The organism is Nonomuraea sp. NPDC049709, from assembly GCF_040674815.1.
Taxonomy (GTDB): Bacteria; Actinomycetota; Actinomycetes; order Streptosporangiales; family Streptosporangiaceae; genus Nonomuraea.
On record NZ_JBFANM010000090.1, the window covers coordinates 1 to 44,642 of the forward strand.

A 44,642-nucleotide genomic window follows, 5' to 3' on the forward strand; every position below is an offset into this window, starting at 1 on the left:
CGCGCGGCAGGTACGAGTCGGTCATCGGGGTGAGCGGGTGGTGGCGCATGTGCGACTCGCCGAGCAGCACGTCGCCGACGAAGAGGTAGCCGTTGTACTGCGTACGGCCGTGCTCCGGCGAGCTCGGGGTCATGGCGACGACAGGCGCGTCCATGGCGTCGGCCAGCGCGTCGAGGACCGGGCCGATGTTGCCGTCGGGGGTGGAGTCGAAGGTGGAGCAGTATTTGAAGTAGACCTGCCGGGCGGCGCCGTTCGCTCGAAGCCAGTGCAGTGCTTCGAGGGATCGGGCCACCGCGTCGGCCCTGGGGATCGTACGGGTCTTGAGGGCGATGACGACGGCGTCGTGCTCGGGAAGCTCGGTGCCCTGTGGCGGGAGCCCGAAGTACAGCACGGTGCGCAGGCCGTGTCGGCGCAGGGCCACGGCGACGTCGGTCGCGCCGGTGACGTCGTCCGCGATGGCGCCGATCATCGGCCCCCCTCGCGCCCGGCCCGGGTCCGGTAACAGTCGAACATGATGCCGACGCTACCGGTGCCGGGCACCCCGACGGCGACGGGCCGGCTCGGGGAGCCGGCCCGCCCTCAACCGGTCAACTGATGCTGAAGTGCCCCTTGAAGCCGGCACTCTGGACGCCACCGAACAGCGCCCCCGCCGTGCACTTGCCCGCGCCCTTGAGCTGCCTCGCTGGGGTGCGGCGCTCAGCTCGTGATGGTCTGGTCGCGCAGGAGGAAGTAGCTCGCCAGGTCGGTCTGCAGGTACGCGTGGAAGTTCGGGGCCTTGGACTGGGCCGACTTGTCGGCGGTGACGATCGTGACGACCACGTACTTCTTGGACGCTCCCGAGCGGATCTTGCCGTAGACGTAGCTGGCGTGCGCCTTGTCCTGGCGCCACTTGACCGCGTCCGACGACAGCTTCGCCAGGCGGTCGGCCGTCGTCTTGGCGGCCTTGTCGGTCGGGAACGACATCATGACCTGGACCGCCCTGAGATGCCCGCTGTAGGCCGAGTAGGCGACCTGGATGGCGCGCTGGCAGTTGTTCTTGGCCAGCAGGCCCTGGCCGTCCACCGGGTCGCAGGAGTCGTAGGTCCAGCCGCCCACCTTGTTCGCGTTGAACTTGACGCCACCCAGGGCGAACTTCCAGTCGTCGAACTCGTCGTCCGTGATCGGCGAGCCGGGCTGGGCCCGCTTCGAGGTCGGCAGGGTGTCGGTGGGGGTCGTGGACGGTGCGGAGGTCGGCGAGTCCGTCGGCTCCTCGGGGGCGGGCGAGGACGGGGGTGAGGTGGTGGGACCTGTGCTGGGCAGGGCGACGTTGGGGGCCGGGCCCGGGGAGCGCAGGTAGAAGTACGCGCCCACGCCGCCGCCCAGGAGCAGCACGGCCAGGCCGGCCACCAGGCCGATGATCAGGGCGTTGTTGTTCTTGGGCGGGGGGTGGGGGGCGTAGCCGGGCTGCGGGAACGGGCCGCCCGGGTGGTTCCCGTACGGTGGCGCGCCGTGCCCGGGACCGGGCTGACCGTATCCGGGCTGGCCGTGAGCGGGTTGCCCGTATGCGCCCTGCCCGTACGGCTGGCCGGGGCCCGGCTGTTGCTGCTGCGTGGGGCCCTGGGGGTGGCCGTACCCCGGCTGCTGGGGATTCGGGCCCTGGGGCTGTCCGTAGCCGGGTTGCTGCTGCGTGGGGCCTTGGGGCTGTCCGTAGCCGGGTTGCTGGGGATTCGGGCCCTGGGGCTGGCCGCCGTAGGGCGGGCCCTGGGGCGGGCCGTAGCCCTGGGGTGCCGCCTGGCCTTGGGGAGGGCCGTACCCTTGCGGCGCTCCCTGGCCTTGCTGGCCGCCCCAGGGTCCAGGCTGCTGGGGCTGGGGTGGCGGAGGCTGCGGAGGGTATGCCATCCCCCCATTGTGGTGCAGGCCCCTACCTTCTGCCCCAACTACCCCACCAATTGCCATATGCGGTCAGCGGACACACGGTCATGCTTAGGTCGCCCCGGAGGAGACCAAGGTCTGATGCCGGGGCGAGCGCGCGTTCGTAGCTTCGGATCCATGACGGAACTGCGCACACCGGCCGGCAGCCGCGTCCACGAGATCGACGTGGTGCGCGGGTTCGCCCTGGCGGGCATCCTGGTCGCGAACATCGGCTTCTACGCCGACCCCGGCTATGCCCTGGCCGGCAGCATGACCATCCCGGAAGGGCCGGTGGCCTCGGCGATCACGGCGTTCGTGCTGACGAAGTTCTACATCATCTTCTCGTTCCTGTTCGGCTACTCGTTCACGCTGCAGATGCGCTCGGCGGAGCGGGCCGGCGCGAGCGTGACGGCCAGGACGGTGCGCAGGTGCCTGGGGCTCTTCATGATCGGCGTCGTGCACGGGATCCTGCTGTGGATCGGCGACATCCTCACCCTGTACGCCGTGCTCGGCCTGATCCTGCTCACGCTGCGCAAGGTCAGCCCGAAGCGGGCCGTCGCCATCGGGTCGGTCATCATCGGCGTGCTGACCCTGCTGATGGCCGCGCTGGCCTGGCTGTCCACGCTCGACCCGACGGCCGGGCAGGCCCCCGCGGCCGATCCCGTGGCGGCGGCGCGGGCGCTGGCCCTGGCCACCGGCGGGCCGCTCGACGTCCTGACCCTGCAACTGGAGCTCTATCCGCCGCTGGTGGCGATGATCTGGCTGTTCCAGGGGCCGACGGCGCTGGCGATGTTCCTGTTCGGGCTGGCGGCGGGCAAGTCCAGGCTGCTGGAGGAGCCCGAACGGTGGTCGCGGCTGCTGCCGCGGATCCAGTGGATCGGCTTCGGGTTCGGCGTGCCCGGCGGGATCCTGCTCGCCGTGACCGCCGGCGACACCGGTCCGGGCGAGCTCGTGGGCCTGGCCGTGAACAACGTCACCTCGATCCTGCTGGCCGCCGCGTACGTGGCCACCCTGCTCCGGGTGATCCGCCGCCACCCCGCCGTCGGTCGCGCGCTGGCACCGGCCGGCCGGGTGGCGGCCTCCAACTACGTCGGTCAGTCGGTGCTGGCCTGCCTGGTCTTCACCGGGTACGGTCTGGCGCTGGCCGGTGAGCTGCCGCCGATCGCCGTGATGGGGGTGGCTCTGGTGATCTATACCGTCCTGCTCTGGCTCAGCGCCCGCTGGCTGCGTACCCACCGCCACGGCCCCATCGAAGCCGTCCTGCGCCGCGTCACGAACGGGGGATGAGCCGGCACGTATTTGGACCTGTACGCCGCCCCTCTACGAGAGCACGATCCTCAGGTAACGGGACCGAGCCTGGCAGGAGGGAGCAGCCGTGCCGGTGACCTGGGGAGCCGTACGAGGGCGAGTCGTCTTCGACAGCTCCCATCACGATGTGCTGGAGCGGCGGTCGTCCGGGTTCTCCTGGACCGGCACCCGCTCCCTGTTGCTGACCGACCACCCCGCCGTGTACGTGCACGACACCGGCGGGCTCGGCAACCCGGTCGTCACCGCGCTGGATCCGGCGGCCGACCCCGAGGCCACGATCGAGCTGGTCGACGGCAGCACCAGGCTCGTCGCCGACCTCCGCCTGCCGGACGGCCGGACGGTCGAGCTCGTCACCACCACCGAACTGCCGCCGCCCGTGCTCGCCGTACTGACCGGCCTGCGCGGCCGGCTGATGCCGGGCGCCGAGGCGACGGACTTCATCAGCCCGTGCGCGATCTCGATCACTCCACGGTACGAGTCGGAGCCCGACCGGTCCGCGGCCGGTGAGGAGGAGGTCGCCCCGGCGGAGCTGGCCGCGTACGTCGTGATCGCGGGAGGCCGCCTGCAACTGCGCAGCCGCGGGCGGATCCCCCTGGAGTGGCCCGTCAACCGGGTCGACGTGACACCCGCCGGGCCGAGCGCGGTCGAGCTGCGGGGCGGCGCCCTGCTCGGCGGGCATTTCCTCACCGGTGCGACCCTGCACCTCGTCACCCCTGAGGTACGCAAGGCGTTCCTCACCGTCGTGGGAGCGGCGGAACCGGGGTCGCGCACGGTGGGCACCTCGGCGCCGGTCTCGCTGCGCGGGCTGGGCGGCGCGGGGACGATCAAGGCGGACTGCGTGCTGAGCGAGCACGCCCTGGAGTTCCAGGCGCCGGACACGCAGCGGGTGCTCGCCCGCTTCGACCTCGGCGACCGGCAGTTGCGCATCGCCGGGACCGCCGAGCGGTTCGTCGTGTTCAGCCCGGCACACGGGCCGGTGACGGTGGAGTGCGCCTCGGAGGTGTTCGGGCGCCGGCTGCACCAGAACGCGGAGCTGCGGGCAGCCGCCGGGCGCACGCTCGGCTCGGGGGTGCTGCCCGCCGAGCTGGCCGACGGGCGGCCGGTCGCGTGCGCGTTCGCGCCCGACGGCATGCGGGTGAAGGGCAGCGGGGTCAACGTGCGGATCCCGTACGAGGCGATCAGGAGTGTCGAGGGCCGGCCGGAGCCGCGGCGGGCGGAGCTGCGGCTGACGAGCGAGCGTACCGACCTCAGGGTCGTCGCCCAGCCCGAGCTCGTACAGGCGCTGCACACCGAGGTCAGGGCGTGGGGCAACGCGTGCGCGGGCGCGGCGCAGGTGCCCGGCATGTTGCGGGCCGCCGTCGGGCTGGAGGAGGACTACCTGCTCTACACCGTGTTCGGCCCGTTCTACGAGCTGCACGCGGCGCTGCTCGGCGATTCCGGCGCGGACGGCCTGTCCGAGCCCCTCACGCTGCCGGGGAGCGGCGACGAACGTGCCCGCGTCGCCGCCGTGCTGCAGGTCGGGCTGGGGGAGCTGCAGTCGCATCTCGACCAGGTCGTCTCCGTGTTGCCGGCCTTCCTGCGGCACCGGGACGCGCTGCTCCTCGCGGCGGTCACCGGCGGCGCCGAGCCGGACTGGCTGAAGGCGGGGGAGCCGAAGCTGCGGGCCGCGCTCGCCCCGGCGCAGCGGGCCGCCGCCGAGACCGGGCAGCTCGCCGTGCAGCTCTCCCGCGTGATGGACCTCGACCCCGACGCGCTGCCCAAGGTCGGCTACGCGGGGGCGGCGCTGTCGCTCGGGGCCGCGGCGCTGCTGAACCCGGTGTTCGCGGTGTCGGGCATCTCCCAGGCGTACTCGTCGCACGCCCAGGGCGAGCAGCGCAAGGCGCAGGTGACCGCACAGTCGGAGCGCGGGTGGGCGATCGTGCTGGACCGCTGGAACGCGCTGGTCTCCACCTCGCTGCCGGTGCTCGCGTACGTGCTCACCGAGAACGTGTTCGGCCTGCGCTGGGAGACCGCGCGGCGCATCGCCCAGGAGCTCGCCGCCGCCCCGGAGGCCGCGCGGCCGCCGGCGCTGCGCGCGGTGGCCCGCCGTCTGGCCGTCCTGGACGTGATGCGCCGCTACCCGGGCGGATCCGGGGTACGGCTGCGGCGCGGCGAGATCGCCGACCACCTGCGGGCCGCCCGCGAGGCCGTACGGACGCCGCGCTTCCTCGACTTCTGATACCGGAGGCCCTGCTCATGGCGCTCTTCACCAGTCAGTTCGATCGGGTTCGCGAGGAGTCGCGGGCCTATGCCGGGGAGGCGTCGGAGACCCGGTTCCGGGTCCCGGCCGCCGTCGCCGTGGCGGGCGGGGCCGCCCTCGTGGCCGCCACCGACCCGACGGCCACCGAGAGCGGTGGGTGGGGGGAGGGGTGGGACCAGGGGTGGGACGCTGGGGCGGGTGCGGCGGCCGGGCCCGGTGCCGAGCCGGTCCCGGACGACGGCGGGGGCGCGTGGTCGCACCACGGGGACTACACGGGCGCGTCGGTCGGCGGGGACGGTGACTTCTTCTACTTCATCGACGGCGACAGCAGCCTGACCATCGGCTGAGCCCGGACGGGACGGCGGCCGGCCGGCTCTGGACGGGACGGCGGCAGCACCGCCGGTCGGCTCTGGACGGGACGGCAGCCCGATCGCCGGGTGACGGCTACGTGGCGCCGGCGATGAGGGCGGCGATCGTCTGGGCGGTGCCGAAGTCGGCGGCCAGCCGGTTCTTGGTCACCGCGAACGCCACCCCGGTGGCGGTGTCGGCGCAGGCGTAACCGCCGCCGCTGCCCGCCCAGCCGAACACCGTGGGGGTGTCGTCCGGATCCGTGCCCAGACGGCCGACCGCGTAGCCGTTCGACAGCACCGCCCGGTTGCCGAACACGCGGTCCACGCCGTCCACGACCGGCGCGGTCACCTCGCGGAGCCGGTCGGGCGAGATCAGCCGCACCCCGTCCACCGGGCCGAGGAGCGCCGCGTACATGCGGGCCGCCGCGCGGGCGGTGAGCTGCCCACCCGCCGGGATCGCCGCCGACAGCACATCGGCGCGGTTGCCGAACGCCGCCGTCGGCCGCACGCCCCGCGGCGCGACCGCGAGGGCCGGGGAGCCCTCGGGCGCCTCGGCGAAACCGGGCACGTCCTCCAGCCGCGCGAGCCGGCCCAGCTCGGCCTCCGGCACCCCGAGGAACAGCTCGCCCGCCACCCCCAGCGGGGCGGCGACCTCCTCCCTGAGCACCTGGGAGATCGGCGTGCCGGTGACCCGGCGGACGATCTCGCCGACGATGTGGCCGAAGGTGTAGGAGTGGTAGCCGGTCGCCGTGCCCGGCTCCCACCACGGCCGGGCGGCGGCGATCAGCGCGCACGTCTTCTCCCAGTCGCACAGGTCCTCCGGGGTGAGGTCCGCCGGCAGCCCCGGCACGCCCGTCGAGTGCGTGAGCGCGTCCCGTACCGTGGCCGTGTCCTTGCCGTGCGCCCCGAACTCCGGCCAGATCCGCGCGATCGGCGTGTCGTAGTCGAGGGCGCCGCGCTCGGCGAGCACGTGTACGACGGTCGCCGTCAGACCCTTGCCCGCCGAGAAGGCGTGGAACGGGGTGCCCGGGGTGACCGGCCGGCCGGTGGCGGGGTCGGCGAGCCCGGCCACGACGTCGGCGACCAGCTCGCCGTGCCGGTAGACGGCGACCTGCAGGCCCCGCTCTGCCCCGGAACGCACCAGTTCGTCGGCCATGTCCTGGAGTCGCCCCTGCAAGCCGTTCACCATGTGCCCTCCTCAGCTGTCGCGTCCCTTGAGTAGACCGCCGCCGTGGACGGGAGTCATCGCCTCTCCGAGGTTGTTGTCACCGGCTTGTAAGAACTCGCGGGGGAGATCGCTCTACGCTCGGCGGTATGACAGGTATGAGGTCGATTCGAGCGGCTGCCGTGCTGGTGGCGGGGGTCTTATTGGTCGCCGCGTGCGGTGGCGCGGGACAGGGCGGGGCCGGGGAGGCCACCGCCGGGCAGGACGGAGCCTCCGGCGCGGCCTCGCCACCCGCCTCATCCCCACCCGCCTCCTCCCCGCCATCTTCCGCATCGGCGTCGCCGCCATCGGCGACGACGAGCGCGGCCGCCGTGGTGCCCGCCGCGCTGAAGTTCTCCGCGAAGACGCTGGACGGCCAGGGATTCGAGGGGGCGAGCCTGGCGGGTCGGCCGGTGGTCTTCTGGTTCTGGGCGCCCTGGTGCCCGAAGTGCCGCTCGGAGGCACCCGCGGTGAAGGCCGCCGCCGCCCGATACGGTGAGGTGGCGTTCGTCGGGGTGGCGGGGCTGGACACCGAGCCGGCGATGAAGGAGTTCGTCCAGACCACCGGCACCGGCGGCATCGTGCACCTGTCCGACGCCAAGGGCGCGGTGTGGACGAAGCTGGGCGTCAGCGCACAGTCCACGTTCGTGTTCATGAAGCCGGACGGCTCCACGCGGAAGGCCACGGGTCCGCTCGATCAGGCCAAGCTGGACGAGCACCTCCGCGCGCTCCTCGGCCGATAGCGCAGCCGTGTTCGCCTCCGAGCTGCCGCTCGCCCTCGCGCTCACCGCCGGCACCGTGGCCGCCTTCAACCCGTGCGGCTTCGCCATGCTGCCGGCCTACCTCACCCTCCTCATCAACGACACCGGCGGCACCCGCCCGGTGATCCGGGCGCTGGTCCTGTCCGGGGCGATGACCGCCGGGTTCGTCACCGTCTTCGGGCTGTTCGGGGTGGTGGTCACCGCGCTGGCCGTCTCGGTGGGGGCCTACCTGCCGTGGGCGACCCTGGCCATCGGGGTGCTGCTGGTCGGGCTCGGTGTCTGGCTGCTGTCCGGGCGCGAGTTGCTGCTCCGCGTGCCGGGGCTGGCCACCGGCCGGCCCACCGCCGCGCCGCTCTCCCTGTACGGCTACGGGCTGTCGTACGCGCTGGCCTCCCTGTCCTGCACGGTGGGGCCGTTCCTCGCGGTCACCTCGGCCTCCCTGTCCGGTGGCGGGGTGCTCGGTGGCGCGGCCGCCTTCGCCGCGTACGCGCTCGGCATGGGCCTGGTCGTCGCCGCGCTCTCCCTGGCGGTGGCGCTCGCCCGCGCCGCCGCGGTGGCCAGGCTGCGGCGGCTCCTCCCGTACGTCTCCCGGGTCGGCGGCGCCCTGCTCGTGCTCGCCGGACTGTACGTGGCCTACTACGGGTGGTACGAGCTGCGCGTCTTCTCGGGCGGGACCACGGACGACCCCATCGTGGGTGCGGTGACGGTGGCCCAGGCCGCCGTCGTCGGCTGGCTGTCGGGACTCGGCGCGGGCTGGCTCGTGGCCGTCGCCGCCCTGCTGACCCTCGCCGCGCTCACCCTGCACCGAGCCCGCCGCCGCAACCGCACACCCGGGTGAGCCCGCGACCCCGCGCCCTGCTCCATGGGCCCGGCCGCGAGCCCCGTGGGTTCAGCGACCGGTCTCGGCGTGTCGGATGTGGGCGGTGATCAGGAAGGCGAGCGGGTCGCTGGTGTGGTGATGGAGCGGAATCGTAACGACGAATGCCGGGGGTGCTTAAGTAGGTGATGCATGAAGAGTTTGTCCGCGTTTCTGGTGATCCGGTGGTGGAGTTGTTCACGGCACGCACCGGCGAAGGACCCGGCCGGGGATCGTTGCTGGTGATTCATGGCGGGCCGGACTGGGACCACACGTATTTGCGGGAACCCTTGGTCCGGCTTGCCGACCGCCATGACGTGATCTTTCCTGACCTGAGGGGGTGCGGGGGATCGACTCGCGGGTTGTCCGATGACCAGTACACCCCTGCCGCCGCGACGGGCGATCTTGTCGCGGTGCTCGACGCGCTCGGCCTGGACCGTACCGACGTGCTGGGCTTCTCCTACGGCGGCCTGCTGGCGCAGCGGCTGGCCGTGGCCGCGCCCGGGCGCGTGCGGCGGCTCGTGATCGCCTCCAGCAGCGTGCTGCCCGTGCCGGCGGACGCGTTCGAGGGCTGGCCCGAGCGCGACCGGCGGGTCGCCGCGGAGGCGTCCGTGTGGGCCGGCGCGACACCTTCCGGCCCGGCGCCGTCCGGGTCGGGGCTGTCCGGGGCGGAGCTCACGCGGGCGGCGGCGTTCGCCGGGGCCGAGGCGAACGTCTGGCGCGAGGAGGCGCTGGACGACTACCGGGAACGCCTCTCCCGCGTACGGTTCTCGGCCGATTGGCAGCGCCCGTGGCGGAACGGGACCCTGCCCGCCGCGCGCCCTGACGGGGCCGCCGAACGCCTGGCCCGCCTCGGCGTGCCGATCCTGCTGCTGCACGGCCGGCAGGACATGACGTTCCCGGCGTCGCTGGCCGAGGAGGCCGCCGAGCTGATCCCCTCGGCCCGGGCCGAGGTCCTCGACGAGGCGGGGCACATGGCGCACGTCGACCAGCCCGTTCGCTGGCTGGAGGCCGTGTCCGGGTTCCTGGACTGAGGAACGGCGCGGTACTTCCGCAAGAGGGGCGGAAGAGGGCAAGCTCCAAGATACGCGCCCGGATCCCCGCACCCTTGGAGGAACAGCGAGCATGACGAACGCACTGCCGGTCACCCTGGACGACGTTCACGACGCCGCCGCGCGGCTCAAGGGCGTCGCCCACCGTACGCCCGTCCTGCGCTCCCGCACCCTGGACGCCCTCATGGGCGCCGAGGTCTTCCTCAAGTGCGAGAACTTCCAGCGCATCGGGGCGTTCAAGTTCCGCGGCGCGTACAACGCCGTCTCCCGGCTCTCGGCGGAGCAGCTGGGCAGGGGCATCGCGGCGTACTCGTCCGGCAACCACGCCCAGGCGGTCGCGCTGGCCGCGCGGGAGCTGGGCAGCACCGCGGTGATCGTCATGCCCGAGGACGCCCCGCGCTCCAAGCGGGAGGCCACCGCCGGCTACGGCGCGGAGGTCGTCACGTACGACCGCTACACCGGCGACCGGGTGGCCATCGGCGAGGCGCTGGCGGCCGAGCGCGGCCTGACGCTCATCCCCCCGTACGAGCACCCGCACGTCATCGCCGGCCAGGGCACCGCCGCGCTGGAGCTCATCGAGGAGGTCGGCGACCTGGACGCGGTGCTCGTGCCCATCGGCGGCGGCGGGCTCATCGCGGGCAGCGCCACGGCGGCCAAGGGGACGCTGCCCGGGATCCGGGTGATCGGCGTCGAGCCCGAGGCCGGCGACGACACCAAGCGGTCGCTGAGCGCGGGCAGGCGGGTGTCCATCCCCATCCCGCGCACGATCGCCGACGGCCAGGCGGCCGAGATCCCCGGCGAGCTGACGTTCTCCATCAACAGGCACCTGGTCGACGACGTCGCCCTGGTGAGTGACGACGACATCCGGGCGGCGATGCGGCTGGCCTTCGAACGCATGAAGGTCGTCATGGAGCCCAGCGGCGCGACCCCGCTGGCCGCGCTGCTGGCCGGGCGGGTGGAGGACGTGCCGCGGCGGATCGGGCTGATCGTCTCCGGCGGCAACGTCGACGCGCGGCGCTTCGCCGAGCTGTGCGCGACCGACTGACCCCGTCGCGTCGGGCGCGTGGTGGGCGAGGGCTAATGTCCGGTGGCGGCCATCCAGGCGGCGATCTGGGCACGTGAGTTGACCCCGAGCTTGTTCATGATCGCGCGTACGTGACTGTCCACCGTGTGCTCCGAGATGAACAGCCGGGCCCCGATCTGCTTGTTGCTGAGCCCCTCCGCGACCAGCCGGGCGACCTCCGCCTCCCGCCGGCCGAGCGGCGCCGGGCCCGTTTCCGCGGATTCCCCGGCGGCGGCCGGGCCGGGCTCGCCGAGCGCCAGAGCGATCGCGGCGTCCCGGCTCAGGCGCCGCCCGGCCGCGAACTCGTCCTCGAACCCGGCCGCCCCCAGCGCCGCCCTGGCCGTCTCCTCGGCCCGGGCCAGCAGCGGCGCGAGGTACGGCAGGACACCGGCCCCGGCCCCCGCGCGTACGGTCTCCGCCGCCCCCAGCAGCCGAGCGGCCGGCTGCGCCCGCCCCGAGCCCGCGGCGTGGCAGCCCAGGGCGTCGAGCAGGACGTACTGACCCACCCGGTCGTCGATCCGGTACGCGATCCGCAACGCCTCGGCCAGCAGCGGCTCGGCCTCGTCGAGCGCCCCGGCGATCAGCCTGGCCGAGCCCAGGTTCAGCAGCATCATGTCGAGGCTGTAGAGGTCGCCGCTCTCCCGGCCGAGGCGCACGCCCTCCGACGCCGCCGCGACGACCGCGTCGAGATCGCCCTGGAAGAGGCCGTTGAGCGCGCGTGACTGCAGGTACATGAGCCGGGCCTGGTCGTCGTCGAGCCCCTCGGTGACGGCTCTGGCCTCCTCACCCAGGCGCGCGGCCGACGAATGGTCCCCCGCCATGCTCGCCGCCATCGACGCCAGGGACAGCGACTGCGACAGGACGGACGGCAGCCCCGCCTCCCTGGCGCGGGCCACCGCCTCCGCCAGCGCCGGCCCCGCGCCGGCCGGATCGGACTGCAGCACCGCCAGGAAACCCCGCATGAACAGCGCGTAGGCCCGCCCCTCGGGACCGCCGTCCCCGCACGCGAGCAGCTCGCCGAGCCACCGGACGCCCTCGTTGAGCGCGCGCGTGATCCAGTAGTAGCCGATGGTGTACGCCAGGGCCGTCCCGCGTGACGCGTCCCGTCGGTTCACGCATCCCCGCAGGACCGCCCGGACGTTGTCGATCTCCAGGTCCATCCAGTCGAGCCACTCGGCCAGCCGCTGCCGGACCCGCGGCCCGGACCCCAGGCAGCGGGCGAGATAGTAGCCGGTGAACCGGCGGTCGAGGGCCTCCTCCTCGCCCGCCTCCCGGAGCTTGAGCGCGGCGTACTCGCGCATTGTCTCGTGCAGCCGGTAGCAGGCCAGGCCGCCGGCGTCCTCCTTCAGGACCAGGGACTTGTCGACGAGCGACGCCACCAGGTCCAGCGCGCGGCCCGCCGGGACGTCCCCGTACGCGCAGACCGCTTCGACGTCCTCCAGCGTGAACCTGCCCGCGAACGCGCACAGCCGCCGCAGCAGCGCCTGCTCGTTCGCCGCCAGCAGGTCGTGGCTCCAGTCGACGGTGGTACGCAGCGTCTGGTGGCGCGGGAGCGCGGCCCGGCCGCCCCCGGTGAGCAGCCCGAACCGGTCGGACAGGCGGTCGAGGATCTGCTCGGCGGTGAGCACCCGCGTCCTGACGGCCGCCAGCTCGATCGCCAGCGGCAGGCCGTCGAGGCGGCGGCACAGGTCGGCCACGGCCGCCTGGTTCGCCGCCGTCAGCTCGAACGTGCCCGACCCGGCGGCGGCCCGCTCCGTGAACAGCCTGACCGCCTCGTTCTGCCGCAGCTTCGCGAGGGGCACGCGGGCGTGCGGCGCGGGCAGGTCGAGCGGCGGCACGGGCACGACGTGCTCGCCGGGCGCCGACAGGGGTTCCCGGCTGGTGGCGATCACGCGCACGCCGGGGGCCGCCCGCATGAGGTCCGCGACGAGCGGCGCGATGGCCGCGAGCAGGTGCTCGCAGTTGTCGACGACCAGCAGCGCCCTCTTGTCCCGCAGGTACGACCGCAGCCGCGCGGCAGGTTCGGTGGCCGCCTGGTCGCGCAGGTCCAGGGCCGCCATGACCGCGTCGGCGACCAGCGTGGGATCGCGTACCTCGGCCAGCTCGACCAGCCACGCGCCGTCCGGGAACCCGCGCCCGAGATCGGCGGCCAGCCGCAGCGCGAGGCGCGTCTTGCCGACCCCGCCCGGCCCGACGAGGCTGACCAGCCGGGCCTCGGTCAGCTTCCTCCTGCCGGCCGCGAGCTCGCGGCGGCGGCCGACGAAGCTGGTCGCCTCAGCCGGCAGGTTGCCCAGGCGGCGCGGGGGTCTGGCCATGGTGGCTCGGACACTACTCCCGCCAATCACGAATTCACGTGATTTCGCTACCCGGGGGCGCGGCCGCAGTCTGGGGGCAGTGATCGGCGAATCGAGGGGACGCCATGAAGGCAATCCGTTATCACGCTTACGGCCCGCCGGACGTCCTCCGGCTCGAGGACGTGGACATGCCCGCCGTCGGGGACGACGACGTGCTGATCCGGGTACGGGCGGCCTCGGTCAACCCGCTCGACTGGCACATCATGCGCGGGAAGCCCTATATCACCCGCCTGCAGAACGGCCTGACCCGGCCCAAGTCCGGCGCGCTGGGCGGCGACCTGGCGGGCAGCGTCGAGGCGGTGGGCCGGAACGTCACCAGGTTCCGTCCCGGGGACGAGGTGTACGGCGGCTGCGGGTTGTATCTCGTGCCGGGCACGACGGGCTTCGCCGAGTACGCCTGCCTGCGCCAGGACGCCATGGTGCACAGGATGCCGGCCGGCCTGACGTTCGAGCAGGCGGCGGCCATGCCGGTGGCGGGGGTCTGCTCGGTGCAGGCGTTGCGCGACAAGGCCGGGGTGCGGGCGGGCCACCGGGTCCTGGTCAACGGGGCGGCGGGCGGGCTGGGGACGTTCTCGGTACAGGTCGCCAAGGCGCTGGGTGCGGAGGTGACCGGGGTGTGCAGCACGCGGAACGTGGAGATGGTCCGCTCGATCGGGGCCGACCACGTCATCGACTACACCAAGGAGGACTACACCCGTACCGGGAGGCGGTACGACGTGGTGCTCGACGTGGTGGCGAACCGCGCATTCACCGCGAACCGGCGCGTTCTCACCCGCAGGGGCGTGTTCGTGGAGTGCGCGCCGTGCAAGGGCGAGTGGCTGGGGGCGCCGCTCGGGCTGGTCCGGCTCTATCTGCTGGGCCGGGTCGTGCCGCAGCGGATGGGGTTCCTCCTGTGCCGCAACAGCCAGGAGGACCTCGCCGTGCTGAACGGGCTCGTCGAGACGGGGAAGCTCATGCCGGTCATCGACCGGACGTACTCGCTGGACGAGGCCGCGGAAGCCGTCCGCTATCTCGAACGGGGCCATGCGCGGGGCAAGGTCGTGGTCACCGTTTGAGCAGGTAGCGGTGGTATGTCTGTTGGTTATGGGACAAAGGACGTTTTATCCGCCGATTGAGCCGTACGAGACCGGGCTGCTGGAGGTCGGCGACGGGAACGAGCTCTACTGGGAGGTCTGCGGCAACCCGGACGGCAAGCCCGCCGTCTTCCTGCACGGCGGGCCGGGCGGCGGGGTCCTGCCGGACCAGCGCAGGTTCTTCGACCCGGAGGCGTACCGGATCGTGCTCTTCGACCAGCGCAACTGCGGTCGCAGCCGGCCGCACGCCGGTGATCCCGGGGTGTCGCTGGCGGCCAACACGACCGCGCACCTGGTCGCGGACATCGAGCTGCTCAGGGAGCGGCTCGGGGTCGAACGGTGGCTGGTGTTCGGCGGGTCGTGGGGCAGCACGCTGGCCCTGGCGTACGCGCGGCGGCATCCCCGGCGGGTGAGCGAGCTCGTGCTGCGCGGCATCTACCTGGCCAGGGCCGCCGACGAGCCGTGGGCGTTCACCCCCACGGGAGCGGCGCGGCTGTTCCCGGCGGAGTGGGCGGCCTTCCGCGACTTCGTGCCCGCCGAGGAGCGCGACGACCTCCTGCGGGCCTACCACCGCAGGCTGTTCGACCCGGACCCGGCGGTGCACGTCCCGGCGGCGCGGGCGTGGGCCGCCTGGGAGCTGTCGGCCAACTCGCTGCTGCCCGTCCCGCCGCCGCCGCTGGACGACCGGGACCTGGTGGCGTTCTCGCGGATCGAGGCGCACTACTTCGGCCAGGGCTGCTTCCTGGAGGACGGCGAGCTGCTCGACGTCGATCCGATCAGGCACCTCCCGTGCGTGATCGTCAACGGGCGCTATGACATGAAGACGCCGCCGGAGGCCGCCTGGGACCTGCACCTGGCCTGGCCGGAGGCCGAGTTCCAGATCGTGGAGGACGCCGGGCACGCGGGCGCCGAGCCCGGCACGCTGCACCGGCTCATCGAGGCCACCGACCGCTTCCGGGAATGAGCACCCTGGAGCGCGGCGAACACCACGGTGGCCGGCCGTCCCGGGTCCGTTCCCGATCCGTCCCGAGTCCGTTCCGGGGACGCGCCGGCCCAGGGCCCGCGTGCTCCGGCGGCGGCTTCGTCACCGGAGCGGGGGTCGTGGTGGACGGCGGCGTGTTCGCGGCCCTGCCCGCCGCATGAGCGGGGTCAGTTCCAGTGGTCGCGTTCCGGCAGGCGCAGCCAGGTGTCGGGCGGGCCGGTGATCGCGCGGGCCTCGGTCAGCCGCAGGCCCGCGTAGGCGCAGGAGTAGGCCACCGCGTTGTACTTGTAGAGGTAGGAGAGCAGGACCTCCTGGGCGTCGTCGTCCTCCCAGGGGGCGCCGCCCGGATGCAGGTCCCAGCCGACGATCTCGCCGTCGCGGACGATGCTGCCCTGGTTGCCGCTCTTGGGATTGGCGTACATGCCGTAGCAGACGGTGCCCGCGGACAGGCGCCTGGTCGCGCCGGGAGCCTGCGGAATGTACCCCCAGGGCTGCGTGACGACGCAGCCGCCGGGCACGTCGGTGACGCCGACGAAGCGCAGGCTCTCGTCGTCGAAGGGGTCGATCCGGTCGAGGAACTCCTCGGGATCGACGTCCTCGACCGTCGCCTCCAGTCGCCGGGTCGCCTCGGCCGCGCTGATCCCGGCCACGCAGGCCAGCCCCACGCCGTCGTAGTAGTGAGAGCCCAGCGCCGCCGTGAGCCGCTTCGCCTCCGCCACCGCGGCGGCCTCGCCCTCCGTCAGCCCGTCCGTCCCGGCGGGGAGCTCGAACAGGCCGGGCTCCGGTCCGGCCAGGCTGAGGCGCCCGGGCGACCAGCCGCTCATCATCGGCCGCCACGGGTCGGCCCCGGCGGCCACCAGGGCGCGGGCGTGATCGTGGTTGCCCTCGTACACGGCGACCCAGAGCGCGGTACGGCCCTCCTCCTCGGCGTCGACGTCCGCCACCCGACCGGCCAGCTCCGCGACCTCCTCGGCCGAGCCCTCCTCCGCTGCCGTGTGCAACGCCAGCACCTCGTCGTCCTCCATACCGGTGACTCCCCTCAAAGACGGCCTTCATAGAGACGGCACGAACGACACATCATGCACCGGCACGGTGGCGTACGTGAAGATCGCGGGATCCGGTCGCCCTGGTTCCCGCAGAATCAGCCGTCGGTCGCTGAGGGGTACGTGTTCGTCGATCCGGTGCCGCCCCCGAAGGAGGAGCCGGAGCGGTACCGCGTCACCGTCGTGCTGCGGTGACCGGACAGGCGGTCAGGAGGTCGGCGTAGGGGTGACGGTCATTGTCGGGGCGGCGGACGGTGTCGAGGTGGCGGACGGGGTCGGGGTGTCGGTCGGCGGCCGGCCGGGCCGGTGGTCGTGGTGCCAGCGGCCGCCCTTGCCGCCCCGGCCCCACCCCTTGCGCATGGTGGTGTCGCGGATCGAGACGGCGGTGGCCGTGCCGCCCTCCACCCTCGCCATGACCATGACCTTCTGCCCGGTCTTCACCGCGTCGACGCCCTCGCCGCCGCGGTTGATCCGGGTGTCGCCGGTGACCGCGTACTCCTTGGTGTAGCCGTCCTCGCTCCTGACCGTGACCGAGTCCTGGTCCACCGCCGTGACGTCGCCGTACTGGGTGGCGACCGTCACGTACTTGCCCTCGGCGTCGGGTACGACGAACTCGCCGTGCAGGGCGCGGCCCATCCGGTGACCGCCCCAGCCCCGTCCGGGCGGCGTCGTGCTGGACGGGCTCGCCGACGGTGTGGTGGTGTCGCCGGCCGTGGGCGTCGGGGCCGGCGTGGGTGAGAACACCGAGGCGGCGGCGACGCCGGCGCCCGTGACCGCGACGAGCGCTGCGGTGGCGACGAACAGCAGGGAACGGGGGAAGCGGCGCCTGGGCGGCTCGTTCGACAGTGTTTCCTCGGTGCTGAATCCGTCCGGCCCAGGGGTCATCTCTGTTCCTCCCGATAGCTGCACTATGGGAGAACAGTGCACCGAACCGCCTAAAACCTCCGTAAATCGCCCCGCCCAGGCCGGCGCGGCTCAGCCGGTGAGCTCGCCGATGAGCTTCTCGACGCGGGTGCGGATCTGGTCGCGGATCGCGCGGACGGCCTCGACGCCCTGGCCGGCCGGGTCGTCGAGCTTCCAGTCCTCGTAGCGCTTGCCGGGGAAGATCGGGCAGGCGTCGCCGCAGCCCATGGTGACGACCACGTCGGAGGCTTCGACGGCGTCGACGGTGAGGATCTTGGGTTGTGCGGTGGTGATGTCGATGCCGCTCTCGCGCATGGCCTCGACGGCGACCGGGTTGACCTGGTCGGCGGGCGCGGAGCCGGCCGAGCGGACCTCGATGCGGTCGCCGGCCAGGTGGGCGAGCCATCCGGCGGCCATCTGGGAGCGGCCTGCGTTGTGCACGCAGACGAACAGCACGCTGGGCTTGTCAGGCACGTACGGACTCCTTGGGCTGCTCGGTGAACAGGCGGCGGCCGGCCAGGCTGACGTAGACCAGGGCGACCAGGACGGGGACCTCGATGAGCGGGCCGACCACGCCGGCCAGGGCCTGGCCGGAGGTGACGCCGAAGACGCCGACGGCCACGGCGATGGCCAGCTCGAAGTTGTTGCCGGCGGCGGTGAAGGCGAGCGTGGTGGTGCGCTCGTAGGACAGGCCGATCGCGCGGCCGGCCAGGAACGAGCCGCCCCACATGACGAGGAAGTAGGCCAGCAGGGGCAGCGCGATGCGGGCCACGTCCAGAGGGCGCTCGCTGATGGTGTGGCCCTGCAGGGCGAACAGGATGACGATGGTGAACAGCAGCCCGTACAGGGCCAGCGGGCCGATCCTGGGCAGGAGGCGTTCCTCGTACCAGGTGCGGCCCTTGGCGCGTTCACCCCAGGTGCGCGACAGGTAGCCGGCCAGCAGCGGGATGCCGAGGAAGATGAGCACGTACTGGGCGATGTCCCACATCGACACGTCCAGCGCGGCCTCCGGCAGGCCGAGCCAGCCGGGCAGCACCTGGAGGTAGAACCAGCCGAGTGCGCCGAACGCGACGACCTGGAAGATCGAGTTGATCGCGACCAGCACGGCGGCCGATTCGCGGTCGCCGCAGGCCAGGTCGTTCCAGATGAGCACCATGGCGATGCACCGCGCCAGGCCGACGATGATCAGGCCGGTGCGGTATTCGGGCAGGTCAGGCAGGAAGGTCCAGGCCAGCGCGAACATCAGCGCCGGGCCGGCGATCCAGTTCAGCAGCAGCGAGGAGATCAGCATGCGGCGGTCGCCGGTGACGGTGTCGAGCCGGTCGTAACGGACCTTTGCCAGCACCGGGTACATCATCAGCAGCAGGCCGAGCGCGATCGGCAGCGAGATCTCGCCGATCTTCACCGCCTCCAGCGCCGTGTCCAGGCCCGGGACGAACCGGCCGAGCAGCAGTCCGGCGGCCATGGCCGCGCCGATCCACACCGGCAGGAACCGGTCGAGGACCGACAGCCGGCCCACCACGGCCGTGGAGATCCCGGGCGCCTGAGCGATATCCGATGACATGTCAGACCGTGGCGGGGATGTTGAGCAGGGCCGACAGCTGGGCCATTCTCTCCGGCACCAGGCGGTAGTAGACCCACGAGCCGCGCCGCTCGTGGGTGAGCAGCCCGACGTCCCTGAGCACCTTGAGGTGGTGGCTGATGGTCGGCTGGGTCAGGTCGAAGGCGTCGGTGATGTCGCACACGCACACCTCGCCGCCGACGTGGCTGGCCACGATCGACAGGATGCGCAGCCGCACCGGATCGCCCAGAGCCTTGAAGGCGCGGGCGAGCTCGACGGCCTTGCCGGTGTCCAGCTGCTCGCGCACCAGCGGCGGGCTGCACTCCAGGATGCGCAGCGGCTCCACGTGACCCCCTGATATAGACGGTTGTCGAAGTCCTGTCCATATTGACACACATCAATGAGTACGCGCCAATCGGCCGCCACCGGGGTGAGAGCACCGGCTGATCCTGCGGCTGGTGGCGCCCGTGAGAGCCAGGCCGTCACACGGGCGGCTCGTCCGGGCCCGCCCGGCGATCACCCGTTCCGGTTCGTGCCGTTCCCCGGAAGCCGGTCGTACGGCACCGCATGGCTCGTGCGGCCCTGGACGCCCGTGGTGGTGGTCGCGGTGAACAGGGAGTTGAGCAGCGCCTCCTCGACGGAGTCCATGACCGCCGTGAAGACGGGGTTCAGCAGGTCGTCGGGCAGGGTCGGGAGCCGGGGCGGCGCCGTGGTGAAGGCGATCGCGTAGTCGCCGCTTCCATGGGAGTACGACGCCCCCACCCGCCCCATCGCGAAGATCGCCCGGCGGGCGAGCCGGCCGAGCTGACGCGCGTCGAGCGGCGCGTCGGTGGCCACGACGATCATGCAGGAGTTGCCCGGCGGCTCCTCACGGACGGATCCGGGCACGAGCTCCTCGACCGGCATCGGGACACCCTGGACGGTCAGCACCCCGCCGAAGTTCGCCTGCACGAGCGCCCCGACCGTCACCGGTGCGCCGTCCACCACCTGCCGACGGGAGGAGGTGCCGATGCCGGCCTTGTAGCCCAGGGCCGTCGTGCCGGTGCCCGCCCCCACGCATCCCTCCGCGGGCAGCCCGCCGGACGCCCCTTCCAGCGCGTCGAGCACGTGCCGTTCGGTGATCGGGCGGCGCCGGATGTCGGACAGGAAGCCGTCGTTCGTCTCTCCCACGACGGGGTTGACCGAGAGCCCGTCAGGGTGGCGCTCCAACAGGTAGGTGACCAGCGCGTCCGCCGCCCGGAACGCCGACAGCGTGGCCGTCAGGACGATCGGTGACTCCAGGACGCCGAGCTCGTCTATCTGGGTCGAGCCGACGAGCTTGCCGTACCCGTTGCCCGTGTGAACGGCCGCCGGCAGCCCCCGCCGTGCGGTGGCCAGCTGCCGGGGCACGATGGCGGTGACCCCGGTGTGCAGGTCGGCGCCGTCGTCGAGGGTGGTGTGGCCCACCAGCACCCCCTCGACGTCGGTGATCGCGTTCAGCGGCCCGGTCGGCAGCGCGCCGACGACCACGCCCAGCGCGCGGGCCCGGACGCGCGGGCTCGTGTGGGTGCTCATCGCGTCCATACGCCGGCCGGGTGCTCGTCCGGCCGCAGCCACAGGTGCGGCTGGTGGTCGTCCCCGTTGGCCTGCCAGGGGAAGGTGTTGTCCGGGGAGGGCCAGACGACCTGGAGGAACGGGAAGGGCGGCCGCCGGTAGAAGCCGATCGCCGTGCCGAAGAAGGTTCGATACCAGCGGTAGTCGACTGCCTTGAGCGCGACGGGGCGCTGGTCGATGATGCCCTGCCATTCCTGACCGGCCTTCAGCGCCTGCCCGGCGACCACCTTGTCGCCGAGGGAGTTGAGACAGGGCTGCATGTCGTGGATGTCCAGCCCGAACATGGCCAACTCGGGCGAGCGGTGGTGGTGCCACAACCCGATCGTGAAGGCCCAGCCCCGCCCGTGCTCGTCACCGGGAATCATCGTGACCTGCCAGCCGTGCTGCTGCACCTTCCCGATCGTCAGCCGGGTGCGACGATCCAGCTCACCGGGCGGGTCGCAGAGGACACAGCGGCATGCGGTCAGATCGACAGGCATGAGGGTGAGCGTACGGGATCTTCCGCCGGGGTTGCGCGGCACCTGTCCTGGCCGGTCAGTGCCAGTAGTCGCGTTCCGGGAGCCGCAGGTGCGTGTCCGGTTCGGCGATCGAGTGGGCGTCGGTCGGGCGCAGGCCGGCGCCGGCGAAGCAGTAGGCCTCCGCGTAGCCGTTGTACAGGTATTTGAGCAGGATCTCCGCGGCCGGATCGGCATCGGAGACGTCGCCGCCGCCCGGGTGCGTGTCCCAGTCCACGATCTCGCCGTCGCGGTAGACCCGGCCCTGGTTGCCGCTCTTGGGGTTGGCGTACATGCCGTAGGCGACCGTGCCCGCGGACAGCAGCCGCATGACCACGGGAGTGGCGGCCATGAATCCCCAGCTCTGGCTGACGACGCAGCCGCCGGGCACGTCGGTGAAGCCGACGATCTGCATGGCCTCGTCGCCGAAGGGGTCGTCCATGATCTCTTCCAGCTCCTCCTCGTCGGCGGGTTCGCCGGCCAGGCGCCGCGCCGCCTCGGCGGCGCTGATGCCGCGTACGCACGTGAGGCTGAAACCGTCGTCCTCGATGTCGCCCAGCACGCCGGTCAGCCGGTCGGCCTCCTCGACGGCGGCCGTCTCGGCCTCGGTCAGGCCGGTGTGATCCGGGGGAAAGGGGAAGAACTGGCCGGGCGTGGGCCCCGCCAGGCTGAGCCGGCCGGGCGACCAGCCGTCCATCATGGGCCGCCACGGGTCCGCTCCGGCCGCGACCAGCGCACGGGCGTTGTCGGGCCGGTTGTTGAAGACCGCTTCCCACAGGGCGGTGCGGCCCTCGCACTCCGCGTCGACGTCATCGACCCGGCCCGCCAGCTCGGCGACCACCTCCGGCGAACCGCGCTCCGCTGCGGCGTGCAGCGGCCGCTCGAAGGCATACGTGCCGACATTCGGATCGGCGCCGGCGTCGAGCCTGGCCCGGACAAGGGAGAGGCTCTCCCACGCTTGCCATCCGAAATCGGACCATTCGGTGGGTGCGTTGGCGGTCATGACGGCTCCTTCAGGATCACGCGGGGGATGCGGGCGAGGCCATCATGGCGGAGGGCAACGACAATTCCGGTGGGCCGGGCCCGTTGCGCTCCTGCCGTCCGGCCTCCCATCGCCTTTCCAGGAAAGTCCGCGCCGTGAACTATTACACGCACTACCATGAGGACGGCTGCAGGGGTGGTCGTGGCTTGTGCCCAGGAACCGCCGCGTGCTGAATGCAGGACAGGTAATGGCTCAAGGACGCGTTGCATGCTGAATCTGCCCGTGGAAAATCAGTGGGACCTGGTGGTCAAGCACCGGATCCACAATGAATTCCACGGCCTGTGGATCGAGGGCGACGATCGGGAAGAGCTGTCCCGGCTGCTCCGGGTGGATCCGGACTGGCGCCTGGAGTGCGACCTGGAAACGGCTACGGACATGTTTCCCGGCGCACCGGAGAAGATCGTGTGGATCGGCCCGCATGCGCCTGGTTGGACGCAGATTCTCGCCTTCGGCCTGCTCCCGTACCATCTCGGTGTCATCAATTTGGGCCGGCGACGCGTCTTCCAGATCTATTGCGACGGAGAACTGGACAGGCTCGATCCGTTGTACCTCTACTACGACGGCGAACAACTGGGTCACGTCACCCCGCCGCACGACGAAGGCGGTTACCTGGAATTCCCGGAATATCGGCCGTTCGCGAACGGCCTCGCACTCGGTACAGACGGAGATCTCGAACGCGACGCGCACCGGCTGTTGTGCATGGTGGGCCGAATCACCGGACGTTTCCTCGACCAGGAATGGTTCGCCGCGACCCGGACCCTTTATCGAATTCCCGACGGGATCTGGGAGGAAGCCTGGTGACCGACCGGGTTCGTACGTCTCAGGCGTAGAGCGCGGCGATCTCGGCGAGCAGCCGGTCGCGGGCCACGCCGGCGGGGGCGACGCCGGTGAGTACGTAGGCGGCCAGCCCTTCGGCCAGGGCCACGAGGGCCAGGGCGGTGCCGGGGGTGTCCACGTCGGCGCGGACGCGGCCGGCCTGCTGGTCCCTGCGGAGGAGGTCGGCCATCTGGCGGTGGAAACCGGCGTACAGGATGCGCAGTCTGGCGGCGATGGTCTCCTCGGCGAAGCCGAGGGCGTGGAACGACTGGCGCACCCGCATGTGGGCTTCGGTGGTGGCGTCGTACGGGATGAGCTCGGTGAGCACGGTGGTGAGCACCAGGCGCGGGTCGGCCACGTCCAGGTCGGAGCCGACCTGCTGCCTGATGCGGATGCCGGACAGCTCGTTGCCGCGCTCGAAGGCGGCCTCGATGAGCTGCCGTTTGGCCGGGAAGTAGTGCTGCACGCGGCCGGGTGAGATGCCCGCCCGGGCGGCCACCGTGGTCAGGGACACGGCGGCCAGGCCGCGTTCGGCCACGATGGCGAGCACGGCGTCGGCGACCTCGTTGCGCCGCTCCGCATGGTGCGCCCCGGGCCCGCGGGTGCGTCTCCCCGTCACTTCTCCCCCTTCTCGATGTGCTCGCACTGAATTGCCGCTCAGTGTAGCGACGTCGACCCCGGCCCTCGCGCCGCCGCCGCGACACGAGCGGGGTCACCGCGACCGGTGTGTCCCCGTCGCGGTACGAGCGGGGTCGCCACAGTCGGCCTGTCTCCGTCGCGGCACGAGCGGGTCACCGCGAGCGGCGGATCGCTGTGGTGGCGCAACCGACGCCGCCACAGACGATCGCCGCTGTCACCACGATCGCCGCACTCCACCCGCTCGTCTCGACCACTCCCGCGTACAGTGGCGGCCCGAGCAGCGTGCCCAGGCTGCCCGCCTGCGTCACCGCCCCGAACCACCACGCGGGACGACCGCCCGCCACCGCGAACATCGCCGACACGGCCAGGCCGTTGAGCCCCAGCACCACCGCCGCGCACGACACCACCACCGGCACCGGCATGCCGAGGAAGACCCCGGCGGTCAGGGGAGCCATGAGCAGCGCTGCGGCGACCAGCCGCCCAGGCCGTACCCCCGCCCGCAGCGACGCGCCCGCCACCAGGCTGCCGACCGCGCTGGACGCCGACACCAGACCTGTCAGCAGGCTCACCTGCGGACCCGCCAGACCCGCCTCCTCCGTCAGGTACGCGGGCAGGACGGTCACCAAGCTGACACCCACCAGGGCGATCATCGCGAACCCGGCCGCCAGGGCGGCCACCGCCCACCCCGCGCCAACCGGCCCGGCGGGTCGATCGCCGTCTTGCCCGTGCCCGCCGGGGCGGACGTCGGAAGCCATCGTGGCGGCCCACCCGGCCACCACTAATGTGAGCCCGCCCACGACGATCACCTCGCCGCGCCAGCCGGCCGCCCCCACCAGCGCCGCCACCGTACTGGCCAGCGTCAGCCCGGCCGGAACGCACAATCCCCACAGCGCCAGAGCGGCCTGCCGCGCCCCGCCTTCCAGCAGCCGGGTCAGCAGTCCCGGCCCCGCGACCACCACCACGGCGTACCCGACCGCCTGAACCACCCGCAACGCGAACAGCCCGGCCGGATCCACCACGAACGCCGTCCCCAGCCCCGCCGCTCCCAGCACCACCAGAGCGGCGCCGAACAACCCGCGTAACCGGCGGCGAGCCATCCAGATCCCCAGCGGCAGGCAGGTGAGCCCGGCCACCAGCGTGATGACCGACGACAGCCACCCCACGGAGCCGAGCGACAGGGAGAACTCCCCGCTCACCGAAGCGAGGAACGGGATGAACTCCCCCAAGGCCGCACTGGCCGCAACACCGGCCGCCAGCACGGTGACGGCGACACGAGAGCTCATCCGGGCACGCACCTCCCACAGAACGGGGAGACGCGACCGGAGAACCGGCCCGACCCTCAAGCCCCTGACGGGCGACGTCTCAACGAGGACCTTGCGCCGCGATCCTACGCCCCGGACTTCCGGCTCACCAGCGATCAACCGCGCCCGCGCCTGCTGGACCTCCGCATCCACCGCCGACCGCCCCGGCCTCCGCTACCCCCAGCCGAAGGCCAGTCGTCCACATCGACATCCGCGACCTCGGACCGCTGCCCACCTGCGTACGCGGCCGGGTGGCGCGGCTCCGGCGACGCCATCCTCGCCGACGGCCACCGCACCACCTCCACGGCCGGCCGCGCACCGGGCCAGGACGACCATGATCCGGCTCATGCCCGGCGATGGCCTCCGCCGGGCTGGTTGAGAGCAGGCTTCACAGGTAGCGCAGCCAGAGGTAGGGGACGCACAGGGCGATCGTGACCGCGGTGACGACGAGGCCGTAGCGGGTGAACTGCCAGAAGCTGATGGGGGTGCCGTTGCGGGCGGCGATGCCGAGGATGACGACGTTGGCGGCGGCGCCCACGGCAGTGGCGTTGCCGCCGAGGTCGGCGCCGAAGGCGAGGGCCCACCAGAGTACTTGGGCGTGTTCGTTGCCGCCGTTGGCCTGGACGAGGTCGGCGACGATGGGGCTCATGGTGGCGACGTAGGGGATGTTGTCGACGATGGCTGACAGTCCGCCGGAGGCCCAGAGGAGCAGCATGGTGGTGAGGCCGAGTTGCCCTTGGGTGGCGGCGGCCGCCGCCTGGGAGATGGCTGGGATGACGCCGGTTTCGACGAGGGCGCCGACCATGACGAACAGGCCGGCGAAGAAGACGAGGGTGGGCCATTCGACTTCGCGGATGGCTTGTTCGGTGGTGACGCGGGTGGCGGCCACCAGCACGCCTGCACCCAGCACGGCGACCACCGACGGTTCGTAGTGCAGGACGGGGTGCAGGACGAACGCCGCCATGACCACGGCGAGCACGGCGAGGGACTGCCACAGCAGCCGGCGGTCGGCGATGGCCTCCCGCTCGTTGAGCGCCATGACCTCTGCGGCTCGTTCGGGATCGTAGGTGAAGGATTTGCGGAACAGCAGCCGGCACAGCCCGACGTAGACGATCATCAGGATGATGATCATGGGGGCCATATGGATGAGGAAGTCGTTGAAGCTGAGTCCGGCGCGGCTGGCGATGATGATGTTGGGTGGGTCGCCGACCAGGGTGGCGGCGCCGCCGATGTTGGAGGCCATGGCCTCGGCGATGAGGAAGGGGGCGGCGGGTAGGGCGAGTCGTTCGCAGACCAGGAAGGTGACGGGGGCGATGAGCAGGACGGTGGTGACGTTGTCGAGCAGGGCGGAGGCGAGGGCGGTGATGACGACGAGGAGGACCATGAGCCGGTAGGGGCGTCCTCTGGCTCGTTTGGCGGCCCAGATGGCGAGGTATTCGAAGACGCCGGTCTGTTTGAGCACGCCGACGATGATCATCATGCCGAGGAGCAGGAAGATGACGTTCCAGTCGATGCCGGTTTCCTTGGAGAAGAACGCGGCTTCGGCGTTGGTGGCGTGGATGAGCAGCATGATCCCGGCTCCGCCGAGCGCCGCCGCGACGCGGTGCACCTTCTCGCTGGCGATCAGCGTGTAGGCACACAGGAAGACGGCCACCGACAGCCACGCGGTCACCGTCACGTGGACACCACCGGCACGTCGGCGACATCGCGTGCACGCATGGAAGCACCTCACCCGGGATCGGCAACAAGACCGCCGACCAGACTTCCCGGCACACCTGTCACCAACGTATCAACAGCCGTCAAAATCCCGCTCCCGCGCTGGGCGTCCGGGATTACCATGCGTGACAATTCCGGTTTGCAGGGTAACGGCCAAGTGTGGTGGCCCGGCCTCTCCGCCGACGTGGCGCGCCGCGGGTCATCGGGCTCGCGGGCGGCGTCGTGCTGCTGGTGTCGCTGCTGTGCGGATCCGCCCAGGACGCCGAGACGGCGGAGAAGGCCCAGAAGGTCCAGGAAGTCCAGGAAGCCCAGGAAAGGGCGCGGGTCCTGGTCACCACGGTGGACACGGAGATCACGCCGGTGATCGCGGACCACGTGGCCGGCGCGCTGGAGCGGGCCGAGCGGCAGGGCTACGCGGCGTACGCGATCGAGCTGGACACGCCCGGCGGGCTGAGCGAGTCGATGGGCGACATCGTCAGGGGGATCCTGGGCAGCCGGGTCCCCGTGCTGGTGTACGTCGCCCCGCAGGGTGCGCGGGCCGCGTCGGCCGGGGCGGTCATCACGCTCGCCGCGCACGTGGCGGTGATGGCGCCGGGCACCTCCATCGGCGCGGCCACCCCGGTGGGGCTGCAGGGGGAGGACCTGGCGGCCAAGGTCGTGAACGACGCGGCGGCGCAGGCCGAGTCGCTGGCCCGGCTGCGCGGCCGCAACGTGGCCCAGGCGGTGGCCATGGTGCGCCAGGGCCGCTCCCTCGCAGTGGACGAGGCCGTACGGCTGAAGGTCGTGGACGCCCGGGCGCCGTCGCTGGAGGCGGCGCTGCGGGTGGCCGACGGGCGGCGGGTCCTCGTGGCGGGGGAGCGGACGGTCACCGTGCGCACCGCGGACGCCCGCGTGGACCGTGCGGAGCTGAGCTTCTTCGAGCAGGTGCGGCAGGCCCTGGCGAACCCGAACCTGGCCTACCTCCTGCTCACCGTGGGCATCCTGGGCCTGCTGTACGAGCTGGCCTCCCCGGGCGTCGGGGTGGCCGGCGGGATCGGCGTGGTGTCGTTGCTGCTGGCCCTGTTCAGCCTGGCCGTCCTGCCGGTCAACGTGGTCGGCGTGCTCCTGCTCGGAGTCGCGGCGGCGCTGTTCGTCGCCGAGCTGTTCGTGCCGGGCACCGGCGGATTGGCGGCCGGGGGCGGGGTGGCGCTGGTGCTCGCCGGGGTGTTCCTGTTCGACGCGGCGCAGGGGGTGCGGGTGGAGCCGGTCGTGGTCGTTCCCACGGCCGTCCTCATGGTCGTGCTGGCCGTGCTCGCCGGGCGCGTCGCCCTGCGCTCGCGCCGCGGCAAGGCCGTCTCCGGTACGGACGCGTACCGGGACAGGACCGTCACCGTGCACAAGAGCGAGGACGGCCGGGAGCAGGCGTTCATGGACGGCACCTGGTGGTCGGTACGCAGCACCGGCCCGCCCCTGCAGCACGGCGACCAGGTGCGCGTCGTGGACCTGGACGGGCTGACCCTCGTCGTGGAACCAGTGGAGAAGACATGAACCCGACGCTCATCGGAATCGGCCTGGCCGTCCTCGTCCTGCTCATCCTGCTGGCCGGCGCGGTCAAGATCGTGCAGGAGTACGAGCGGGGCGTGATCTTCCGGCTGGGCCGCATCCAGGGGGCCAAGGGGCCCGGCCTGTTCTTCATCATCCCGATCGTCGACCGCATGGTCCGGGTCGACCTGCGCATCCTGACCGCCGACGTGCCGCCGCAGGAGATCATCACCTCGGACAACGTGACGGTCAGGGTGGACGCGGTGACCTACTTCCAGGTGCTCGACCCGGTGAAGTCGGTGATCGCGATCGAGGACTACCAGGTCGCCACCTCGAAGATCGCCCAGACCACGCTCCGGAGCATCCTCGGCCAGCGCAGCCTGGACGACCTGCTGATGAACCGCGACGAGATCAACCAGGAGCTGGCCCGCGTGATCGACGACCTCACGAACCCGTGGGGCGTCAAGGTGTCCCTGGTCGAGGTGCGCGACGTCTCCCTGCCCGAGCCGATGCGCCGCGCCATGGCCCGCCAGGCCGAGGCCGAGCGCGACCGGCGCGCCCGCGTGATCCACTCGCTGGGGGAGAAGGAGGCGGCCAGGAACCTGGGGGACGCGGCGGGCATCCTCGAGGAGCATCCGGCCGCCATGCAGCTGCGCACGCTGGGCTCGCTGGTGGACGCGGCCTCCCAGCAGGGCGCCACGGTGATCTTCCCGGTGCCGGTGGAGCTGGTCCAGATGTTCCGGCCGCACCCCGCCGCCGGCACCGGCGCCGCTCCGACCGCACCCGACGGGCGCGAGCAGCCGCTGACCGCACCAGACGGACGCGAGCAGCCGCTGACCGCATCCGATGGGCGCGAGCAGCCGCTGACCGCCGCGCCGGACGCGCCGGAGTCCGACGCGGCGCCATGATCGGCGCTGTACGGGGGTTACGCGGCGCCCGATGGGACGGCGGAGCCGGGGTCGGTCCCGGCGAAGGCCAGGCCGATGACGAAACCCGCGACCTCCTCCAGCTGGCGGGCCCGATCCAGGGACCCCAGCACGGCCGGGACCGCGCCGACATCGCGTACCAGCTCGCCGACGACGCGCAACGCGCCCGGATCGTCGCCGCACATCGTCACCGTGACGGGCGGTTCGCCGTCGGCGCGCGGCCTGGTCCACTGTCCGGAGGGGAACAGGTGGAAGGCCTTGACGACGTGCGCGCCCGGAGCCAGCCGGGCGATCCGCTGGGCCATCGCCTCGCCGGGCTCGGTGAGCAGCACGCCCCGGCCGTGCTCGACGGCGTTCGTCGGGTCGATCAACGCGGTCCCCGCCAGGGTGCCCTCGGTCGCGCCCGCGCTCCGCAGCACGTCCTCGGCCCCCTGCCAGGCCACCGCGAGCAGCACGGCGTCCCGGCCGGCGACCGCCGCACGCGGCGTGACGGCGTACGCCCGGCCGCCCAGCCGCTCGGCCAGCTCCCGCGCCTTGGCAGGGGACCGCCCCGCGACGGCCACCTCGTGCCCCGCACGCGCCCAAACCTCACCCAGCGCCGCCGCCAGCACCCCCGTGCCCAGAATCCCGATACGCATCCGCATCCCCTCTCACTACCGGTGATCGTCTGCTGGCTACGGTAGAAAAGGCGTTACCCACCAATCGGTACGTATCGGACAGGCGATGATGGCCGCGAGGGGAGTGATCGGGACATGGATCGCGACGAGTTCGTGGCCGACTGCCGCATACGCGCGGCCACCGACCTGTTCGCCCACACCTGGGACCCGGTCGTCCTGGCCGCCCTCGCCCAGGGACCGCGCCGGCGACGCGAACTGCGCACCGCGATCGGCGGGATCAGCGACAAGGTGCTCACGCAGGCGCTGCACCGCCTGCTCGCCAACGGCCTGATCGGCCGCCACGCCCACGCCGAGGCCCCGCCCCGGGTCGAGTACGCCCTGACCGGCCTGGGACAGAGCCTGGTCGACGGACCGCTGAAGGCGCTCGGCCACTGGGCCGGCGAGTACGGCGACGAGCTCCTCGCCGCTCAGGAGAAGGCTGCGCGAAACGTCGCCGACGCGGGCCTCTGACCCGACGCCAGGCGGACGCGGGCGGTCGTACATCACAAAAGGGCCTTGTGGGAGTGAGGTCCGTTCTGATCAGTCGCACGCTGTTCGGCGGGCCGCTGCCCATCATCGCCACCGCGCTCGTCGGGCTGGGCGGCGGTGATCCGTGGTACTTCGCCGGGTACATGGTGCTCACGGCCGTGGTGAGCGGGGTGGCCGCCTACCTGGCGCCCGAGACCTCGCGCCTGGGCATCGCGGACGCCAGGCGCACCGGCGAGGGCGACCCGCAGTACGCACCGAGCCGCTGCATCACGCTGAAAGGATCTTCTCTTGTCTGTGACGCAGACCGACGTCGTCATCGTCGGCGCCGCAAACGCAGGACTGGTCGCCGAGCCGGCCGGCAAGCTCGGCGTGCCGGCGAGCGCGCCGGCCGACACCGCCGAGACCTTCGACCGGGCCGTCGCGGCCGGTGCCGCGACCCGGTTCGACCCGATGCGGCTCGACGGGCTCTCGGCCGAGCCGCCCGGCCGGCCGCCCAAGTCGAACTGGGCCCAGACCTTGGACAAACCGCCGTTCATCGCCTACGCGGTCACCTTCGCCTCCGGTGGCTTGAAGATCGACAACCAGGCCCGCGTGGTGGACACGACGGGGCGGCCGATGCCCGGCCTGTACGCCACGGGCGAGATCGCCGGCGACTGCTTCCACCACAACTACGCCGCCGGGGCCGGGCTCGTGCGCGGCGTGGCGTTCGGCAGGATCGCCGGGAGCAACGCGGCCGCGCGGGCCGCCGGGGGTGCCGGATGAGCGACCTGCGCACGCTGATCGGCTCGGGGCGGCTGCTCGTCGTGCCCGGCGCCGCCAACGCCCTGACCGCCCGGGTGATCGAGGACTGCGGGTTCGAGAGCGTGTACGTCACCGGAGCCGGGCTGGCCAACACCCACCTCGCGGTGCCCGACATCGGCCTGCTGACCTTCAGCGAGCTGGTCGCGCACGTGGCGGCGATCCGCGAGGCGGTGAGCGTGCCGCTCATCGTCGACGCCGACACCGGGTTCGGCAACCCGATCAACGTCCGGCGCACCGTACGCGACCTGGAACGGGCCGGTGCCGACGCGATCCAGCTGGAGGACCAGACCTCCCCCAAGCGGTGCGGCCACTTCTCGGGCAAGAGCGTCATCCCGGCCGAGGAGATGATCGCCAAGGTCCGGGCCGCGGTGGACGCCAGGCGCGACGACGGCACGCTGATCGTCGCACGCACCGACGCGCGCGCCGTGGCCGGGCTCGACGAGGCGTGCGCCAGGGCCAACGCCTACCGCGAGGCCGGGGCCGACGTGGTGTTCGTCGAGGCGCCGCGGTCGGAGGCCGAGGTCGAGGCGGTCGCGGCCAACGTACGCGGCCCGCAGGTCATCAACCTGGTGTACGGCGGCGTCACGCCCATGCTGCCCGAGCCGCGGCTGCGCGAGCTGGGGTTCGCGATCGCGCTGCACGCCAACCTGCCGCTGCTGGCCGGCCTGAAGGGCGTCCAGGACGCCCTGCGCACCCTGCGCGCGGGCACCACACCGGACGAGGCGCAGCTCGCCAGCTGGACGGAACGGCAGCGGCTGGTCAGACGGCCGGAGTTCGGAGAGCTGGAGGCCCGCTACGCCACCTCGCCCCCCGGACAGGCCCCCCGTCAGGAAGGAGCGTCATGAGCACCGCACTCGGCTTCATGGGCGGGCCCATGTGCCGAACCCTCGTACGCCGCGCCGGGGCCCTCACCGAACTGCAGCACCGACGGTGACGACGTGTGCTACTGGTTCGCCCAGGTCGGGATCGATCAGCCGATCGTGGACCGGTCGGGAAACTGCGGCAACCTCACCTCCGCCGTCGGGCCGTTAGCGGTGGACGAGGGGCTGGTGGCGGCCGTCGATTCCGTGGCCCGGCCGCCCGTGCGCTCCGTCGGCGCGATCCGGACCGCCCGGCGCCTCATGGCGGGCGTCGTGCATCCGGCGGACGAGCTCCGCTGATCAGCCGAGGGCCGCCAGCGCTCCCCGATGGAACACCAGCGGCCCCACGTCCTCACGGGCCTCCAGCGACGACACCCGGCCGATGACCGCGTGGTGGTCGCCCACCCGGTACGTGCTGTCCAGCTCGCACTCCAGCCAGGCCAGCACGCCGTCCAGCACGGGGGAGCCGAGCGGGCCCGGCGACCAGGTCAGGCCGGCGAACCGGTCGGCCCGCGAACCGGCGAAGGCCGCCCCCAGCTCGCCCTGGTGGGCGGCCAGCACGTTCACGCAGAAGCGGCCGGTGGCGTGGATCAGCGGCCAGGTCGCGGAGGCGCACCCGGCGAAGAAGGAGACCAGTGGCGGCTCCAGCGACGCCGAGGCGAACGAGCCGACCGTCATCCCGACCGGACGGCCCGTGTCCGTTACGGAGGTGACGACGGCGACGCTGGTCGGCACGTGGCGGAGCGAGCGGCGCAACAGCGCGGGGTCGATGCTCATACGCCTCACGATGCGTCCGCCCCGGGGCGCCCGGCTTGGCCGCCCAGCACCAAAATCATCGACGACCTTGGCCGCGCGGGTCAGTCGGGTGTGTGGACGTACATCGCCTCCAGCGGCGCCGATCGCCGCCGCGGGGCGCGGCGCGGCGGCAGCCAGTGGGCGATCTCCAGCGCGAGCTGCACCTCCAGCCGGTCCTCCGCCACCGGATGCCCGAGCAGCTCCTCGGCCCGCTTCACCCGGTACGTCACGGTGTTGCGCGCGACGTGCAGGTCCGTGGCCGCCGCCTGCAGGCTGCGCCCGGCCGCCAGGTAGGCGCGCAAGGTCTGGCGCAGCTCCGCGACCCGCTCGTCGTCGGCCGCCAGCGGCCCCAGCGTCTCGCGTACGAACCAGGTCGCCTGCTCGGGGTCGGCCGTGCACAACGCCACCACCCGCACGTCGGCGTAGTCGCACCAGACGGCCCCGCGCGATATCCCGATGCTCTCGGCCGCCCTGGCGCCCAGGTGGCTGCGCCGGAACCCCTCGATCCCCGTCGCCGGCGGACCGGCCGCCACTCGCACTCCCGGGGGCATCGCCACCTTCGGCGGCCCTCCGGCCCGCGCCTCCGCGAGGGGGCCGCCGACCCACAACCACAACGACGACTCCGACGCCGGCACGGCCAGCGAGCCCGAGGTCCCGGCCAGCTCGGCGGCGAGGCGCTGCAACACCTGCGGCGCCGTGCGGGCGTCGGCCGCCGACAGGATGAGCGCCGTGTGCGGCGAGCGCACGTCGTAGCCCAGCACCCGGCTCGCCGCCTCCGCCTCGACCGGCCGGCCCGCGAGGAGGTCCTCCACCACCCGCCTGCGCTGCGCCGCGGTGCTGCCCACCCAGCGGTCCCGCTCGGCGATGTACTCCTCGGCCAGCGTGCTGGCATGCACGTCGGCGTACCCGAACAGCAGCTCGCTCACCCGGCGCACCTCGTCGGGATCGTCCCCGATCACCTCCATCAGCGCCCGGTGCAGGGCGGCGTGTCCGAGCCGGATGCCGCGCAGCACCCGATCCAGCGGGATCGCCCTGCGGGCGAACTCCCTGCCGCCCTCCAGCGCCTCCTTGGGCACCACGGCCGAGGCCACCGGGATGTCGTGCCGGAACCCGGCCAGCGCCGCCAGCACCGACGACTCGACCGAGCGCCGCAGCGTGTCGAACGGGGCCGGACCGCCCCCGTGCTCGGGCACCTGCCGGATGATCTCCTCGGTCATGCCCGGCGCCAGCTGCGCGGCCCAGGCCACGGGGCCGGGCCCGAGCGCCTCGGTGGCCGCCGCGATCGTCACCGCCGAACAACCCGGCCGCGGCGGCTCGCCGTCGGGGCGCAGCCGTACCAGCCATTCATCGCTCATGAGCCGATCCCACCCGTCCTGAAGGAAAGATGCACAGTGCCCCAGCACAAGCCGGAAGACCAGTTTTGGCCCCACGACGCAAGCCCGCCACCGTTGCGCCGTCGTGAAATCTAGGCCATGACGCGACCTTGGGACTTCCCCCTCCAATACGACCCCACCATGGACGGCGAGCTCGTGACCCGGGCCAGGCAACTGCGCCCGCTGCTCGCCGAGAATGCGGCACGGACCGAGACCGACCGGCGCCTGCCGGACGACAGCCTCGCCGCGCTCACCGAGGCCGGCCTGCTCAACCTCACCGTGCCCAAGCGGTACGGGGGACACGAGGCCGGCTTCACCACCTTCCTGGGCGTCACCGCCGAGCTCGCCCGCGCCTGCGGCTCCACCGCCTGGGTCGTCACCCTGCTCAACGTCTGCAACTGGGCCGCGGCGACCTACCCCGACCAGGCCAGGGACGAGGTGTTCGGCGCCGGGCCCGACGCCAGGACCTGCGGCGTCGTCGCCCCGACCGGGATCGCCCGGCCGGTCGAGGGCGGGTACACGGTCACCGGCTCATGGGGCTTCGCCTCCGGCTGCCTGCATGCCGGGTGGGCGCTGATGGGCGTCGCGGTCACCGACGACGCCGGGCGGACCGTCGATCACGGCAGCGTGCTCATGCCCATGGCCGAGCTCGACATCAAGGACACCTGGCACGTGGCCGGGATGCGGGGCACCGGCAGCAACACGGTGATCGCGACGGACGTGTTCGTGCCCGCGCACCGCTACCAGCGCATCGCGCTCGGTCCGCAGGCGGCCGACCCGCACCCCGGCGAGCCCCTCTACCGCTCGGCCACCGTGCCCGTCCTCGCCCTGGTGCTGGCCGGGCCGCAGCTCGGACTGGCCAGGGCGGCGCTCGACCACACCCTGGAGACCGTCGGCAAGCGCGGCATCTCCTACACCTTCTACGAGAGCTCCTCCCAGGCGCCCTCGGTCCAGTTCGCCGTGGCCGAGGCCGCGCAGCTCATCGACACCACCGCCCTGCACGTCTTCCGCGCCGCCCGCGACATCGACACGGCCGCCGCCGACGGCCGGTCACTGGACCTCACGGAGCGGATGCGGGTCCGCATGGACACCGGTTACGCCGTGAGCTGCGCCCGGCGGGCGATCGACCTGCTCATCGACGTCAACGGCGCCTCCAGCTTCGCCGAGAAGAACCCGCTGCAGCGGATCTGGCGCGACGCCAACACGGCGGGACGACACGCCGTGGCCAGCCCGGAGATCAGCAGGGAGGCCTACGGCCGGGCCCTGCTCGGCGTCGACCAGATGACCCCCATGATTTGACCACCGGGGCCCGGGCAGGTGCGGGGCATGGACGGACAGGACGAAGAATCCCCGGACCTGCCGGTCGCGGTGGGCCGGGTCCATGGGGAGAGCGATACGGTGGCCGAGCGTGCCGGGGTGGAGATCAGGGAGACAGACCGCCCGATCCCGGCGGAGCCGATCGAGCCGCCGCCCGATCCGGAGCAGAAGGTCGAGGAGGAGCGGCGCGAAGCGGCCGAGGACACCGACGGAAGGGAAGTCAGCCCCGACACCGAACCCACCGACTGAGGGACGCCAGGCAAAGGGCAGCGCGTAAGGGGGAGCACGCACCCCTTTCCACTCTCAACCTATAGCGCACCGGGGGGCTTGCGGCAAGACCCCGGTCATGCCGCAGAATCGTCGGCCGAGGCCAGAACCTGCGGAAACGGGGGACGCAGCAGTGCGTGTGTCGATGTCGACGTACGGGTCGCGCGGGGACGTCCCTGTCAACCGCGCAGGTTCGTCACACCGGTCCGGTCACCTTGCCGCGCGCGAGGTGACCAGCGACCACAGATCAGGAGCTGACGACGTGAACCCGCTGACCACCAGCGCGTTTGACCTTCCCGACAACCTTTCGGCCAAGGCCGACCCGAAGCTGGTCGCCGGTGACGAGAAGCACTTCGCGGCCATCGCGGAGAGCCTCGAACAGTCGATCGCCGAGCTGTCCGACCGCCTCGACGCCGCGCGCAAGGCGCCCGGCGGCCTGGGCCGGCAGGCCCTGGACCGGGACCTGGAGATCCACCGGCTGACCGCTCGCCTGCGCGCGCTGCGTCGCTTCGGCCTGGACCTGTGCCTCGGACACATGGTCAGCGCGGACGACCCCGAGCCCGTGTACATCGGCCGGCTCGGCCTCACCGACAGGTCCGGTCGCCGGCTGCTGCTGGACTGGCGATCCCCGGCGGCCGAGCCGTTCTTCGGAGCCACCCACGCCAACCCGATGGGCCTGGCGAGCCGCCGCCGGTACCGCTGGACCCGCGGCCGGATCAGCGACTACTGGGACGAGGTGTTCACCTCGGACGGGTTCGACGGGCACGCCGCGCTCGACGACCAGTCCGCCTTCATCGCCAGCCTGGGCGGCAACCGGTCGGGCCGGATGCGTGACGTGCTCGGCACCATCCAGGCCGACCAGGACGCCATCATCCGCGCGGGCTCCCGTGGCGCCCTCGTCGTCGACGGCGGCCCGGGGACGGGCAAGACCGTCGTCGCCCTGCACCGCTCCGCGTACCTCCTCTACTCCGACCCCCGCCTCGGTCACCGCCGGGGCGGGGTGCTGTTCGTCGGCCCGCACCAGCCCTACCTGGCCTACGTCTCCGACGTGCTGCCCAGCCTCGGGGAGGAGGGCGTGCAGACCTGCACCCTGCGGGACCTCGTCACCGAGGGAGCCGCGGCGGCGACCGAGACCGATCCGGAGGTGGCCCGCCTGAAGGCGTCCGCGGACATGGTGCAGGCGATCGAGCCGGCCGTCAGGTTCTACGAGAACCTGCCCGCCAAGGGGATGACGGTGACGACCCACTGGTCCGACATCTGGCTGGGTCCCGAGGACTGGGCCGAGGCGTTCGAGGCGGCGGAGCCCGGCACCCCGCACAACGAGGCGCGCGACCAGATCTGGGAGGGGCTGCTCACGATCCTGGCGGACAAGCACGACGAGGACGTCTCGCCCGTCCTGCTCCGCAAGTCGCTGCTGCGGAACCGGGAACTCCTCACGGCCTTCAACCGCGCCTGGCCGCTGATCGAGGCGGCCGACCTCGTCGGGGACCTGTGGTCGGTGCCCGCCTACCTGCGGATGTGCGCTCCCTGGCTCAGCCCCGACGAAGTCCGGCGGCTGCAGCGCGAGAACGCCCAGGCCTGGACGGTGTCCGACCTGCCGCTCCTGGACGCGGCCCGGCAGCGGCTCGGCGACCCGGAGGCGGCACGGCGCAAGCGCCGGCATGACGCGTCCGTCGCCGCCGAACGCGAGCGCGTGGCGCAGGTCGTCGACAACCTGCTGGCGGCCGACGACGACGGTGAGGGGGTGGTGACGATGCTCCACGGACAGGACATCAAGGACGCCCTGGTCGACGAGTCCGCGCTGCCCGCCGCCGACCCGGACCGGCTCGCCGGGCCGTTCGCGCACATCGTCGTGGACGAGGCGCAGGAACTGACCGACGCGGAGTGGCAGATGCTGCTGCTCCGTTGCCCGTCCAGGAGCTTCACCATCGTGGGGGACCGGGCCCAGGCCAGGCACGGGTTCACGGAGTCGTGGCGGGAACGGCTCGAGCGGGTCGGGCTCGACCGGATCAACCTGGCGTCCCTGAGCATCAACTACCGGACGCCGGAGGAGGTCATGGCGGAGGCCGAGCCGGTCATCCGGGCCGTGCTCCCGGACGCCAACGTGCCGGCCTCCATCCGCCGCAGCGACGTGCCCGTCGTACACGGATCCGCTTCGGACCTGCACTCGATCCTCGACACGTGGCTCGCCGCGAACGCCGAGGGGATCGCCTGCGTCATCGGGGATCCCACGTTCCGGGGGACGTCCCGGGTCCGGTCGCTGACGCCGGAGCTGTCGAAGGGGCTCGAGTTCGACCTGGTCGTGCTCGTCGACCCGGCGGAGTTCGGCGAGGGCATCGAAGGAGCGGTCGACCGCTATGTCGCGATGACCCGAGCGACCCAGCGACTCGTCATCCTCACGAGCTCCTGACGACGTCCGAGCCTGACCGGGTGATCGCCACGTGGGGGACGGGGCCTGCGGAATTACAGTACCGCGTATGAAAATGCACACCGATCAGCTGACAGTGCCTCCTGAGACCGTGCGCGCGCTGGTGGACGAGCAGTTTCCCGAGTGGCGAAGCCTGCCCGTCCGGAGCATCGTCTCGCAGGGGACGGTCAACGCCATTTTCCGCATCGGTGAGGAGGTCGTCGCTCGGTTCCCGCTACTGGGAGGGGACGTCGAGTCGACGCGGCGCCAGCTGGTGGCCGAGGCGGAGGCAGCGCGTGAGCTGGTGGATCGTACGCGGTTCCGTACGCCCGAGCCGGTCGCGTTCGGTGAACCGGGGGCGGGTTACCCACTTCCGTGGTCGGTGCAGACGTGGCTGCCCGGTGTCGTGGCCACGGAGGAGGACCCGGGCGAATCGGTCGCGTTCGCGCGCGACCTGGCCGACCTCATCACGGACCTGCGCGCCATCGACACGCGTGGCCGCACGTTCGGCGGCACCGGGCGAGGCGGTGACCTGCGGGCCCATGACGGATGGATGGAAACCTGCTTCGAGCGCAACGAGGGGCTGCTGGACGTGCCCCGGCTCCGCCGGATGTGGGCGATCATGCGCGACCTGCCGCGCGCGGCGGCCGGGGACGTGATGACCCATGGTGATCTCATCCCCGGCAACGTGCTCGTGTCCGCCGGCCGGCTGACCGGGGTTCTCGACGTCGGCGGGTTCGGGCCGGCCGATCCCGCTCTTGACCTCGTGAGCGCGTGGCATCTGCTCGAAGCGGAGCCTCGGCAGGTGCTCCGCGAGGTCCTGGGGAGCGACGACCTGGAATGGGAGCGGGGCAGGGCGTGGGCTTTCGCGCAGTCGATGGGTCTGGTCTGGTATTACCTCGAAAGCAATCCGGTGATGAGCCGGCTGGGGGAACGTACCCTGGGACGCCTCCTGGTGGACGAATCACGTTCGTGATCGTTCTAGGGCCGATGGTCGATTCCCATGCATGCACTTGCCGGGCCCACCTGGCCGCACGAGTTGGGCGAGCAGGCGTACGGTCACGCCGTCGCTTGGAGGGCGTAGTCCCAGAGGCGGTCGGCGGCGGCCGGGTCGACCGACCAGGCGGCGACGCCGCTGGTCGCGTCCGGGCCGCCCGGCACCACCTCCGCCTCCTGGTTGTCGTTCGAGAAGTACCGGCCGGTGACGCCGTCCAGCAGCGGGGACGCGGCGAGCAGCACCGAGGTGGACGCGCCCTGCTCCGGGGCCTTGAAGAAGTCGGGGGTCAGCAGGTTGCCCTCGTCGTCCATCGCGCCCATCGCCCGCATCGTCGCTTCGTCGACGTGCCGCTGCAGGTTGGTGTGGATGTAGCCGGGTTCGAGCGCGTTCGCGGTGATGCCGTCGGCGGCCCAGCGCCGTGCCGCGCCCACCGCGAGCAGCACGTCGGCCGTCTTCGACTGCCCGTACGCGGCCCACGGCTCGTACGGGCGGCGCTCGAAGTGCGGGTCGTCGAAGTCGAACGGCTCGCGCAGCTGAATGCCCGAGCTCACCACGACCACCCGCGCGCCACCGGCCTGCCGGAGGTTGTCGTGCAGGCCGGTGATCAGCGCGAAATGCCCGAGGAAGTTCGTCGCCAGCTGCAACTCCCAGCCGTTGGCGGCGACCTGGCGGGTGGGCAGCGCCATGATCCCCGCGTTCGCCACGATCGCGTGCACCGGCCCGGTCCAACCGGCCACGAACGAGCGCACCGAGCCGAGGTCGCTCAGATCCAGGGCCTGCTGGCCGGGGCCGGGGTTGCGGGTGGCGACGGTGACCTCGGCCCCGGCATCCCGCAGCGCCCGCGTGGTCTCCAGGCCGATCCCGGAGGCGCCGCCGGTGACGATGATCCGCCGTCCGGTGAGGTCGATGCCGGTGAGGATCTCGGCGGCCGTGGTCTTGGCGTTGAACGGGGTGCTGATGCGTGTCATGAGTTCAACCGTAAGCACTCCGGGTTGGACGCGGAATGCTAGCCGATCCACGATAGTTGCGTGATCGTCCAGCATGGCCAGTGTGTCCAGTCTGGCGTCGCCACGCCCGCAGGGGCTGCCCCACCGGGATCGGCCTGCCTACGCGCCGCCGCCGGCCCGGTACAGGACGGGATTGAGCGGGGTGTCCGGAACGGCGCCCACCTCGGCACCGGGCAGCCACGCGCGGAGGTCGTTCGCCTGGTGGTCGTTGGCCGGTCGGGCGACGGTGATGTCGGCGTCCATGTAGATCACGGTCATGACCCTGCGCGGGATGCTCGACCGGTTGGGCGGGGCGTGGTGGAACGTCCATCCGAGGTGGTAGCTCACCTCGCCGAGCCGGTAGGGCGTCCCGACGTGCGGGAAGTCCCGCTCGGCGAGCGCCTGCCGGAGCGCGCGCTCGGACTCCTCGCTGATGGGCAGGTCACGGCCGTACTCGAAGCGATGGCTGCCGGCCGCGAAGGACAGCGGGCCCATCTCGGCCGGTGTCTCCTGCAGGGGGATCCAGACCGTCACCGTGCGGTCGCCGGCCAGGGGCCAGTAGTACTGGTCGGCGTGCCAGGGGGTGATCCCGCCGCCCGGCTCCTTGTACAGGGCCTGGTCGTGGTAGAGCCGGACGCCTTCGACCCCGAGGAGTTCGGCCGCGATGCGGGCCAGGCGCTGGGAGAAGGCGAACTCGCGGACCGGGTCGCTGTGCCGCCACAGGTTGGTGACCTGGAGGAACGCCTTGCCGTAGGTGTCGCGTTCCTCCAGGGGCAGGTGCTGGGTGTTGAGCTCGATGACCTTGGAGGTGATCTCCGGTTCGTACGCCGCGATCGTCTTGGCGTCCAGCACGCCGGGCAGCTTCACGAAGCCGTCTTCGTCGAAGCGCCGGACCGCGGAGGCGTCGAGGTCGTACGGGAGCTCGAGATCATGAGGGGGGATCGTCATGTGATCAGCTTGTCCGCGCACACGCCATTCGACCACCCCGGCCGATGGCCGTTCTCGACCCATCGGCGGGAGGACGGCGGCAGGTGCTTCCCCGTGGTCCTTCGTCACGAGCATGGCCCGCGAACCGGGACGGGCGGTCGGTCTGTTACGAGGGCACCCTGACGCTGTGGCGGGAGCCCACCGAGACCGTGCTGCCGGGGCTCACCACCAGCCCGCTGCCGTCACAGCGGAGGCCGGTGTGAACGGTGACGTACACGTCGGTGTCGTTGGTGACCTGTGAGAACCCGACGCCGCTGCTGAGGCAGCCGGCCTTGGGGTCGACGATCACCGTGGTGTGCCCCGACCCGCGCAGGACGAGCTGTCCGGTCGCGGCGCCGGCCGGTGCGGTCGCGACGGCCAGCGCTGACGCGGCCGTCGCCGCCGCGATGACACAGCGGGTGATGACGCGCATGAGAGACTCCTTTGCTGATGATGGGGTTGATCCGTTCCGCCGGTGGCCGGCCCGGTCCCGAGGACTACGAACCTGCCCTCGTGCACGTCCCGAGGTTCTCCCGATATCCGGTGCACGCCTTGAAAAGGCCACCGGAGCTGTTGAACGTGCTGGTGTTGTACCACTGGGCGAGCACACCGGTATGGGTGGCGGTCTTGGTGCGCAGGATCGCGCCGCTGCCGCTGCGAAGAGTGACCTTGGTGCCTTCGCTCAGCAGAGCTTGGGCGTGATAGCCGCGTGCGGTTCCTCCTGTCCCGTTGCAGTACCACACCCGGACGGTGTCCTTGTTGGCGTCGGCCACCTTCCGGCAAGGTGCGGCCGTGGCACCGGACTGACCGGTGGACGCCTGGGCCGGTGTCGTACCGAGCAGCGCCACGGTCAGGGTGCCGGTGATCCAGGCCACCCCGACCCCGAGCTTCACGGCTGCCTTCATGGATCCCTCTCCCCGTTCGCGTGACCTTTGCTCAGGCACTGTCGCATGTCACGGCTTCAATACGGCTTCAGCCACGCGACCGCCCCTGAACGTGCCCGCAGCCGGAGACGGTCCGAGGTCAGGGGTGGGGTGCGTGGACGGGCTCAGACATGCAGGGTGGGCCGGTAGATGAGCTCTTGGATGTGGCCGTCGAGCGTCCGGCTCTCGATCAGCTCGAGGTCGAAGTCGGCCCCACCCTGGAAGATCCGGTCCAGTCCGGTCTGACCGGTGATCACAGGGAAGAGCGTCACCTGGACGCGGTCGACCAGACCGGCGGCCATCAGCGCCCGGTTCAGCGACAGGCTGCCGTGCGAGCGCAACGGCACCTTGGACTCCTCCTTGAGCCGGGCGACGATGTCGACGGCGTCGCCGCTCACGACGGTCGCGTCCGGCCAGTCAAGGGGTTCTTTCAGCGTGCTCGACACCACCGTCGCCGGCAGGTCCCGCATCCGGGTGACCCACGGGTCGCGCATCTCGGACTCCTCGGTGCTCGAGGCCAGCATCTGCGCGTGCGCCCGATACGTGTTGGCCCCGAAGACCATCCGCTGCTCCTGGCCGTACAGCGCGAGCCGGCGTTCGAGCAGTTCGGGGCCTTGTTTGCCCCAGTAGCCGGTCCAGTCGCCGCCGGCGGCGCCGAAGCCGTCGAGGCTGGTGAAGACGTCGAAAGTGTAGGTGGCGGTCATGGTGTCCTCCTCGAGTACGGACGATCGGGTGTGTCGATACGGACCGGGAACCCCGGCGAAACTCATCGCCGTCGGACCCGTGGAGTCAGGCGCCCCGGACGCGGATCGACCACGGCAAGGACGGCCGCGAAGGTGAGCGTGGTCAGCGGTACGGCGGCGAGAAGAAGGTCATCGCTCGAATCGTTGATCCCATGGCGAGAGAGTATGGCCGCAGCGCCGGGCGGCACTCCAGGGCAGCAGCCGGACTATTGCCGGACAAAACGGCGACGGCCCCGCAGCCCGTACTCCCACCGAGATTCTCGGCGGCGCCGGCCGACCTCCAGAGTCCGCTGAATGTCCGGTCGCTGACCTCGTCAGGCGCGCTTCCGTGGATGAGGATCGGTAACCGGCAGCCGGTGGACAGACAGCTTGGAGGCGCACGTGAAGCACGCCATGACAGGTGAGATGTGGCTGCAGCACACCCATCTCGACAAGCTGTACGGCTACCTGCCCGGAATGGCCGACGCGCTGCCGTTGATCTTCGGGATGAGCCGCGTGGAGTACCGCGACATCATCGCCCGGTACGACGCCCGCGCGCGCGAGGCCGCGGAAGGCATGCTGGCCGACGAGGCGTTCGCGGCCCGCGTGGACGCTCTGCCCGTGCAACCCGGGCAGACGATCCTCGCCATAGGTGACAGCATCACCGACGACCTGCAGTCCTGGGCCGAGATCCTGCGCCATCTGCTCGATCCGCGAGGGGTACGGGTGGTCAACGGCGGCTTGTCGGCGCACACCACCGCCATGGTGCTGCGGCGCTGGCCGGCGACGCTGGGCGCGGCCCGCCCGGACTGGGTGATCTGCGGCCTCGGCGGCAACGACGTCACCCGCGTCGGTCCTGACGCGGCCAAGCCGCAGGTCAGCCTGCACGAGAGCGTCGCCAACCTGCGCGAGTTGCGCCGGATCGGCGGCGCTGTCGCGGGGTGGGTGTGGATGACGCCGGTGCCGGTGATCGAGGAGCGGGTCGCCGCGTCGCCCATGTTCGGCTTCAGCCAGGTCGCGTGGCGGAACCCGGACATCGTCGCGCTGGCCGGGGAGATCAAGGGTTTCGCCGATCCCGTCGTGGACCTCACCGCCACCTTCGGCGTTCCCGCCCGGCAGGACCTGCAGGGAGCCGACGGTGTGCATCCCTCCCTCGAAGGACAGATGGCGATCACCCGGTCGTTCGTGGAGCGGCTGGCTGGAGGAGCGACTTCGTTCCTGTAGAGGAGTTGTGCGGTGAGCTATCCCAGATTCGACCAGGACGCGTCGGGCAGCCGTGTGCCGGCCACCGGAGAGGCGCACACCGCCGGCCGCGCAAGCTGGTGGCGCTTCGCCTGGCACTTCCTGGAGATGGTCGTGGCGATGCTGGCCGGGATGCTGGTCCTGGGGGCGGCGCTGAACGCGGTCCTCGGCGCCGCGGGGTGGGGCTATTCCCACGCCGACCATCCGGTGATCGGCTCACTGGAGATGGTGCTCACCATGTCGCTGGGCATGGCCGCGTGGATGCGCTACCGCCGGCACAGCTGGGCGAGCACCCTGGAGATGGTGGCGGCCATGTTCGCCCCGCTCGTGGTGCTGGTGCCGCTGCTGTGGGCGGGGGCGGTCTCCGGCGGGACGGCGATGACCCTGCTGCACGTGCTGATGCTGCCGGCCATGCTGATCGTCATGCTCCGCCGCCGCGAGGAGTACAGCAGGGCGCACGGCCCGGTCCGGCCGGCCGCGCGGGTGATCGGCCGCGGCCTGGCCGTGCTGCTCGCCTTGGTGCTCGTCCCCGGTGCCGTGTACGCCGCGGGTTCGGCGGCGTACGCGCGAAGCCAGTACGGCCGGCCCGGGATCACCACGGCCACCGCCACGCCTCCGGTACACGATCCGGGCAAGCCCACTGCCGTGGTCGTCGTCGGCAACAGCGGCGCCAACATCGCCGACGCGCTCGTCTCGTACGAGGTCCTGGCCGTCACGGGAGCGTTCAACGTCTACACCGTCGCGCCGGAACGCCGCCCGTTGCCCCTGCTCGGCGGGCTGGACCTGGTGCCGGACCTCAGCTTCGCGCAGTTGGGGCAGCGGCTGAGCGGTTCGGCCCCGGACGTGACCGTCGTGCCCGCCATGCCGGACTCCGACGTGTCCGACCGGGCCAGGGTGACGTCATGGATCAAGGACACCGCGAGCGACGGGCTGCTGCTGAGCGTGTGCGCCGGCGCGCAGCTGGTCGCGGAGACCGGGCTGCTCGACGGGCGCGACGTGACCTCGCACTGGTATCGGATCTCCGAGTTCGAACATGACCATCCCGGCGTGAACTGGCAGCGCGGGATCCGCTACATCGACGGCGGCGACGTGATCAGCACCGGCGGGTTGCTGTCAGCGGTCGACGGGACGCTGCGCGTGGTCGAGCGGCTCGT

At 72.1% G+C, this 44,642-nt stretch carries 46 protein-coding genes; 23 read left to right on the top strand and 23 right to left on the bottom strand.

Going from position 1 to position 44,642, the window contains the following annotated elements; all coding sequences use genetic code 11:
- Together AB0J69_RS51975 and AB0J69_RS51980 are read right to left on the bottom strand one after the other, a co-directional pair.
- Window positions 1–469, bottom strand: a 469-nt coding sequence (locus AB0J69_RS51975) for a four-carbon acid sugar kinase family protein (protein WP_364134326.1), incomplete at its 3' end; no start/stop codon positions are given.
- Window positions 470–696: 227 nt separating this feature from the next.
- The gene (locus AB0J69_RS51980; protein ID WP_364134329.1) at window positions 697–1,878 is read right to left on the bottom strand and encodes a hypothetical protein; all 1,182 of its coding nucleotides are present in this window, start codon (window positions 1,876–1,878) and stop codon (window positions 697–699) included.
- 150 nt (window positions 1,879–2,028) lie between these two features.
- Here AB0J69_RS51980 and AB0J69_RS51985 point away from each other — a divergent pair, with 150 nt between their 5' ends.
- From AB0J69_RS51985 to AB0J69_RS51995, 3 genes are all read left to right on the top strand, one after another.
- A complete protein-coding gene (locus AB0J69_RS51985) occupies window positions 2,029–3,177 on the top strand; it encodes a DUF418 domain-containing protein (RefSeq protein WP_364134331.1) in 1,149 nt (382 codons plus the stop codon).
- 88 nt (window positions 3,178–3,265) lie between these two features.
- Entirely contained in the window at window positions 3,266–5,416 is a 2,151-nt protein-coding gene (locus AB0J69_RS51990; protein WP_364134334.1) for a hypothetical protein, read from the top strand.
- 17 nt (window positions 5,417–5,433) lie between these two features.
- Window positions 5,434–5,784 carry a hypothetical protein gene (locus AB0J69_RS51995; protein ID WP_364134337.1) on the top strand — a complete coding sequence of 117 codons (351 nt, stop codon included), beginning with the start codon at window positions 5,434–5,436 and terminating at the stop codon, window positions 5,782–5,784.
- 97 nt (window positions 5,785–5,881) lie between these two features.
- Here the strand turns inward: AB0J69_RS51995 and AB0J69_RS52000 are convergent, their stop codons facing one another.
- Window positions 5,882–6,976, bottom strand: a complete 1,095-nt coding sequence (locus AB0J69_RS52000; RefSeq protein ID WP_364134339.1) for a serine hydrolase domain-containing protein — start codon at window positions 6,974–6,976, stop codon at window positions 5,882–5,884.
- 134 nt (window positions 6,977–7,110) lie between these two features.
- On the opposite strand from AB0J69_RS52000, the gene AB0J69_RS52005 reads away from it, so the two are divergent.
- From AB0J69_RS52005 to AB0J69_RS52020, 4 genes are all read left to right on the top strand, one after another.
- Window positions 7,111–7,734, top strand: a complete 624-nt coding sequence (locus AB0J69_RS52005; RefSeq protein WP_364134342.1) for a redoxin domain-containing protein — start codon at window positions 7,111–7,113, stop codon at window positions 7,732–7,734.
- Window positions 7,735–7,741: 7 nt separating this feature from the next.
- Entirely contained in the window at window positions 7,742–8,590 is an 849-nt protein-coding gene (locus AB0J69_RS52010; protein WP_364134345.1) for a cytochrome c biogenesis protein CcdA, read from the top strand.
- A 167-nt stretch (window positions 8,591–8,757) separates the two neighbouring features.
- Complete coding sequence (locus tag AB0J69_RS52015) at window positions 8,758–9,642, top strand: alpha/beta hydrolase (protein WP_364134348.1); 885 nt, start codon at window positions 8,758–8,760, stop codon at window positions 9,640–9,642.
- 91 nt (window positions 9,643–9,733) lie between these two features.
- Window positions 9,734–10,705 (top strand): threo-3-hydroxy-L-aspartate ammonia-lyase, encoded by a 972-nt coding sequence (locus AB0J69_RS52020; RefSeq protein WP_364134351.1) that lies wholly within the window; start codon window positions 9,734–9,736, stop codon window positions 10,703–10,705.
- Between the two features lie 32 nt (window positions 10,706–10,737).
- Here AB0J69_RS52020 and AB0J69_RS52025 read toward each other — a convergent pair whose 3' ends face one another.
- Window positions 10,738–13,038: a LuxR C-terminal-related transcriptional regulator gene (locus AB0J69_RS52025; protein WP_364134354.1), complete on the bottom strand. Its 2,301-nt coding sequence runs from the start codon at window positions 13,036–13,038 to the stop codon at window positions 10,738–10,740.
- 104 nt (window positions 13,039–13,142) lie between these two features.
- Between AB0J69_RS52025 and AB0J69_RS52030 the strand changes: the two genes are divergently transcribed.
- Both AB0J69_RS52030 and pip read left to right on the top strand, forming a co-directional pair.
- Entirely contained in the window at window positions 13,143–14,132 is a 990-nt protein-coding gene (locus tag AB0J69_RS52030) for an NAD(P)-dependent alcohol dehydrogenase (RefSeq protein ID WP_364134357.1), read from the top strand.
- A gap of 28 nt (window positions 14,133–14,160) precedes the next feature.
- Window positions 14,161–15,114 (top strand): prolyl aminopeptidase, encoded by a 954-nt coding sequence (gene pip / locus AB0J69_RS52035; RefSeq protein ID WP_364134360.1) that lies wholly within the window; start codon window positions 14,161–14,163, stop codon window positions 15,112–15,114.
- Window positions 15,115–15,299: 185 nt separating this feature from the next.
- Here pip and AB0J69_RS52040 read toward each other — a convergent pair whose 3' ends face one another.
- Window positions 15,300–16,157 carry an ankyrin repeat domain-containing protein gene (locus AB0J69_RS52040; protein WP_364134363.1) on the bottom strand — a complete coding sequence of 286 codons (858 nt, stop codon included), beginning with the start codon at window positions 16,155–16,157 and terminating at the stop codon, window positions 15,300–15,302.
- Between the two features lie 54 nt (window positions 16,158–16,211).
- On the opposite strand from AB0J69_RS52040, the gene AB0J69_RS52045 reads away from it, so the two are divergent.
- Window positions 16,212–16,370, top strand: coding sequence for a hypothetical protein (locus AB0J69_RS52045; protein WP_364134366.1), 159 nt, complete (start codon window positions 16,212–16,214; stop codon window positions 16,368–16,370).
- A 12-nt stretch (window positions 16,371–16,382) separates the two neighbouring features.
- Here AB0J69_RS52045 and AB0J69_RS52050 read toward each other — a convergent pair whose 3' ends face one another.
- The 7 genes from AB0J69_RS52050 to AB0J69_RS52080 all read right to left on the bottom strand — a co-directional run bounded on the left by AB0J69_RS52050 (window position 16,383) and on the right by AB0J69_RS52080 (window position 21,729).
- Entirely contained in the window at window positions 16,383–17,060 is a 678-nt protein-coding gene (locus tag AB0J69_RS52050; RefSeq protein ID WP_364134369.1) for a hypothetical protein, read from the bottom strand.
- 90 nt (window positions 17,061–17,150) lie between these two features.
- Window positions 17,151–17,552, bottom strand: coding sequence for an arsenate reductase ArsC (locus AB0J69_RS52055; RefSeq protein ID WP_364134372.1), 402 nt, complete (start codon window positions 17,550–17,552; stop codon window positions 17,151–17,153).
- Window positions 17,545–18,642 (bottom strand): ACR3 family arsenite efflux transporter, encoded by a 1,098-nt coding sequence (arsB, locus tag AB0J69_RS52060; protein ID WP_364134375.1) that lies wholly within the window; start codon window positions 18,640–18,642, stop codon window positions 17,545–17,547. The genes AB0J69_RS52055 and arsB overlap by 8 nt, the downstream gene beginning before the upstream one ends.
- Window position 18,643: 1 nt before the next feature.
- Window positions 18,644–18,985, bottom strand: coding sequence for a metalloregulator ArsR/SmtB family transcription factor (locus tag AB0J69_RS52065; protein WP_364134378.1), 342 nt, complete (start codon window positions 18,983–18,985; stop codon window positions 18,644–18,646).
- Between the two features lie 170 nt (window positions 18,986–19,155).
- Window positions 19,156–20,193 (bottom strand): P1 family peptidase, encoded by a 1,038-nt coding sequence (locus tag AB0J69_RS52070; RefSeq protein WP_364134381.1) that lies wholly within the window; start codon window positions 20,191–20,193, stop codon window positions 19,156–19,158.
- A complete protein-coding gene (locus AB0J69_RS52075) occupies window positions 20,190–20,711 on the bottom strand; it encodes a DUF4262 domain-containing protein (protein ID WP_364134384.1) in 522 nt (173 codons plus the stop codon). The genes AB0J69_RS52070 and AB0J69_RS52075 overlap by 4 nt, the downstream gene beginning before the upstream one ends.
- A gap of 55 nt (window positions 20,712–20,766) precedes the next feature.
- Complete coding sequence (locus AB0J69_RS52080) at window positions 20,767–21,729, bottom strand: ankyrin repeat domain-containing protein (RefSeq protein WP_364134387.1); 963 nt, start codon at window positions 21,727–21,729, stop codon at window positions 20,767–20,769.
- A gap of 246 nt (window positions 21,730–21,975) precedes the next feature.
- Between AB0J69_RS52080 and AB0J69_RS52085 the strand changes: the two genes are divergently transcribed.
- On the top strand, window positions 21,976–22,569 hold the full coding sequence (locus AB0J69_RS52085) for a hypothetical protein (protein WP_364134390.1): 594 nt from the start codon (window positions 21,976–21,978) through the stop codon (window positions 22,567–22,569).
- 19 nt (window positions 22,570–22,588) lie between these two features.
- Here the strand turns inward: AB0J69_RS52085 and AB0J69_RS52090 are convergent, their stop codons facing one another.
- From AB0J69_RS52090 to AB0J69_RS52100, 3 genes are all read right to left on the bottom strand, one after another.
- Window positions 22,589–23,203 carry a TetR/AcrR family transcriptional regulator gene (locus AB0J69_RS52090; RefSeq protein WP_364134393.1) on the bottom strand — a complete coding sequence of 205 codons (615 nt, stop codon included), beginning with the start codon at window positions 23,201–23,203 and terminating at the stop codon, window positions 22,589–22,591.
- Window positions 23,204–23,375: 172 nt separating this feature from the next.
- Window positions 23,376–24,506 carry an MFS transporter gene (locus AB0J69_RS52095; protein ID WP_364134396.1) on the bottom strand — a complete coding sequence of 377 codons (1,131 nt, stop codon included), beginning with the start codon at window positions 24,504–24,506 and terminating at the stop codon, window positions 23,376–23,378.
- A 406-nt stretch (window positions 24,507–24,912) separates the two neighbouring features.
- Complete coding sequence (locus AB0J69_RS52100; protein WP_364134399.1) at window positions 24,913–26,202, bottom strand: ArsB/NhaD family transporter; 1,290 nt, start codon at window positions 26,200–26,202, stop codon at window positions 24,913–24,915.
- 200 nt (window positions 26,203–26,402) lie between these two features.
- On the opposite strand from AB0J69_RS52100, the gene AB0J69_RS52105 reads away from it, so the two are divergent.
- Together AB0J69_RS52105 and AB0J69_RS52110 are read left to right on the top strand one after the other, a co-directional pair.
- Window positions 26,403–27,767, top strand: coding sequence for a nodulation protein NfeD (locus AB0J69_RS52105; RefSeq protein WP_364134402.1), 1,365 nt, complete (start codon window positions 26,403–26,405; stop codon window positions 27,765–27,767).
- On the top strand, window positions 27,764–28,669 hold the full coding sequence (locus AB0J69_RS52110) for a slipin family protein (RefSeq protein ID WP_364134405.1): 906 nt from the start codon (window positions 27,764–27,766) through the stop codon (window positions 28,667–28,669). The genes AB0J69_RS52105 and AB0J69_RS52110 overlap by 4 nt, the downstream gene beginning before the upstream one ends.
- A gap of 17 nt (window positions 28,670–28,686) precedes the next feature.
- Here AB0J69_RS52110 and AB0J69_RS52115 read toward each other — a convergent pair whose 3' ends face one another.
- Entirely contained in the window at window positions 28,687–29,325 is a 639-nt protein-coding gene (locus tag AB0J69_RS52115) for an NAD(P)-binding domain-containing protein (RefSeq protein WP_364134408.1), read from the bottom strand.
- 114 nt (window positions 29,326–29,439) lie between these two features.
- On the opposite strand from AB0J69_RS52115, the gene AB0J69_RS52120 reads away from it, so the two are divergent.
- From AB0J69_RS52120 to AB0J69_RS52135, 4 genes are all read left to right on the top strand, one after another.
- Window positions 29,440–29,814 carry a helix-turn-helix domain-containing protein gene (locus tag AB0J69_RS52120; protein ID WP_364134411.1) on the top strand — a complete coding sequence of 125 codons (375 nt, stop codon included), beginning with the start codon at window positions 29,440–29,442 and terminating at the stop codon, window positions 29,812–29,814.
- A 312-nt stretch (window positions 29,815–30,126) separates the two neighbouring features.
- Window positions 30,127–30,594 (top strand): FAD-binding protein, encoded by a 468-nt coding sequence (locus AB0J69_RS52125; RefSeq protein ID WP_364134459.1) that lies wholly within the window; start codon window positions 30,127–30,129, stop codon window positions 30,592–30,594.
- Entirely contained in the window at window positions 30,591–31,478 is an 888-nt protein-coding gene (locus tag AB0J69_RS52130) for an isocitrate lyase/PEP mutase family protein (protein ID WP_364134414.1), read from the top strand. Before AB0J69_RS52125 ends, AB0J69_RS52130 begins: the two co-directional genes overlap by 4 nt.
- Before the next feature lie 93 nt (window positions 31,479–31,571).
- Window positions 31,572–31,793 (top strand): PrpF domain-containing protein, encoded by a 222-nt coding sequence (locus AB0J69_RS52135; protein WP_364134417.1) that lies wholly within the window; start codon window positions 31,572–31,574, stop codon window positions 31,791–31,793.
- On the opposite strand, the gene AB0J69_RS52140 is transcribed toward AB0J69_RS52135, so the two are convergent.
- Together AB0J69_RS52140 and AB0J69_RS52145 are read right to left on the bottom strand one after the other, a co-directional pair.
- Window positions 31,794–32,270 carry a flavin reductase family protein gene (locus AB0J69_RS52140; protein WP_364134420.1) on the bottom strand — a complete coding sequence of 159 codons (477 nt, stop codon included), beginning with the start codon at window positions 32,268–32,270 and terminating at the stop codon, window positions 31,794–31,796.
- A gap of 80 nt (window positions 32,271–32,350) precedes the next feature.
- Entirely contained in the window at window positions 32,351–33,643 is a 1,293-nt protein-coding gene (locus tag AB0J69_RS52145; protein WP_364134423.1) for a helix-turn-helix domain-containing protein, read from the bottom strand.
- Between the two features lie 117 nt (window positions 33,644–33,760).
- Here AB0J69_RS52145 and AB0J69_RS52150 point away from each other — a divergent pair, with 117 nt between their 5' ends.
- The 4 genes from AB0J69_RS52150 (at window position 33,761) to AB0J69_RS52165 (ending at window position 38,628) form a co-directional block, all read left to right on the top strand.
- Window positions 33,761–34,960 (top strand): acyl-CoA dehydrogenase family protein, encoded by a 1,200-nt coding sequence (locus AB0J69_RS52150; RefSeq protein ID WP_364134426.1) that lies wholly within the window; start codon window positions 33,761–33,763, stop codon window positions 34,958–34,960.
- Window positions 34,961–34,987: 27 nt separating this feature from the next.
- Window positions 34,988–35,227 carry a hypothetical protein gene (locus AB0J69_RS52155; protein WP_364134429.1) on the top strand — a complete coding sequence of 80 codons (240 nt, stop codon included), beginning with the start codon at window positions 34,988–34,990 and terminating at the stop codon, window positions 35,225–35,227.
- 280 nt (window positions 35,228–35,507) lie between these two features.
- Window positions 35,508–37,655, top strand: a complete 2,148-nt coding sequence (gene helR / locus AB0J69_RS52160; protein ID WP_364134432.1) for an RNA polymerase recycling motor ATPase HelR — start codon at window positions 35,508–35,510, stop codon at window positions 37,653–37,655.
- Between the two features lie 67 nt (window positions 37,656–37,722).
- Window positions 37,723–38,628: an aminoglycoside phosphotransferase family protein gene (locus AB0J69_RS52165; RefSeq protein ID WP_364134435.1), complete on the top strand. Its 906-nt coding sequence runs from the start codon at window positions 37,723–37,725 to the stop codon at window positions 38,626–38,628.
- Between the two features lie 83 nt (window positions 38,629–38,711).
- On the opposite strand, the gene AB0J69_RS52170 is transcribed toward AB0J69_RS52165, so the two are convergent.
- From AB0J69_RS52170 to AB0J69_RS52190, 5 genes are all read right to left on the bottom strand, one after another.
- Complete coding sequence (locus AB0J69_RS52170) at window positions 38,712–39,617, bottom strand: SDR family NAD(P)-dependent oxidoreductase (protein WP_364134438.1); 906 nt, start codon at window positions 39,615–39,617, stop codon at window positions 38,712–38,714.
- A 138-nt stretch (window positions 39,618–39,755) separates the two neighbouring features.
- Window positions 39,756–40,583 (bottom strand): phytanoyl-CoA dioxygenase family protein, encoded by an 828-nt coding sequence (locus AB0J69_RS52175; protein WP_364134441.1) that lies wholly within the window; start codon window positions 40,581–40,583, stop codon window positions 39,756–39,758.
- A gap of 145 nt (window positions 40,584–40,728) precedes the next feature.
- Window positions 40,729–41,034 carry a hypothetical protein gene (locus AB0J69_RS52180; RefSeq protein ID WP_364134444.1) on the bottom strand — a complete coding sequence of 102 codons (306 nt, stop codon included), beginning with the start codon at window positions 41,032–41,034 and terminating at the stop codon, window positions 40,729–40,731.
- A gap of 64 nt (window positions 41,035–41,098) precedes the next feature.
- Complete coding sequence (locus AB0J69_RS52185; RefSeq protein WP_364134447.1) at window positions 41,099–41,506, bottom strand: hypothetical protein; 408 nt, start codon at window positions 41,504–41,506, stop codon at window positions 41,099–41,101.
- A 143-nt stretch (window positions 41,507–41,649) separates the two neighbouring features.
- On the bottom strand, window positions 41,650–42,228 hold the full coding sequence (locus tag AB0J69_RS52190) for a dihydrofolate reductase family protein (RefSeq protein ID WP_364134450.1): 579 nt from the start codon (window positions 42,226–42,228) through the stop codon (window positions 41,650–41,652).
- 432 nt (window positions 42,229–42,660) lie between these two features.
- On the opposite strand from AB0J69_RS52190, the gene AB0J69_RS52195 reads away from it, so the two are divergent.
- Both AB0J69_RS52195 and AB0J69_RS52200 read left to right on the top strand, forming a co-directional pair.
- Window positions 42,661–43,470 (top strand): GDSL-type esterase/lipase family protein, encoded by an 810-nt coding sequence (locus AB0J69_RS52195; RefSeq protein WP_364134453.1) that lies wholly within the window; start codon window positions 42,661–42,663, stop codon window positions 43,468–43,470.
- A gap of 12 nt (window positions 43,471–43,482) precedes the next feature.
- The coding region (locus AB0J69_RS52200; RefSeq protein WP_364134456.1) for a DJ-1/PfpI family protein at window positions 43,483–44,642 on the top strand (1,160 nt) is incomplete at its 3' end.

Excerpts from the sequence above, each read along its gene's own strand:
- AB0J69_RS51980 (WP_364134329.1), bottom strand. The coding sequence starts at position 1,878 with ATGGCATACCCTCCGCAGCCTCCGCCACCCCAGCCCCAGCAGCCTGGA.
- AB0J69_RS51985 (WP_364134331.1), top strand. The coding sequence starts at position 2,029 with ATGACGGAACTGCGCACACCGGCCGGCAGCCGCGTCCACGAGATCGAC.
- AB0J69_RS51995 (WP_364134337.1), top strand. The coding sequence starts at position 5,434 with ATGGCGCTCTTCACCAGTCAGTTCGATCGGGTTCGCGAGGAGTCGCGG.
- AB0J69_RS52000 (WP_364134339.1), bottom strand. The coding sequence starts at position 6,976 with ATGGTGAACGGCTTGCAGGGGCGACTCCAGGACATGGCCGACGAACTG.
- AB0J69_RS52005 (WP_364134342.1), top strand. The coding sequence starts at position 7,111 with ATGAGGTCGATTCGAGCGGCTGCCGTGCTGGTGGCGGGGGTCTTATTG.
- AB0J69_RS52015 (WP_364134348.1), top strand. The coding sequence starts at position 8,758 with ATGCATGAAGAGTTTGTCCGCGTTTCTGGTGATCCGGTGGTGGAGTTG.
- AB0J69_RS52020 (WP_364134351.1), top strand. The coding sequence starts at position 9,734 with ATGACGAACGCACTGCCGGTCACCCTGGACGACGTTCACGACGCCGCC.
- AB0J69_RS52025 (WP_364134354.1), bottom strand. The coding sequence starts at position 13,038 with ATGGCCAGACCCCCGCGCCGCCTGGGCAACCTGCCGGCTGAGGCGACC.
- AB0J69_RS52030 (WP_364134357.1), top strand. The coding sequence starts at position 13,143 with ATGAAGGCAATCCGTTATCACGCTTACGGCCCGCCGGACGTCCTCCGG.
- pip (WP_364134360.1), top strand. The coding sequence starts at position 14,161 with ATGGGACAAAGGACGTTTTATCCGCCGATTGAGCCGTACGAGACCGGG.
- AB0J69_RS52040 (WP_364134363.1), bottom strand. The coding sequence starts at position 16,157 with ATGGAGGACGACGAGGTGCTGGCGTTGCACACGGCAGCGGAGGAGGGC.
- AB0J69_RS52045 (WP_364134366.1), top strand. The coding sequence starts at position 16,212 with ATGCACCGGCACGGTGGCGTACGTGAAGATCGCGGGATCCGGTCGCCC.
- AB0J69_RS52050 (WP_364134369.1), bottom strand. The coding sequence starts at position 17,060 with ATGACCCCTGGGCCGGACGGATTCAGCACCGAGGAAACACTGTCGAAC.
- arsB (WP_364134375.1), bottom strand. The coding sequence starts at position 18,642 with ATGTCATCGGATATCGCTCAGGCGCCCGGGATCTCCACGGCCGTGGTG.
- AB0J69_RS52070 (WP_364134381.1), bottom strand. The coding sequence starts at position 20,193 with ATGAGCACCCACACGAGCCCGCGCGTCCGGGCCCGCGCGCTGGGCGTG.
- AB0J69_RS52075 (WP_364134384.1), bottom strand. The coding sequence starts at position 20,711 with ATGCCTGTCGATCTGACCGCATGCCGCTGTGTCCTCTGCGACCCGCCC.
- AB0J69_RS52080 (WP_364134387.1), bottom strand. The coding sequence starts at position 21,729 with ATGACCGCCAACGCACCCACCGAATGGTCCGATTTCGGATGGCAAGCG.
- AB0J69_RS52085 (WP_364134390.1), top strand. The coding sequence starts at position 21,976 with ATGCTGAATCTGCCCGTGGAAAATCAGTGGGACCTGGTGGTCAAGCAC.
- AB0J69_RS52095 (WP_364134396.1), bottom strand. The coding sequence starts at position 24,506 with ATGAGCTCTCGTGTCGCCGTCACCGTGCTGGCGGCCGGTGTTGCGGCC.
- AB0J69_RS52110 (WP_364134405.1), top strand. The coding sequence starts at position 27,764 with ATGAACCCGACGCTCATCGGAATCGGCCTGGCCGTCCTCGTCCTGCTC.
- AB0J69_RS52115 (WP_364134408.1), bottom strand. The coding sequence starts at position 29,325 with ATGCGTATCGGGATTCTGGGCACGGGGGTGCTGGCGGCGGCGCTGGGT.
- AB0J69_RS52120 (WP_364134411.1), top strand. The coding sequence starts at position 29,440 with ATGGATCGCGACGAGTTCGTGGCCGACTGCCGCATACGCGCGGCCACC.
- AB0J69_RS52130 (WP_364134414.1), top strand. The coding sequence starts at position 30,591 with ATGAGCGACCTGCGCACGCTGATCGGCTCGGGGCGGCTGCTCGTCGTG.
- AB0J69_RS52140 (WP_364134420.1), bottom strand. The coding sequence starts at position 32,270 with ATGAGCATCGACCCCGCGCTGTTGCGCCGCTCGCTCCGCCACGTGCCG.
- AB0J69_RS52145 (WP_364134423.1), bottom strand. The coding sequence starts at position 33,643 with ATGAGCGATGAATGGCTGGTACGGCTGCGCCCCGACGGCGAGCCGCCG.
- AB0J69_RS52150 (WP_364134426.1), top strand. The coding sequence starts at position 33,761 with ATGACGCGACCTTGGGACTTCCCCCTCCAATACGACCCCACCATGGAC.
- AB0J69_RS52155 (WP_364134429.1), top strand. The coding sequence starts at position 34,988 with ATGGACGGACAGGACGAAGAATCCCCGGACCTGCCGGTCGCGGTGGGC.
- AB0J69_RS52165 (WP_364134435.1), top strand. The coding sequence starts at position 37,723 with ATGAAAATGCACACCGATCAGCTGACAGTGCCTCCTGAGACCGTGCGC.
- AB0J69_RS52170 (WP_364134438.1), bottom strand. The coding sequence starts at position 39,617 with ATGACACGCATCAGCACCCCGTTCAACGCCAAGACCACGGCCGCCGAG.
- AB0J69_RS52175 (WP_364134441.1), bottom strand. The coding sequence starts at position 40,583 with ATGACGATCCCCCCTCATGATCTCGAGCTCCCGTACGACCTCGACGCC.
- AB0J69_RS52180 (WP_364134444.1), bottom strand. The coding sequence starts at position 41,034 with ATGCGCGTCATCACCCGCTGTGTCATCGCGGCGGCGACGGCCGCGTCA.
- AB0J69_RS52185 (WP_364134447.1), bottom strand. The coding sequence starts at position 41,506 with ATGAAGGCAGCCGTGAAGCTCGGGGTCGGGGTGGCCTGGATCACCGGC.
- AB0J69_RS52190 (WP_364134450.1), bottom strand. The coding sequence starts at position 42,228 with ATGACCGCCACCTACACTTTCGACGTCTTCACCAGCCTCGACGGCTTC.
- AB0J69_RS52195 (WP_364134453.1), top strand. The coding sequence starts at position 42,661 with ATGACAGGTGAGATGTGGCTGCAGCACACCCATCTCGACAAGCTGTAC.